Source organism: Blastococcus atacamensis (assembly GCF_002938425.1).
GTDB lineage: Bacteria > Actinomycetota > Actinomycetes > Mycobacteriales > Geodermatophilaceae > Blastococcus > Blastococcus atacamensis.
On the sequence record NZ_POQU01000013.1, the window covers coordinates 1 to 57,671 of the forward strand.

At 73.9% G+C, this 57,671-nt stretch carries 53 protein-coding genes; 36 read left to right on the top strand and 17 right to left on the bottom strand.

Features of this window, described 5'->3' with window-relative positions:
- The 4 genes from C5508_RS05385 to C5508_RS05400 form a co-directional block, all read left to right on the top strand.
- A partial coding sequence (locus C5508_RS05385) for a transglycosylase family protein (RefSeq protein WP_198597899.1) occupies positions 1-302 on the top strand: 302 nt, incomplete at its 5' end.
- A 258-nt stretch (positions 303-560) separates the two neighbouring features.
- Positions 561-1,265 carry a beta-ketoacyl-ACP reductase gene (gene fabG, locus C5508_RS05390; RefSeq protein ID WP_104523927.1) on the top strand — a complete coding sequence of 235 codons (705 nt, stop codon included), beginning with the start codon at positions 561-563 and terminating at the stop codon, positions 1,263-1,265.
- Positions 1,265-2,041, top strand: a complete 777-nt coding sequence (gene fabI, locus C5508_RS05395) for an enoyl-ACP reductase FabI (RefSeq protein WP_104523928.1) — start codon at positions 1,265-1,267, stop codon at positions 2,039-2,041. The genes fabG (C5508_RS05390) and fabI overlap by 1 nt, the downstream gene beginning before the upstream one ends.
- A 38-nt stretch (positions 2,042-2,079) precedes the next feature.
- Positions 2,080-3,222 carry a ferrochelatase gene (locus tag C5508_RS05400; protein ID WP_104523929.1) on the top strand — a complete coding sequence of 381 codons (1,143 nt, stop codon included), beginning with the start codon at positions 2,080-2,082 and terminating at the stop codon, positions 3,220-3,222.
- A gap of 202 nt (positions 3,223-3,424) precedes the next feature.
- Here C5508_RS05400 and argG read toward each other — a convergent pair whose 3' ends face one another.
- Positions 3,425-4,876 (bottom strand): argininosuccinate synthase, encoded by a 1,452-nt coding sequence (gene argG, locus C5508_RS05410; RefSeq protein WP_104523930.1) that lies wholly within the window; start codon positions 4,874-4,876, stop codon positions 3,425-3,427.
- Positions 4,877-4,919: 43 nt separating this feature from the next.
- Complete coding sequence (locus tag C5508_RS05415) at positions 4,920-5,657, bottom strand: hypothetical protein (protein WP_104523931.1); 738 nt, start codon at positions 5,655-5,657, stop codon at positions 4,920-4,922.
- A 105-nt stretch (positions 5,658-5,762) separates the two neighbouring features.
- Here C5508_RS05415 and C5508_RS05420 point away from each other — a divergent pair, with 105 nt between their 5' ends.
- Both C5508_RS05420 and C5508_RS05425 read left to right on the top strand, forming a co-directional pair.
- A complete protein-coding gene (locus C5508_RS05420) occupies positions 5,763-6,200 on the top strand; it encodes an NfeD family protein (protein WP_104523932.1) in 438 nt (145 codons plus the stop codon).
- 76 nt (positions 6,201-6,276) lie between these two features.
- Complete coding sequence (locus tag C5508_RS05425) at positions 6,277-7,500, top strand: SPFH domain-containing protein (RefSeq protein WP_104523933.1); 1,224 nt, start codon at positions 6,277-6,279, stop codon at positions 7,498-7,500.
- Between the two features lie 39 nt (positions 7,501-7,539).
- On the opposite strand, the gene C5508_RS05430 is transcribed toward C5508_RS05425, so the two are convergent.
- Positions 7,540-8,472 (bottom strand): RNA polymerase sigma factor SigF, encoded by a 933-nt coding sequence (locus tag C5508_RS05430; RefSeq protein WP_104523934.1) that lies wholly within the window; start codon positions 8,470-8,472, stop codon positions 7,540-7,542.
- On the bottom strand, positions 8,469-8,960 hold the full coding sequence (locus tag C5508_RS05435) for an ATP-binding protein (protein WP_104523935.1): 492 nt from the start codon (positions 8,958-8,960) through the stop codon (positions 8,469-8,471). The genes C5508_RS05430 and C5508_RS05435 overlap by 4 nt, the downstream gene beginning before the upstream one ends.
- Before the next feature lie 252 nt (positions 8,961-9,212).
- On the opposite strand from C5508_RS05435, the gene C5508_RS05440 reads away from it, so the two are divergent.
- Together C5508_RS05440 and C5508_RS05445 are read left to right on the top strand one after the other, a co-directional pair.
- Entirely contained in the window at positions 9,213-11,012 is a 1,800-nt protein-coding gene (locus C5508_RS05440) for a SpoIIE family protein phosphatase (RefSeq protein ID WP_232796935.1), read from the top strand.
- A 46-nt stretch (positions 11,013-11,058) separates the two neighbouring features.
- On the top strand, positions 11,059-12,069 hold the full coding sequence (locus tag C5508_RS05445) for a DNA topoisomerase IB (protein WP_232796936.1): 1,011 nt from the start codon (positions 11,059-11,061) through the stop codon (positions 12,067-12,069).
- 85 nt (positions 12,070-12,154) lie between these two features.
- On the opposite strand, the gene C5508_RS05450 is transcribed toward C5508_RS05445, so the two are convergent.
- Both C5508_RS05450 and C5508_RS05455 read right to left on the bottom strand, forming a co-directional pair.
- Positions 12,155-12,553, bottom strand: a complete 399-nt coding sequence (locus C5508_RS05450; RefSeq protein ID WP_104523937.1) for an STAS domain-containing protein — start codon at positions 12,551-12,553, stop codon at positions 12,155-12,157.
- Positions 12,554-12,814: 261 nt separating this feature from the next.
- Positions 12,815-13,228 carry a hypothetical protein gene (locus tag C5508_RS05455; RefSeq protein ID WP_104523938.1) on the bottom strand — a complete coding sequence of 138 codons (414 nt, stop codon included), beginning with the start codon at positions 13,226-13,228 and terminating at the stop codon, positions 12,815-12,817.
- 189 nt (positions 13,229-13,417) lie between these two features.
- Between C5508_RS05455 and C5508_RS05460 the strand changes: the two genes are divergently transcribed.
- From C5508_RS05460 to C5508_RS05495, 8 genes are all read left to right on the top strand, one after another.
- Positions 13,418-13,993 carry a DUF1360 domain-containing protein gene (locus C5508_RS05460; RefSeq protein WP_104523939.1) on the top strand — a complete coding sequence of 192 codons (576 nt, stop codon included), beginning with the start codon at positions 13,418-13,420 and terminating at the stop codon, positions 13,991-13,993.
- A gap of 140 nt (positions 13,994-14,133) precedes the next feature.
- Positions 14,134-15,132, top strand: coding sequence for a non-homologous end joining protein Ku (ku, locus tag C5508_RS05465; protein WP_104523940.1), 999 nt, complete (start codon positions 14,134-14,136; stop codon positions 15,130-15,132).
- A 1-nt stretch (position 15,133) separates the two neighbouring features.
- On the top strand, positions 15,134-16,102 hold the full coding sequence (gene ligD, locus C5508_RS05470) for a non-homologous end-joining DNA ligase (RefSeq protein ID WP_232796937.1): 969 nt from the start codon (positions 15,134-15,136) through the stop codon (positions 16,100-16,102).
- Positions 16,103-16,118: 16 nt separating this feature from the next.
- Complete coding sequence (gene ligD / locus C5508_RS05475) at positions 16,119-17,048, top strand: non-homologous end-joining DNA ligase (RefSeq protein WP_232796938.1); 930 nt, start codon at positions 16,119-16,121, stop codon at positions 17,046-17,048.
- Positions 17,049-17,146: 98 nt separating this feature from the next.
- A complete protein-coding gene (gene purU / locus C5508_RS05480) occupies positions 17,147-18,022 on the top strand; it encodes a formyltetrahydrofolate deformylase (protein ID WP_104523941.1) in 876 nt (291 codons plus the stop codon).
- 153 nt (positions 18,023-18,175) lie between these two features.
- Positions 18,176-18,664 carry a Fur family transcriptional regulator gene (locus tag C5508_RS05485; protein ID WP_104523977.1) on the top strand — a complete coding sequence of 163 codons (489 nt, stop codon included), beginning with the start codon at positions 18,176-18,178 and terminating at the stop codon, positions 18,662-18,664.
- Positions 18,661-20,322 carry a catalase gene (locus C5508_RS05490; protein WP_104523942.1) on the top strand — a complete coding sequence of 554 codons (1,662 nt, stop codon included), beginning with the start codon at positions 18,661-18,663 and terminating at the stop codon, positions 20,320-20,322. The genes C5508_RS05485 and C5508_RS05490 overlap by 4 nt, the downstream gene beginning before the upstream one ends.
- Before the next feature lie 184 nt (positions 20,323-20,506).
- Positions 20,507-21,877 (top strand): MFS transporter, encoded by a 1,371-nt coding sequence (locus C5508_RS05495; RefSeq protein WP_104523943.1) that lies wholly within the window; start codon positions 20,507-20,509, stop codon positions 21,875-21,877.
- A 61-nt stretch (positions 21,878-21,938) separates the two neighbouring features.
- Here the strand turns inward: C5508_RS05495 and C5508_RS05500 are convergent, their stop codons facing one another.
- A complete protein-coding gene (locus tag C5508_RS05500; protein WP_104523944.1) occupies positions 21,939-22,886 on the bottom strand; it encodes a proteasome assembly chaperone family protein in 948 nt (315 codons plus the stop codon).
- 94 nt (positions 22,887-22,980) lie between these two features.
- Positions 22,981-24,267 (bottom strand): AI-2E family transporter, encoded by a 1,287-nt coding sequence (locus C5508_RS05505; RefSeq protein WP_104523978.1) that lies wholly within the window; start codon positions 24,265-24,267, stop codon positions 22,981-22,983.
- 79 nt (positions 24,268-24,346) lie between these two features.
- On the opposite strand from C5508_RS05505, the gene C5508_RS05510 reads away from it, so the two are divergent.
- The 16 genes from C5508_RS05510 (at position 24,347) to C5508_RS05585 (ending at position 38,024) form a co-directional block, all read left to right on the top strand.
- Complete coding sequence (locus C5508_RS05510; RefSeq protein WP_104523945.1) at positions 24,347-24,814, top strand: PPOX class F420-dependent oxidoreductase; 468 nt, start codon at positions 24,347-24,349, stop codon at positions 24,812-24,814.
- A gap of 38 nt (positions 24,815-24,852) precedes the next feature.
- A complete protein-coding gene (locus tag C5508_RS05515; RefSeq protein WP_104523946.1) occupies positions 24,853-25,440 on the top strand; it encodes a hypothetical protein in 588 nt (195 codons plus the stop codon).
- Positions 25,437-25,958 (top strand): hypothetical protein, encoded by a 522-nt coding sequence (locus C5508_RS05520; protein ID WP_104523947.1) that lies wholly within the window; start codon positions 25,437-25,439, stop codon positions 25,956-25,958. Before C5508_RS05515 ends, C5508_RS05520 begins: the two co-directional genes overlap by 4 nt.
- Before the next feature lie 90 nt (positions 25,959-26,048).
- Positions 26,049-26,699: a hypothetical protein gene (locus C5508_RS05525; RefSeq protein WP_198597901.1), complete on the top strand. Its 651-nt coding sequence runs from the start codon at positions 26,049-26,051 to the stop codon at positions 26,697-26,699.
- Positions 26,700-26,775: 76 nt separating this feature from the next.
- A complete protein-coding gene (locus C5508_RS05530) occupies positions 26,776-29,115 on the top strand; it encodes a zinc metalloprotease (RefSeq protein WP_157943998.1) in 2,340 nt (779 codons plus the stop codon).
- A 71-nt stretch (positions 29,116-29,186) separates the two neighbouring features.
- Entirely contained in the window at positions 29,187-29,732 is a 546-nt protein-coding gene (locus tag C5508_RS05535; RefSeq protein WP_104523949.1) for a hypothetical protein, read from the top strand.
- Between the two features lie 68 nt (positions 29,733-29,800).
- Entirely contained in the window at positions 29,801-30,502 is a 702-nt protein-coding gene (locus C5508_RS05540) for a dienelactone hydrolase family protein (RefSeq protein ID WP_232796939.1), read from the top strand.
- Positions 30,503-30,549: 47 nt separating this feature from the next.
- Entirely contained in the window at positions 30,550-30,987 is a 438-nt protein-coding gene (locus C5508_RS05545) for a GNAT family N-acetyltransferase (RefSeq protein WP_198597902.1), read from the top strand.
- Positions 30,988-31,022: 35 nt separating this feature from the next.
- Entirely contained in the window at positions 31,023-31,421 is a 399-nt protein-coding gene (locus tag C5508_RS05550; RefSeq protein ID WP_104523952.1) for an ankyrin repeat domain-containing protein, read from the top strand.
- 64 nt (positions 31,422-31,485) lie between these two features.
- The gene (locus tag C5508_RS05555; RefSeq protein ID WP_104523953.1) at positions 31,486-32,826 is read left to right on the top strand and encodes an AI-2E family transporter; all 1,341 of its coding nucleotides are present in this window, start codon (positions 31,486-31,488) and stop codon (positions 32,824-32,826) included.
- Between the two features lie 29 nt (positions 32,827-32,855).
- Complete coding sequence (locus C5508_RS05560; protein ID WP_104523954.1) at positions 32,856-33,254, top strand: ATP-binding protein; 399 nt, start codon at positions 32,856-32,858, stop codon at positions 33,252-33,254.
- 117 nt (positions 33,255-33,371) lie between these two features.
- The gene (fabG, locus tag C5508_RS05565) at positions 33,372-34,148 is read left to right on the top strand and encodes a 3-oxoacyl-ACP reductase FabG (RefSeq protein WP_104523955.1); all 777 of its coding nucleotides are present in this window, start codon (positions 33,372-33,374) and stop codon (positions 34,146-34,148) included.
- Positions 34,149-34,276: 128 nt separating this feature from the next.
- The gene (locus C5508_RS05570) at positions 34,277-35,044 is read left to right on the top strand and encodes a crotonase/enoyl-CoA hydratase family protein (protein WP_104523956.1); all 768 of its coding nucleotides are present in this window, start codon (positions 34,277-34,279) and stop codon (positions 35,042-35,044) included.
- A gap of 65 nt (positions 35,045-35,109) precedes the next feature.
- Positions 35,110-35,709 carry an acyl-CoA-like ligand-binding transcription factor gene (locus tag C5508_RS05575; protein WP_198597903.1) on the top strand — a complete coding sequence of 200 codons (600 nt, stop codon included), beginning with the start codon at positions 35,110-35,112 and terminating at the stop codon, positions 35,707-35,709.
- Between the two features lie 109 nt (positions 35,710-35,818).
- On the top strand, positions 35,819-37,357 hold the full coding sequence (locus C5508_RS05580) for an MDR family MFS transporter (RefSeq protein ID WP_198597904.1): 1,539 nt from the start codon (positions 35,819-35,821) through the stop codon (positions 37,355-37,357).
- A 43-nt stretch (positions 37,358-37,400) separates the two neighbouring features.
- A complete protein-coding gene (locus tag C5508_RS05585; protein ID WP_104523959.1) occupies positions 37,401-38,024 on the top strand; it encodes an SGNH/GDSL hydrolase family protein in 624 nt (207 codons plus the stop codon).
- 27 nt (positions 38,025-38,051) lie between these two features.
- Here C5508_RS05585 and C5508_RS05590 read toward each other — a convergent pair whose 3' ends face one another.
- From C5508_RS05590 to C5508_RS05610, 5 genes are all read right to left on the bottom strand, one after another.
- Complete coding sequence (locus tag C5508_RS05590) at positions 38,052-39,215, bottom strand: cation:proton antiporter (protein WP_104523960.1); 1,164 nt, start codon at positions 39,213-39,215, stop codon at positions 38,052-38,054.
- Positions 39,216-39,221: 6 nt separating this feature from the next.
- Positions 39,222-39,707, bottom strand: coding sequence for a cation:proton antiporter regulatory subunit (locus tag C5508_RS05595; protein WP_104523961.1), 486 nt, complete (start codon positions 39,705-39,707; stop codon positions 39,222-39,224).
- A gap of 23 nt (positions 39,708-39,730) precedes the next feature.
- Positions 39,731-42,598 carry an FAD-binding and (Fe-S)-binding domain-containing protein gene (locus C5508_RS05600; RefSeq protein WP_104523962.1) on the bottom strand — a complete coding sequence of 956 codons (2,868 nt, stop codon included), beginning with the start codon at positions 42,596-42,598 and terminating at the stop codon, positions 39,731-39,733.
- Between the two features lie 105 nt (positions 42,599-42,703).
- Complete coding sequence (locus C5508_RS05605; RefSeq protein ID WP_104523963.1) at positions 42,704-43,105, bottom strand: cupin domain-containing protein; 402 nt, start codon at positions 43,103-43,105, stop codon at positions 42,704-42,706.
- Between the two features lie 125 nt (positions 43,106-43,230).
- On the bottom strand, positions 43,231-44,523 hold the full coding sequence (locus C5508_RS05610; protein ID WP_104523964.1) for a polysaccharide biosynthesis protein: 1,293 nt from the start codon (positions 44,521-44,523) through the stop codon (positions 43,231-43,233).
- Between the two features lie 67 nt (positions 44,524-44,590).
- Here C5508_RS05610 and C5508_RS05615 point away from each other — a divergent pair, with 67 nt between their 5' ends.
- Positions 44,591-46,321, top strand: a complete 1,731-nt coding sequence (locus C5508_RS05615) for a hypothetical protein (RefSeq protein ID WP_104523965.1) — start codon at positions 44,591-44,593, stop codon at positions 46,319-46,321.
- On the opposite strand, the gene C5508_RS05620 is transcribed toward C5508_RS05615, so the two are convergent.
- Positions 46,213-47,577: a glycosyltransferase family 4 protein gene (locus C5508_RS05620; RefSeq protein ID WP_104523966.1), complete on the bottom strand. Its 1,365-nt coding sequence runs from the start codon at positions 47,575-47,577 to the stop codon at positions 46,213-46,215. The two genes, C5508_RS05615 and C5508_RS05620, sit on opposite strands and share 109 nt — an antisense overlap.
- 76 nt (positions 47,578-47,653) lie before the next feature.
- Here C5508_RS05620 and C5508_RS05625 point away from each other — a divergent pair, with 76 nt between their 5' ends.
- From C5508_RS05625 to C5508_RS05635, 3 genes are all read left to right on the top strand, one after another.
- Positions 47,654-48,379 carry a class I SAM-dependent methyltransferase gene (locus C5508_RS05625; RefSeq protein ID WP_198597906.1) on the top strand — a complete coding sequence of 242 codons (726 nt, stop codon included), beginning with the start codon at positions 47,654-47,656 and terminating at the stop codon, positions 48,377-48,379.
- Between the two features lie 234 nt (positions 48,380-48,613).
- On the top strand, positions 48,614-49,588 hold the full coding sequence (locus C5508_RS05630) for a DUF3068 domain-containing protein (protein ID WP_104523967.1): 975 nt from the start codon (positions 48,614-48,616) through the stop codon (positions 49,586-49,588).
- A 36-nt stretch (positions 49,589-49,624) separates the two neighbouring features.
- Positions 49,625-53,833, top strand: coding sequence for an alpha-(1->3)-arabinofuranosyltransferase domain-containing protein (locus tag C5508_RS05635; protein WP_104523968.1), 4,209 nt, complete (start codon positions 49,625-49,627; stop codon positions 53,831-53,833).
- A gap of 23 nt (positions 53,834-53,856) precedes the next feature.
- Here the strand turns inward: C5508_RS05635 and C5508_RS05640 are convergent, their stop codons facing one another.
- The 3 genes from C5508_RS05640 to C5508_RS05650 form a co-directional block, all read right to left on the bottom strand.
- Positions 53,857-55,050 carry an acyltransferase family protein gene (locus C5508_RS05640; protein ID WP_104523969.1) on the bottom strand — a complete coding sequence of 398 codons (1,194 nt, stop codon included), beginning with the start codon at positions 55,048-55,050 and terminating at the stop codon, positions 53,857-53,859.
- 3 nt (positions 55,051-55,053) lie between these two features.
- Positions 55,054-56,928, bottom strand: a complete 1,875-nt coding sequence (locus C5508_RS05645; protein ID WP_104523970.1) for a hypothetical protein — start codon at positions 56,926-56,928, stop codon at positions 55,054-55,056.
- 92 nt (positions 56,929-57,020) lie between these two features.
- Positions 57,021-57,653: a TetR/AcrR family transcriptional regulator gene (locus C5508_RS05650; protein WP_104523971.1), complete on the bottom strand. Its 633-nt coding sequence runs from the start codon at positions 57,651-57,653 to the stop codon at positions 57,021-57,023.
- Positions 57,654-57,671: the final 18 nt, after the last annotated feature.

Below are 57,671 nucleotides of genomic sequence, written 5' to 3' on the forward strand. Positions count from 1 at the left end.
CCCCTGCTCCGGTCCCCGCACCCGCTCCGGTCCCCGCACCCGCTCCGGCTCCCGCCCCGGTCGCGGGGCACGACTGGGACGCGGTCGCGCTGTGCGAGTCCGGTGGCAACTGGAGCATCAACACCGGCAACGGCTACTACGGCGGGCTGCAGTTCAGCTCGGACACGTGGCTCGGCTTCGGCGGGGGCGCGTACGCCCCACGGGCCGACCTGGCCACCAGGGAGGAGCAGATCGCGACCGCGGAGAAGGTGCTCGCGAAGCAGGGGCGGGGCGCCTGGCCCACCTGCGGCCGCAACCTCTGACCTCCGGTTCCGCTCGAAGGATGACCGACACGCCGTGATCGGCGGGCGCGCCACCGCCGCCGTGAACCTCGACGGCACGCGATCTCCGCGCACGAGCGCGAGGGCGCGTGCCGAGGGTGAGGCCGGCTGGGCGCCACGGCCACCCGCCCGCTCGCCCACCCGCGTGAGGCAGTGATCACGTACTCGCCGGTAGCCGGTGGGACCTGCGCCCAAGGGCTAGGTTCTGGAGGGATCGTGACGTCGGCAGGGGAGTGGCACGTGGGCAGATCGGTGCTGGTGACCGGCGGGAACCGGGGGATCGGGCTGGCCATCGCCCGCTCGTTCGCCGAGCAGGGCGACGCCGTGGCCGTCACCCACCGCGGCAGCGGCGCGCCCGACGGGCTGTTCGGCGTGCAGTGCGACGTCACCAGCAGCGAGGACGTCGACCGCGCGTTCAGCGAGGTCGAGGCGCACCAGGGCCCGGTCGAGGTGCTGGTGAGCAACGCCGGGATCACCCGCGACGGGCTGCTGATGCGCATGAAGGAGGACGACTTCACAGACGTCCTCGACGCGAACCTCACCGCCGCCTACCGGGTCGCCAAGCGCGCGACGCCGAAGATGGTGCGCGCCCGGGCGGGCCGGATGATCTTCGTGTCGTCGGTCGTGGGCCTGCTCGGCTCGGCGGGCCAGGCGAACTACGCGGCCTCGAAGTCCGGGTTGGTCGGCCTGGCCCGCTCGATCGCCCGCGAGCTCGGCAGCCGGAACATCACCGCGAACGTGGTGGCGCCCGGCTTCGTGACCACGGACATGACCGCGGAGCTGCCCGAGGCCCGGCAGAAGGAGATCCTGGGGCAGGTGCCGCTGGGGCGGTACGCCGACGCCGACGAGATCGCCGGTGTCGTGCGCTTCCTGGCCGGCGACGCGGCGGGATACATCACCGGGGCGGTCGTCCCGGTCGACGGCGGACTGGGAATGGGGCACTGATGGGCATCCTCGAGGGCAAGAAGATCCTGGTCACGGGGGTGCTCACCGAGGCCTCCATCGCCTTCGCCACCGCACGTCTGGCGCAGGAGCAGGGCGCCACCGTCGTCCTGTCCAACTTCGGTCGTGCGCTCTCGCTGTGCCAGCGGATCGCCAAGCGGCTGCCGCAGGAGGCCGCCGTCGTCGAGCTCGACGTGACGAACACCGAGCACCTCGGCTCGCTGGCCGACCGGTTGCGCGAGATCGACGGACTCGACGGCCGTCTCGATGGGGTTGTCCACTCGATCGGCTTCGCCCCGCAGGAGGCGATGGGGGAGGGCTTCCCCGAGGTCGCGTGGGAGCACGCCGCCACGGCGTTCCAGGTCTCGGCCTGGTCCTACGCCTCGCTGACGCAGGCCTGCCGTCCGCTGCTGGCCAACCCGTCCTCGGTCGTCGGCCTCACCTTCGACGCCAGCGTCGCCTGGCCGGTGTACGGGTGGATGGGCGCGGCCAAGGCGGCGCTGGAGTCCACCTCCCGCTACGTGGCCCGTGAGCTCGGTCCCGAGGGCGTGCGGTCGAACATCGTCGCCGCCGGCCCGCTGCGCAGCATGGCGATGAAGTCCATCCCCGGCAGCAAGCAGTTCGAGGAGGCATGGGAGGGGCGCGCCCCGCTCGGCTGGTCGGTCACCGACACCGAGCCCGCGGGCAAGGCCGTCGTCGCGCTGTTGTCAGACTGGTTCCCCGCCACCACCGGGGAGATCGTCCACGTCGACGGAGGCTTCCACGCCGTGGGCGTGTGAGTGCATCCAGCGTCGCCCCGCAAGAGGAAAGAACCCACGTGCCCCGCGTCATCGTCGACATCACCCCTGCCGGTCAGCGCCCCGACGAGGACCCGTCGCTCGCCGTCCGCAACAACGGCGGTGTCGAGCCGTCGTCCACTTCCGCTCCGGCCGGCCGCCGTGAGGCGCTGCTGCTCCTGTCGTTCGGCGGCCCCGAGGGCCACGACGACGTGATGCCGTTCCTGGAGAACGTCACCCGGGGCCGCGGCATCCCGCGCGAGCGGCTGGAGGAGGTGGCCGAGCACTACCACCACTTCGACGGCGTCAGCCCGATCAACGACCAGAACAAGGCGCTGATCTCGGCACTCGAGGGCGAGCTGACCGCGGCCGGCATCGACCTGCCGGTCTACTGGGGCAACCGGAACTGGGCGCCCTACATCGAGGACGTCTGGCAGCAGATGGCGGCCGACGGCATCCAGCACGCCTACGTGCTGCCGACGTCGGCGTACGCCTCGTTCTCCGGCTGCCGGCAGTACCACGAGGACATCGCCCGGGCCCGTGCCGCCATGGGTGGCTCCGCCGACGCCGCCACCGGGCCGACGGCGGAGAAGCTGCCGCACTACTTCGACGCCGACGGCTTCGTGCGGGCCAACGCCGACGCACTGGCTGCCGCGCTGGCGGAGCTGCCCGCCGACGTCCGCGGCTCCGCGCGCCTGGTCGCGACGGCGCACAGCATCCCCGACTCGATGGCCGCCGTCGCCGGTCCGCAGGGGCACGCCTACGAGGCCGAGCTGATGGAGACCGCTCGGCGCGTCGTCGCGCTGGCCGCCCCCGGCCGGGACTTCGACCTCGTCTGGCAGAGCCGTTCCGGCCCCCCCTCGGTGCCGTGGCTGGAGCCCGACGTCAACGACCACCTGACGGCGCTGGCCGAGGCGGGGGAGAAGGCGGTCGTCCTCTTCCCGGTCGGGTTCGTCAGCGACCACCTCGAGGTGATCTGGGACCTCGACAACGAGGCGAAGGAGACCGCCGGCGAGCTGGGGCTGGCCTTCGCCCGCGCGGCGACGGCCGGCACCCACCCGGCGTTCGTCCGGTCGCTGGTCGGGCTGTTGACCGAGCGCCGGGCCGGGGGAGCGCCGCGGCTGGGCACGAACTGCCCTGCGTCCTGCTGCTTCACCCCGCCGCGGCCTCGCCCGACCGCCTGATCGGGGCGCTGCCTGAGCCCGTCAGCCGACGGCGGCGGGCACCGCACGGACGACGTCGACCATCCTCGTCGGTGTCGACGACGCGGTGGCCCCGGCGGGCCGGCTCGTCCAGGACGGTGGACCTGCCTGCCCCGACCATGCCCGTCAGCAGCACGACGCCCATGGAGGACGTCAGCCCGGCTAGCCGACCTTCGTGGCTGCCTCAGTCGGTGCCGGACTCCATCGCGGCGCGGTCGAGCAACTCGTCGTGCTCGGAGACCTCGCCGCGCGAGGCGATCGTCTCCGCGCCGCCCTGCTGCGAGGCGTCGATGAGACCGGTGGACGCCGCCTGTGCGGCGCCGATCGCCGCGTGCCCGGCGGGCCCACCCACCATGCCGATCCGCGCGTACTGCTCCAGTCGGGCCCGCGAGTCGGCGATGTCGAGGTTGCGCATCGTCAGCTGACCGATCCGGTCCACCGGGCCGAACGCCGAGTCCGACGTCCGCTCCATCGACAGCTTGTCCGGGTGGTAGCTGAACGACGGGCCGGTGGTGTCCAGCAGCGAGTAGTCCTCGCCGCGGCGCAGCCGCAGCGTGACCTCGCCGGTGACCGCCATGCCGACCCAGCGCTGCAGCGACTCCCTGAGCATCAGCGCCTGCGGGTCCAGCCAGCGGCCCTCGTACATGAGCCGGCCCAGCCGCCGCCCCTCCGAGTGGTAGGTCGCGAGGGTGTCCTCGTTGTGGATGGCGTTGACCAGCCGCTCGTAGGCGATGTGCAGCAGCGCCATGCCCGGGGCCTCGTAGATGCCGCGGCTCTTGGCCTCGATGATCCGGTTCTCGATCTGGTCGGACATGCCCAGTCCGTGCCGGCCGCCGATCGTGTTGGCCTCGGCCACCAGGTCGACGGCGGAGGCGAACCCCGCGCCGTTGATGCTGACCGGACGCCCCTGGTCGAACCCGATCGTCACGGTCTCGGGCACGATCTCGACCGACTCGTCCCAGAACCGCACGCCCATGATCGGCTCGACGGTCTCGATCCCGGTGTCGAGGTGCTCCAGGGTCTTCGCCTCGTGGGTGGCGCCCCAGATGTTGGCGTCGGTGGAGTAGGCCTTCTCGGCGCTGTCGCGGTAGGGCAGGCCGTGGGCGACCAGCCACTCCGACATCTCCTTGCGGCCCCCGAGCTCGGTCACGAAGTCGGCGTCCAGCCACGGCTTGTAGATGCGCAGCCCCGGGTTGGCCAGCAGCCCGTAGCGGTAGAACCGCTCGATGTCGTTGCCCTTGTAGGTCGACCCGTCGCCCCAGATCTGGACGTCGTCCTCGAGCATGGCGCGGACCAGCAGCGTGCCCGTGACGGCCCGGCCCAGGGGCGTGGTGTTGAAGTAGCTGCGCCCACCGGACCGGATGTGGAAGGCGCCGCAGGTCAGCGCGGCAAGACCCTCCTCGACGAGGGCGGCGCGGCAGTCGACCAGGCGGGCGAGCTCGGCGCCGTAGGCGGTCGCGCGGCCGGGCACCGAGCCGATGTCGGGCTCGTCGTACTGCCCGATGTCGGCGGTGTAGGTGCAGGGCACCGCCCCCTTGTCGCGCATCCACGCGACCGCGACCGACGTGTCGAGACCGCCGGAGAAGGCGATGCCGACGCGTTCGCCGACAGGGAGGGACGTGAGTACCTTGGACACGGCACAAGTATGCATGGCCATGCATGACCATGCATGGCCGGGGTCAGCGCGGGATGGCGTTGTAGGCCGCGGTCACCGCCTCGCGAACGGCGCCGGCCAGGGGGCGCAGGGCGGCGTCGCGGCGGGCGGCCTGGGCATGGTTCACCGCTGCGCCCGGTGCATCGGTGGCGGCCAGGTCGAGCACGGCCGCCAGCCGCAGCGCCCGGCCGAGGATGGACGACGCCACCGGGTCGTGGTCCGGCGGCAGGCCCGGCTCCGGGCGCGGTCGCGCCAGGCCGGCCAGCAGCGTCGGCACCTCCGGGTGCCAGCGGGCGAGGTCCAGCTCGGCCAGCGTGCGCGCGGAGTCGGTCACCGCGAGGTCGAGCGCGCCCGAGGCGGCCCGGAGGGTCCCCTCCACCGGCGGTGGGGGAGGAGCGACGCCGTCCAGGGCGTACGCCGTCCACTGCAGCACCTCGGGCCCGAGCGGCGCGGGCACCAGCGCCACCCGGTCGCCGACGGCGGCCTGCCCGGCCTCCAGGGCCGCAGGCGCCAGTCCCGGGAGCGCAGGCAGCCCTCGGACGTCGCCGGGCGCCGGCAGGACCAGCCGCATGCGCCGTTCACCGAGCCCGCGGAGGGTTCTCAGCAGCTCGCCGAGGGGAACGGCGCCCTCGGTGCCCGGCAGGCCGCTGACCCGGTGGGCGAGGTCGCCGGCGACGGCATCGAGGGTCTCGTCGTAGGAGACGCGGCCGGTGAGCCAGGCGGTTGTCCACACCGCGAGGCGGCCGGCGGGGAAGTCGTGCACGGGAGCGAGGCTACGTTCGCCGGCGCGTCCGCCCTCCGCCGCAGGTGTGTCGCCAGGTCGGGCGAGAACGGTCAGACGGGGGCTCCTGTCTGCCAGACTGCGGCCATGGCTGCCTGGGTGATCTGGCTGATCGGTGCCGTCGCGCTCGCCGTCGGCGAGGTGCTGACGCTCGACCTGGTGCTGCTCATGCTCGCCGGGGGTGCGCTGGGCGGCCTCGTCGTGGCCCTGGCCGGCGGTGGCGCGGTGCTCCAGGTCGTGGCCTTCGTCGCCGTCTCCGGCCTGCTGCTCGGCGGTGTCCGCCCGCTGGCCAGGCGCCACCTGGAGAACCGGACCCCGCTGCAGCTCGACGGCGTCGACACCCTCATCGGGCGGACGGCGAAGGTCACCCGCGACGTCGACGTGTCGGGCGGGCGCATCCAGCTGGGCGCCGACGAGTGGACCGCCCGCAGCCAGCACAGCGGCGAGTCGTTCGCCGTCGGCGCCACCGTGCGGATCCTGCAGGTCGACGGGGCGACCGCGGTCGTCGGCGACGCGCTGGAGTGAACAATGCGCCGGGTTGCTGACCTGGCGGACCGGGCCGGGCAGGATCTACACCGACCCCCGAGGAAGGGAGCCTGCCGTGGAACCGGCGCTCATCGCTCTGCTCGTCGTCGCCGTCCTGGTGATCGTCCTGCTCGCCAAGAGCGTGACCATCGTGCCGCAGGCACAGGCCAAGGTCGTGGAACGGCTGGGTCGCTACAGCCGCACCCTGTCGCCCGGCCTGTCGATCCTGGTGCCCTTCATCGACCGGGTGCGCGCCACCATCGATCTCCGCGAGCAGGTCGTCTCCTTCCCGCCGCAGCCCGTCATCACCGCCGACAACCTGCAGGTCGGGATCGACACCGTCGTCTACTTCCAGGTGACCGACCCGCGCCTGGCCGTGTACGGCATCGCGAACTACATCACCGGTATGGAGCAGCTGACCACGACGACGCTGCGCAACGTCGTGGGTGGCCTGAACCTCGAAGGTGCGCTCACCGGCCGCGACGGCATCAACAGCCAGCTGCGGTCGGTGCTCGACGGCACCACCGGCCCGTGGGGCCTGCGGGTGGCACGCGTGGAGATCAAGGCGATCGACCCGCCGCTGTCGATCCAGGACTCCATGGAGAAGCAGATGCGCGCCGACCGCGACAAGCGCGCCATCATCCTCACCGCCGAGGGTCAGCGGCAGGCGGCCATCACCTCTGCCGAGGGCGAGAAGGCCGCGGCGATCCTCTCGGCGGAGGGCAAGAAGCAGGCCGCGATCCTCGAGGCGGAGGCCGAGCGGCAGAGCCGCATCCTGCGCGCCGAGGGCGAGCGGGCCGCGCTCTACCTCCAGGCCCAGGGTCAGGCGAAGTCCATCGAGACGGTCTTCCAGGCCATCCACGACGGCAAGCCCGACCAGGGGCTGCTGGCCTACCAGTACCTGCAGACGCTGCCGCAGATCGCGCAGGGCGACGCCAACAAGATGTGGATCGTCCCGAGCGAGTTCAGCAAGGCCCTCGACGGGCTGGCCAACCTGGGCGGCGCCGGTGACGGCCGTTCCTGGATGGACGTTCCGCCGTCCGCCGACGGCGGCAACGGCGCGGCGAAGGAGGGGCTGGACACCAGCAGCTGGTTCGAATCCCAGCTGCCCCGGGCCGCCGACCAGCCGGAGGCGAAGATCGAGCTGTCGAGCATCACCGACACCGCGCCGGCCGTGCCGACGCCGCCGCCGCTGTCGGAGGTGACCGCCGACGTGCGGGCGAGCGGCCCGGCCGCCGACCCCGCCGTCCGCGAGCAGTTCGGCACGAGCGACGAAGGCGACGCGCAGCCGCGAGCCTGACGTGGGAGAGGGGACCTCCGGTACCGGAAGTCCCCTCTCTCAGTCCTTGAGGAGGCCTTCGCGCAGCTTGGCCAGGGTCTGGCTGAGCAACCGGGAGACGTGCATCTGCGAGATGCCGATGTCCGCGGCGATCTGCGACTGGGTCATGTTGCCGAAGAACCGCAGGATGAGGATGCGGCGCTCGCGGGCCGGGATGGTGGCCAGCAGCGGCTGCAGCGACTCCCGGTACTCCACACCCTCCAGCGCGGCGTCCTCCTCGCCCAGCGTCGCCGCCAGGGTGGGGGAGTCGTCCTCCCCGGAGAGCCGCTCGTCCAGCGAGCTGCTGCGGTAGGCGTTGGCCACGGCCAGCCCCTCGAGCACCTCCGCGCGCGGGATGCCCAGGTGCTCGGCCAGCTCGCTGGGCGTCGGTGCCCGCCCGTTCTTCTGCGCCAGCTCGCCGACGGCCGAGTTCAGCGACAGGTGCAGCTCCTGGAGGCGGCGCGGAACACGCACCGACCAGCCCTGGTCGCGGAAGTGCCGCTTGATCTCGCCGGTGATCGTGGGCACCGCGAAGGACAGGAACTCCACGCCGCGGGTCGGGTCGAACCGGTCGATGGCGGCGATCAGGCCGAGGGTGCCGACCTGGAGCAGGTCGTCGAACGGCTCGCCGCGGTTGCTGAACCGGCGGGCGAAGTGACGGACGAGGGGCAGGTGCTCCTCGACCAGGACCTCACGGAGCCGCTCACGCCGCGGGTCGTCCTTCTCCAGCGACGCCAGTTCGGCGAACAGCGGCGCGGTGCGCTCGGCCCGGCGCCGGTTCTCCGACATGGGTACGACGTCGGGCTCCGCGGCCGGCTCGGCCACGGGGATCTCCGCCACCGCTTCCGGGGCGTCGTCGGGCGTGCGCGCGGACGGCACGGCCGGGGTCGCGTCCTCGCCCGGTCGGGCGTCCAGCGGCTCCTCGACGGAGTCGCGGGCTGCCGAGGGGGTCACCGGGCCACCGAGAGGTCCTGGTCGCTGCCCACCCCGGCCGGCCGCTGACCGGGCAGGAACTTGTCCATGGAGATGACGGCGACGGCGTGGTGGCTGCCGTCGCCCGCCGGCACCTGGGCCTGGGTGGAGCGACGGCCCTCGACGGCGTCGACCAGTGCGGCCAGCACCGCCCAGCCGAACCCGTCGACGGGGACCTCGGTGCCGTCGGCGGTGGGGACCCAGGCGTCGATGTGCAGCCCGGCGCGCGTGGTCTCGAAGACGACGGTCAGGGGAGCGTCGCCCTCCGCGATGGTGCTGAGCGTCGCGCAGGCCTCGTCGACGGCGAGCCGGAGGTCCTCGACCGCGTCCAGGTCGTAGTCCATGCGCATCGCCAGGTCACCGGCCATGGCCCGGACCGCGGGGAGCTGGGTGGCCGTGGTGGGCACGCGCAGCTCCAGCCGTTCCGGGCGCCGCGCGTCCTGCGCGAGGGTGCCCCTCGAGTCGACCATCCGTCGTCCGCTCCTTCGTTTCCGGCGCGCTCGGCCCTCGAGTCGCGGCGGTCCATCCTGTCCGGGGGCCTCACCCCGGTGGGGCGGACCGTCGTCCGGGTCACTGCACAAGGGGACTGGTTACCCGCGGGAGCCGGGCCGGGAAACGTGTCCCTTCCCAGGGGGCGACAACCCCCGGTGCGCGGTTGCCGCGCCCCGCACCCTGCGGTTCCCTGGCCCGAGATGAGCGCCAGTTCCAGCAGTCTGCCACCCATGTCCGACGACCCCCCGGACGAGGGTTCCGCGGTGCTGGTCGCAGCCCTCGACGCGGCGCCGCAGCCGATCTTCCTCCTGCGGGCCGACACCGCCGAACCCCTCTGGTTGAACGCGCGGGCCCGCGAGCTCCACGACGGCGGCGACGGTCTCCCCGAGATCGCCGGCCGGCCGGTCACCGATGCGGTCGAGGCGGCGCTGCGCAACGGCCGCGCCGAGACGGTGCTGGGGCCGCTGGGGGTGGGCGGGTCACGGACGGCGGCGACCGTGCGGCCTCTCACCGTCGGCGGCGAGCCGGCCGCGCTCGTGGTGTTGGAGCAGGTCGGCGACGACCCCGCGGACGACCTCCACCGGGCGCAGCTGGCACTGCTCCCGCCATCCCTGCCGGTGCTGCCGGACCTGCGGCTGTCGGGCAGCTACCAACGGGCCACCGATGATTCGGTCGCCGGCGGGGACTGGTACGACGCCGTCCCGCTGGGCAAGGGGCGGCTGGCCCTCGTCGTCGGCGACGCGGTGGGGCACGGCGTCGCGGCCGCCGGGGCCATGAGCCGCCTCCGCGGTGCCCTCCGCTCGACGCTGCTGCGCGACAGCGAGCCGACCGCGGTCCTCGAGACGCTGGACGCGTTCGCCGCCGACATGGAGGACGTGGAGGGCGCGTCGATCTTCTACGGCGTCCTGGACGCCGGCACCGGACGGTTGGTCTACAGCGCCGCGGGCCACCCGGCCCCGCTGGTCGTGGGCGCCGACGGCGCGATCCGGTGGCTACGCGTCGTGCCCCGTCCGCCGCTCGGCACCCTGCCCGGCACGCCGTCGACCGTGCACGAGGACGTGCTCCCGCACGGCGCCACGCTCGTGCTCTTCTCCAACGGCGCCGTCACGGGGGCCGACGAGGGACCGGCCGAGGCCCTGGACCGCCTGGGCCAGGTGTCCCGGGAGGTGCTGGGCGGGCCGGAGGACCTGGACGCGGAGACCGCCGCAGGGCTTGCCGGCGCCATCGCCGAGGGCGTTCGCCGCCCGCACGGCTGGCTCGACGACGTCGCCGTCCTGCTCGTGCACCGCCGGGCGACCACGCCGCAGGAGTTCCGGATGGACCTGACCGCGGTGCCCCAGGCGCTGCCGGGGATCCGCCGCCGCCTCAACGGCTGGCTCACCGGCGTCGGCATGGGCGAGCAGGACCGGGTGGGGGTGATGGTCGCCGTCGGTGAGGCGTGCGCGAACGCCGCCGAGCACGCCTACGCCGGTGTCGAGCCGGGGCCGATGTCGGTGACCGCCCAGGTCGACGTCGACGGCGTCCTCACCGTGACCGTGCACGACGAGGGGACCTGGCGGCCGCCGGACCGGGACCCAGGCGACCGGGGTCGCGGACTGCTGATCATGCGCCAGCTGGTGGACGGCGTGACGCTGGTGGAGGACTCCGGCACGACGGTCATCCTCAGCTTCCGGCTGCGCCAGACGCCGGACGTGGACCTGGCCCAGCCGCGCGCCGGCGAGGGTGCGGACGTGGTCGTCGACCGGGAGGGCGAACGGCCGGTCGTCCGGGCCGGCGGGGCGGTCGACAGCCTGTGCGCCGAACAGCTGCGGATCCGCATGCTGGAAGCCAGCCACGGCGGCGCGATGCCGATGGAGCTCGACCTCGACGAGGTGAGCCTGTTCAGCAGCGCCGCGGTTCGGGTGGTCCTGGCGGTGGCGCGGATCGCCCGCGACGAGGGCTGGCGGCTGGTGGTGCACGCACCTGCCGGGCGCGTGACCCGTCACGTGCTGGAGATCAGCGGCCTGGACGGCCTGGTCGACCTGCGCTGAGGGTGACCGGCGTTTGCGGAACGTCTCCGTTGCCCATCCACCGCCCGTGAGACTGCGGCGGAGCGACGTGCACGGTCCGGGCTACCGACGACGACGTGCCGGGCGCGGCTTCGCGTACTACGACGTCGACGGCACCCTCATCAAGGACGACGAGCGGCTGGACCGGATCCGGGGTCTGGCGATCCCACCGGCCTGGAAGGACGTCTGGATCTGCCCGTGGCCGAACGGGCACATCCAGGCCACCGGCCTCGACGTCGCCGGGCGCCGCCAGTACCGGTACCACGACCAGTGGCGGGTCCGGCGGGACGCGGAGAAGCACGAGCGGGTCCTGGAGATCGCCCGCCAGCTGCCCGACGTGCGGGACGCCGTGAAGGCCGGGCTGCGCACCCGTGGCCTCAACCGCGACCGCGTGCTGGCCACCGCCATCCGGCTGCTCGACCTCGGCGCCTTCCGCGTCGGCAGCGAGCAGTACGAGGAGGAGAACGGCACCTTCGGGCTGGCCACGCTCAAGCGCGCCCACGTCTCCGTGCGGGGCGAGCGCACCTTCTACTCCTACGTCGCCAAGGGTGGGATCGACCGGGAGGTCGAGATCACCGACCGGCCCACGGCCACCGTCGTCCGGCAGCTGCTGGAGCGTCCGGCGGACGCGGGGGACGAGTTGCTGGCCTACCAGACCGACGACGGCCGCTGGCACGACGTGACCAGCGGCGAGATCAACGCCTATCTGAAGGAGATCAGCGGCGCGGAGATCTCGGCCAAGGACTTCCGGACCTGGACGGCGACCGTGCTCATGGCCGCCGCGCTGGCCGAGGCGTCGCCGCCGGCGTCGAAGACCGCGCGGAAGAAGGTGGTGAGCGCCGCCTACAAGCAGGTCAGCGAGCAGCTGGGCAACACGCCCGCGGTGTGCAAGGCGAGCTACGTGGACCCGCGGGTCGTCGACCGGTACGAGCACGGCGAGACGGTGGCGCACGCCCTTCGGGAGGCCGACGAGGCCGACGCCGACCGAGACACGCAGAAGGTGCTCGAGCAGGCCGTCTGCCAGCTGCTCTCCGCCTGAACGCCTCTGGGCCCGAACGACGACGGCCCCGCTCCGGGGGGAGCGGGGCCGTCGTCGTCGTTGCCGGGCCGGAGCCCGGCGCCGTTCAGCGTGCGGGGCTGTCGGCGATCGTGAAGAGATCGATCAGACCGGTGACCTCGAGGGGTCGGGTGACGGCACGCGTCGTGGCGATGAGGCTCAGCGCGACCTCGCGGCTGCGGGCGGACTTCTGCGTCTCCACCAGCACGGCGAGACCGGCCGAGCCCAGGAACTGGACGCCCGACAGATCGATGACGAGTTCCCGCGGCGACTGCTCGAGCTGGCTGTCCAGCGTCGAACGCAGCACGGGAGCGGTGAAGGTGTCCACCTCGCCAACGACCGTGACCGTGACCGCGCCGTCCTCACCGGTGGAGGTCGACAGCGTGATCACGTCGTCGAAGGGTGCCTCGGTGTTCTCGGTCGACACGTCGGGCTGTCCCTCGGGGGGCAGGTCGGAAGTGGTCACGGACAGTGGCTCCTCTCGGCGGCACCCGGACGGCGGACCGCCCGGACAATCTACCGCTGTGCGCTCCGGGGGCACGGAGGTCCCCGGTGCGCCGGTGATCGAACGTTTTCCCGTACCTGGCCATGGGCCCTGCACGGGGCGGCTGCCTGCTGAACCGCTGACCCAACGTAGACAACCACCACCGCGCGTGCCAACTCGCCCCCCGGGAGACACCCGTCGGGGTGCCCGGAGAGCGGGTCGGGGAGGCGCGGAGCGGCGGGATCAGCCGTCGGTGAGGTGCATGGCGGACTCCTCGGGGCCCTCGCCGCCGACGGGCGCGTCTGCGGTGGCCTCGATGTCGTCCGCGGTGCGGTTGGTCCCCGAGTCGCTGAACGGCGTCGTGGAGGTGTCCTGCTCGAGCTGGGCGTCGGCCCGGTTCGGGTCCTCCGCCGGCCGCACGTCCGGGGCGTCGTCGGGGAGCTCGCGGTCCAGGCGGCCGGTCAGCGACTCGCCCTCGGACTGCTCGAACGCGGTGGTGCCGAAGTCGGCGCTGGCGCCCGCCCGTTCGCCGGGCAGCGCCTCGAACTGCGGGTCCTCAGCGGTCTCCATCGTGGGCGAGTCGTCCTGCGCGGTCTCGGGGATGCCCTCGTCCTCGGGGAAGACGTCGCGCGCGGTCTGGCCCTCGGGCTGCGTCATGCGGTGCCTCCGTCTCTGCGCGGCGTGCGCGCGGTTCGTCGTGGCGCCGTCATCGGCGCCGGAGCCGGTCGGTGGACCGGCGTCGGACCTCCGCCCTACCCGGGCGCCTGGCGGCCATGCGCCGGTGTGCCTCGCCGCACTCCAACCGTTTCGCGGCATGGGAGCCGTTCCTCGGGGTAGCGGGGAGCCATGGCTTTCGCAGACGAGGTGCAGCGGGTCGGAGCACCGATCCGGCGGTGGGCACGGACCCAGAAGCGCGAATACACGCAGGGGGAGGCCCGTCCGCTGGCCGGTGACCTCGGGGCGATGGGCGTCTACATGAGCCTGGTCGCCGGGGGCGCGGCCGCGGTGCGCGCGTCGGGCAAGCAGCTGCCCGAGCGGATCCCGTTCGGGGATGCCGCGCTGCTCACCGTCGCGACCTTCCGGCTGGCCCGCCGGATCGCCAAGGACCCGGTCACGGCCCCGGTCCGGGCACCCTTCGTGCGGTTCGAGGGGCCGTCGGGGCACGCGGAGGTCGCCGAGGAGGTGCGCGAGCACGGCGGGGTGAAGCACGCCGTGGGGGAGCTGCTGACCTGCCCGTTCTGCCTGGCCCAGTGGGTCGGCACCGCCTTCGTGTTCGGATACGTGACCGCCCCCCGGGCGACCCGGCTGGCGGCGCTCACCATGACGACCGTCGCGGGCTCCGACGTCCTGCAGTTCGTCTACGACGCCATCCAGAACGGGGCGCTGGCGCCGTCCGAGGACGAGGCGGGCGTCGAGAGCTGACCCGCGCCGCCTGTCGCCCGTAGGGGGGAGCGGGCGCGTCGTCCGGGCTGCCGCGGGTACCGCTCGGGACCTATCCTGCGATCTTGACCCGGCCTCGGGTCCTGGAGCGCCCGGCCGGCCGGGCGCGAGGGAGGAGCGGCATGCGATCGATCTGGCGCGGCGCCGTGTCGTTCGGCCTGGTCAGCATCGGCGTGAAGCTGTACTCCGCCACCGAGGACAAGGACATCCGCTTCCACCAGGTGCACGCCGCCGACGGTGGCCGCGTGAAGTACAAGCGGGTCTGCTCGATCGACGGCGAGGAGGTCGAGTACTCCGACATCGCCAAGGGCTACGAGCTGCCCAGCGGCGAGGTCGTGATCCTCACCGACGAGGACTTCGAGGAGCTGCCCCTCACCACCCGCCGGGAGATCGAGGTCCTGGAGTTCGTCGACCAGGACGAGATCGACCCGATCATGTTCGAGAAGACCTACTACCTCGAGCCCGACGGCCCGGCCGCCCGCCCCTACGTCCTGCTGCGGGACGCGCTGGAGAACGCCGGCCAGGTGGCGATCACCAAGATCGCGCTGCGCCAGCGGGAGTCGCTGGCCGCGATGCGGGTGCGCGACGGGATCCTGGTGCTGCACACCATGCGGTGGCCCGACGAGATCCGGCGTCCCGACTTCGCGTTCCTGGACGAGGACATCTCGGTGCGGCCGCAGGAGCTGAAGATGGCCGAGGCGCTCATCGGCTCGATGACCGCCGAGTTCGACCCCACCGAGTTCACCGACGACTACCGCGAGGCCATGGCGGCGCTGCTCGAGGCCAAGCAGAGCGGCGGGGAGGTGGCACAGGTCCCCGACGCGCCGGACGACGGCGCCGCCGTCGTCGACCTGATGAGCGCGCTGCGCCGCAGCGTCGAGCGGGCCCGGGGCGGTGCGGCCGACGGCGAGTCGGCTGAGGAGCCGGCAGCTGCGAAGAAGTCGGCACCGAAGAAGGCTGCCGCCGACGAGGCCCCGGCCAAGAAGCCCGCCGCCAAGAAGCCCGCCGCGAAGAAGGCCGCCCCGAAGAAGGCGGCCGCGACGACGCCGGCGACGAAGACTCCCGCCCGGGCCGCTGCCGGCGACAAGCCGCCCGCCAAGCGGGCCCGCCGCAGCGCCTGAGGTGGTCGCTCCCGAGCCGACCGACCTCCCGCTGCCGATGCTGGCGGTCGCCGGCGACCTGCCTGCCGAGGACGGCGGCTGGGGGTACGAGTTCAAGTGGGACGGCGTCCGCGCGCTCGCGGGCGTGCGCGACGGCCGGCTCACGCTGGCCTCCCGCAAGGGGGCGGACATCACCGTGCGGTACCCGGAGGTCGGGCGGCTGCCCGCGGCGCTCGCCGGTCGCGACGTCGTCGTCGACGGCGAGATCGTGATGATGGACGCCGCCGGGCGACCCGACTTCGGGGCGCTGCAGAACCGCATGCACCGCACGGGGCCCGAGGTGTCGAGGATGGCCGCGGCCGCACCGGTGACCTATCTCGTCTTCGACCTGCTCGCCCTCGACGGCGAGGACCTGCGCGCCCGCCCGTACGCCGAGCGGCGTGCGCTGCTCGACGAGCTCGCGCCCGCCGGCGGCCGCTGGGTGTTGACCCCGTGGTGGCCGGGCTCCGGCGCGGACGTGCGGGCGGCCAGCGAGGAGAACGGCCTCGAAGGCGTCGTCGCCAAACGGCTGGCGTCCCCGTACCGCGAGGGCGCCCGCAGTCCCGACTGGCGCAAGATCAAGAACTTCTTCACCCAGTCCGTCGTCGTCGGGGGCTGGCGGCCGGGGCAGGGGCGGCGCGCCGGCACGATCGGCTCGCTGCTGGTGGGGGTGCCCGACGACGAGGGGCGGTTGGTCTACGTGGGCCACGTCGGTACCGGGTTCACCGACCAGGCGCTCCGGGACCTGCAGCGGCTGCTCACCCCTCGCCGGACGCCACCCTTCGACGGCACGCTGCCGCGCGAGGTCACCCGGGACGCGCACTGGGTCGAGCCCGACCTCGTCGGCGAGGTCGCCTACGCCGTGTGGACGGCGGAGGGGCGGCTGCGGCACCCGGCCTGGCGCGGGGTGCGCGACGACCTCGAACCGGACGACGTGGTGCGCGAGTCGTGAGGCGGCGGGGAGCGTCGTGAGCCCCGCCAAGCAGCGGGTGGAGATCGCCGGGCGCCAGCTGGCGGTCTCGAACCTCGAGAAGGTGCTGTTCCCCGAGGTGGGGTTCACCAAGGCGCAGGTCATCGACTACTACGTGCGGATCGCGCCGGTCCTGCTGCCGCACGTCGCCGGCCGGCCGGTCACCTTCACCCGCTGGCCCGACGGCGTCGAGGGGCAGGCCTTCTTCGAGAAGAACAGCGCCCGGCACGCACCCGAGTGGGTGCGGTCGGTGACGATCCCGAGCCCGGGCAGCTCGAGGGGGCGGGAGACGCTCGACATGGTGCTGCTGGAGCACGTCGCCGACCTCGCGTGGGCGGCGAACCTGGCGGCCCTGGAGATCCACGTGCCGCAGTGGCAGGTCGACGACGCCGGTGCCGCGCAGCTGCCCGACCTGCTGGTCCTCGACCTCGACCCCGGGCCGGAGACCGGCATCCTGGAGTGCTGCCTCGTGGCCGAGCGGCTCGGTGCCCGGCTCGAGGCCGACGGCCTGGACCCGGTCGTGAAGACCTCGGGGTCCAAGGGGATGCAGGTCTACGCACCGATCGAGGCCGCCGACCGCGAGCACCCGAGCCGGTACGCCAGGACGCTGGCGCAAGAGCTCAGCGCGGAGACGCCGGACGACGTGGTGTGGCGGATGGAGAAGGCGCTGCGGCCGGGCAAGGTGCTCATCGACTGGAGCCAGAACAACCCGGCCAAGACGACGGTGGCGCCCTACTCACTGCGGGCGCGCGCGGGCGCCACGGTGTCCACGCCGATCGGCTGGGACGAGGTCGACGCCGTCCGCGACGGCTCGCTGGACCCGGCCGCGCTGCGCTTCACCACCGACGACGTCCTCGCGCGGGTGGAGGAGTACGGCGACCTGTTCGACGTCGCAGGCGCCCGGCGGGCTCCGCTGCCGGACCTCTGACCCCCTCCGTGATCACGGAGCGGTGACCACCGTGCGGGGTGATTCGGTGGTCACAGCTCCATGATCACCGCCGCGGGAGGTCTGGGACGATCTTGCCCATGGCTCCCGCGCAGAAGGTCCGGCCCACCGACGCCGGCAGGCTGGTCGTCCGCTGTCCCGACCGCCCCGGGATCGTCGCGGCGATCAGCGGTCTGATGGCCGAGGTCGGCGCCAACATCACCGACTCCCAGCAGCACTCGTCGGACCCGAGCGGCGGCACCTTCACCCTGCGCCTGGAGTTCGTGCTCGCCGGCCTGGCCGCGCGCCGCGAGGAGCTGGAGGGCCGGCTGCGCGGGCTGGCGGGGGAGTGGCAGCTCACCTGGCGGCTCGTGGAGGCCTCGCACCGCCCGACGGTCGCGGTCTTCGTCAGCCTCACCGACCACGTACTGCAGGAGCTCGTCTACCGGGTGCGCGCCGGTGACCTGCGGGCCGACATCGTCGCCGTCGTCTCCAACCACCCCGACCTCGAGCCGGTGGCGGCCGCGGCAGGGATCCCGTTCCACCTCGTGCCGGTGACGGCGGGGACCAAGGCGGAGGCCGAGGCGCGGGCGCTGGAGATCATCGGCGACGTGGACCTCGTCGTGCTTGCGCGCTACATGCAGATCGTGTCCCCGGAGTTCTGCGCGCGGTTCCCGGAGCGGTTGATCAACATCCACCACAGCTTCCTGCCGGCCTTCGTCGGGGCGAACCCCTACCGGGCGGCACACGATCGCGGGGTCAAGCTGATCGGCGCCACGGCCCACTACGTGACTGCCGAGCTGGACGCCGGGCCGATCATCGAGCAGGAGGTGGCGCGGGTGGACCACCGCGCGACGGTGGAGGACATGCGCCGGGTGGGCCGGTACGTCGAGCGCCAGGTGCTGGCGCAGGCGGTCACCTGGCACGTGGAGGACCGGGTGATCGTGGAGGGTCCCCGCACCATCGTCTTCGCCTGACCGCCGCTGATGATCAGGTCTCCTGATCATCCGGGGTCCTGGCTCACCACCGGTGATGAGCCAGGACCCGGAACGATCAGGTCTCCTGATCGACATGGAGCACGTCCATCCTTGTCTTGACTAGTTCAAAACAAGGCGGTTGGATGGCCAGTGATGGAGACGACCTGGGCGCACCAGCTGCGGGAGGCCGGGCTGCGCGTGACGCGGCCCCGCCTGTCGGTGCTGGGCGTCCTGGCCCAGCACCCGCACGCCGACGCCGACACCATCGTCACCGGTGCCCGTGAACAGCACCCTTCGCTGTCGCCCCAGGCCGTCTACGGAGTGCTCAAGGCGTTCGTCGCCGCGGGCATCGCGCGCCGCATCGAGCCCGCCGGCGCGCCCGCGCTGTTCGAGCTGCGGGTGGGCGACAACCACCACCACCTGGTCTGCCGCTCGTGCGGTGCCGTCGCAGACGTCGACTGCACCGTGGGCGCAGCCCCCTGTCTGACCCCGTCGGACACGGCCGGCTTCGTCATCGACGAGGCCGAAGTCGTGTTCTGGGGTCTCTGTCGGCAGTGCCATGACCGTGACCGCCAGGTCGCGGTCGGCGCCGAAGCCGTGCAATTTGAGCAGCACGAAATCCGAGGAGGAGCACGCGCATGACCGACGTCGCATCGCAGGGTCCGGCCCCGAGCGAGGCCGACCGGCCCGTTCTGACCAACCGTCAGGGCCACCCGGTCTACGACAACCAGAACCAGCGGACGGTGGGCGCCCGAGGACCGGCGACCCTGGAGAACTACCAGTTCCTCGAGAAGATCAGCCACTTCGACCGCGAGCGGATCCCCGAGCGCGTCGTGCACGCCCGCGGCATCACCGCCTTCGGCTACTTCGAGGCCGACGGCACCGTGGGCGACGAGCCGGTCAGCAAGTACACCCGCGCCAAGCTGTTCCAGGAGAAGGGCAAGCGCACCGACGTCGCGCTGCGCTTCTCCACCGTGGCCGGTGGCCGCGACTCCTCCGAGTCCGCCCGTGACCCGCGCGGTTTCGCCGTGAAGTTCTACACCGAGGACGGCAACTGGGACCTCGTCGGCAACAACCTGGGTGTCTTCTTCATCCGGGACGCCATCAAGTTCCCCGACTTCATCCACTCGCAGAAGCCGGACCCGGTCACCTTCGAGGCCAACGTCGCCGAGCGCGCGTTCGACTTCTTCAGCCAGACCCCCGAGGCCATGCACATGATCTCGCTGGTCTTCAGCCCCCGCGGCACGCCGGCTGACTACCGGCACATGCAGGGCTTCGGCGTGAACACCTACAAGTGGGTGAACGCCGACGGCGAGACCGTCCTGGTCAAGTACCACTGGTACCCCAAGGAGGGCGTGAAGTCCTGGGGTGCCGCGGACGCCTCGGCCGCGCAGGCCAAGAGCCTGGGCACCCACACCAAGGACCTGCACGACGCCATCGCCGCGGGCGACTACCCGCAGTGGGACCTCTACGTCCAGATCATGAGCGACGACGAGCACCCGGAGCTGGACTTCGACCCGCTCGACGACACCAAGACCTGGCCGCAGGAGCTCTTCCCGGTCCGCAAGGTCGGCACCATGACCCTGAACCGGATGCCGTCGGACAACTTCACCGAGAACGAGCAGATCGCGTTCGGCACCGGTGTGCTGGTGGACGGCCTGGACTTCTCCGACGACAAGATGCTCGTCGGCCGGACGTTCTCCTACTCCGACACCCAGCGCTACCGGGTGGGCCCGAACTACCTGCAGCTGCCGGTGAACGCCCCGAAGGCCCGGGTCGCCACCAACCAGCGCGACGGGCAGATGGCCTACGGCGTCGACCGTGCCGAGGGCACCAACCCGCACGTGAACTACGAGCCGTCGATCCTCGGCGGCCTGCGTGAGGCCGAGTACCCGACGCACGACGAGCAGGGCCCGGTCATCACCGGCCGGCTCACCCGGAAGCGGATCCCGCGCACGAACGACTACCAGCAGGCCGGTGAGCGCTACCAGCTCTCCGAGCAGTGGGAGAAGGACGAGCTGGTCGCCAACCTCGTCGGTGCCCTGGAGCAGTGCCGCCGCGACATCCAGGAGCGGATGGTGTGGCACTTCTTCATGTGCGACGACGAGTGGGGCCAGCGCGTCGGTGACGCCCTGGGGATCACCGCGGACGACGTCCGTGGCCTGGAGCCGCTGCAGACGCAGACCCTCGACGAGGCCGAGCTGGCCCGTGCGGCCAACCTCGGCAAGAACGGTCCGCGCGACGTGACCGGCAAGGACATGACGCACTGCGTGCCGAACGAGCACGTGACCGTCAGCTGAGCAGGACCTCGGTGCTCCCCGCCACGCGCGGCGGGGTCCGCACCGGGGTGAGCGGCGGGCCGCGACCGGGACCTCCCGGTCGCGGCCCGCTGTCGTTCCGCCCAGCGGAGACAGGTTTGGGTTCCCGGAGAGAGTGGCCCTTACGGTTCGGCGGACACGTGAAGACCGACCTGAGGGGACGTTCGTGAACTCCACTTCCGCCGTCACCGGAGGCACGACCGCCCGCGCCACGCGCTGGGTGGCCCCGCTGTGCTGGATCGCCGTCCTGCTCGACGGGTTCGACCTCGTCGTCGTCGGCACCGTCGTGCCGACCCTGAGGACGCCGGAGGTCTGGGGGCTGAGCGGCAGCGGCGCGACCGCCGTCATCACCGTCGGACTCGTCGGGATGATGATCGGCGCACTGACGATCGGCACGCTCACCGACATGGTCGGACGCCGCAAGGCGCTGATCGGCGCGGTGGTCTCGTTCTCGCTGTTCACGCTGCTGTGCGCGGTCGCCCCGAACGCAACGGTGTTCGGCGTGCTGCGTTTCCTCGCCGGCCTCGGCCTGGGTGGTTGCCTGCCCACGGCGATCGCGATGGTCAACGAGTTCACCCGCGCCGGACGCAGCGGTCGCGCGACCACCACGATGATGACCGGCTACCACGTGGGCGCCGTCGCCACGGCGGCCCTGGCCATCGTGGTCATCCCCGAGCTGGGCTGGCGCTGGATGTTCGTCATCGGTGCGCTGCCGGCCCTGGTGCTGGTGCCGGTGATGCTCGCCAAGCTGCCCGAGTCGGCTGCCTTCCTCGTCGCGCACGGCCGTCGGGTCGAGGCGGAGCAGGTCGCCGCCCGCTACGGGCTCGAGCTGGAGCAGCCGGCCGCACCGGTCGCGCCGGGGGCGGGGGGGACCAGCGCCGGAGGTGCCGCCGCGACACTGCGGACCCTGTTCGCCTCGACCTACCTGCGCAACACGGTCGCGGTCGGCGGCACGTCGTTCATGGGCCTGCTGCTGGTCTACGGCCTGAACAACTGGCTGCCGACCATCATGCGCGAGGCCGGTTACGACCTGGGGGACTCGCTGGCCTTCCTGCTGGTGCTCAACGTGGGCGCCGTCGTCGGACTGCTGGTCGCCGGTACCGTCGCCGACCGGGTGGGTGCCCGCCGGGCCGGGATGGCCTGGTTCGCCGCTGGTGCGGTGTTCCTGGCGCTGCTCTCGGTCGAGCTGCCGACGGCGGGCTTGTACGCGATGTGCTTCGCCACCGGCTGCTTCGTGTTCAGCGCCCAGGTGCTGGTCTACGCGTTCACCAGCGCCCACTACCCGCCGCAGGTGCGGGCGACGGCGCTGGGCTGGTCGGCCGGCGCCGGGCGCACCGGGGCGATCGTCGGGCCGGTCATCACCGGGGCGTTGGTCACCGCCGGGATCGCCTACCCCTGGGGCTTCTACATGTTCGCCGTGGTCGGTGTGCTCGGTGCGGTCGCGCTGAGCAGTACGCGCTCCGCCGGAGCGCACCGCGATGACATCGCGGTCCTCCGGACCGCACCGCGGTCAGGAGCCGTGCCCGAGCAGGGCTGAGCCGCTGCGTCGTGCCTGCGCGGACCCCTCCGGGGCCCACTCGGCACGACCCGCCGTGCCGTCAGTCGCGCTTGCGGTCCTGGTCGGCGAGGAAGCGCTCGAACTCGGCCCCGATCTCGTCGGCGCTGGGCACCTCGCCCGCGGCGCCGAGCAGGTCGGTGCCCTCGCGGGCCGCGGTGAACGAGTCGTACTGCTGCTCCAGGGCGGCGACGACGGCGGTGTTGTCCGCCGACCGGCCGATCTGCTCGTCGATCTCGGTGCGGTGGGCGTCGGCGGCCTCGCGCAGCGAGTCGGTCGGCAGGCGCAGCCCTGTCAGCCGCTCCAGGTGCTCGATCAGGGTGAGCGAGGCGGCCGGGTAGGTGGCCTGGGCCAGGTAGTGCGGCACGTGCGCGGCCACCCCGAGCGCGTCCACGCCGACCTCGCCCATGCGCAGCTCCAGCAGGGCGGAGACGCTGCCGGGGATCTGCATCTCGCCCCAGTACACCGGATAGGGCTCGATCAGCTGACGGCGCGTGGCGTGCGCGGTGACGGTGACCGGGCGGGTGTGCGGCACCGGCATCGGGATCGCCTGCAGGGCCACCACGCTTGTGACGCCGAGCCGGTCGACCAGCGTTCCCACGGCGGCGACGAACCGCTCCCATGCGTAGTCGGGCTCCGCACCGTGCAGCAGCAGGAACGTCTCGCCGGCGTCGTCCTCCACCGCGTGGATCGCCAGTTCCGGGGCGGTGAACGACTCGTACCGGTCGCTGTTGAACGTCATGCGCGGGCGGCGGGCCCGGTAGTCCACCAGGCGGTCGACGTCGAAGCGCGCGACCATCTCGGAGGGGAGGCTGTCCAGCAGGTGAGCACCGGCGCGACTGCCCGCCGAAGCGGCGTCGAAGTCCCCGGCGAGGTCGTGCACCAACACCAGCCCGCGTCGCTCGGCCGGATCGGTGACCGCCGCCTCGCGGTCGAGGAACCGGTCTGCCGCGGGGAGCAGCTCGACGAGCTCCTCCGGGAACTGGGCCACGGTGGGACCTCCTGGGGTGGGAACGACGCGGTACTCCCGGTGCAGCGCCCGGAGGCGACCCCGGCATTCCCGTGGTCCCCCGAGGGGGCGTGGATCAGCTCTTCCGGGGCTCCGCGGGCGGCGCGACCTGCTCGCGGGTGACGGTGGTCCCGGAGTCGTCGCCCTCGACGCGCGCGCGGGTGCCGTCGTCGGCGATCTCGGGTGACTTGTCGTCGAGCTCGTCGCGGACGTACCGGTAGACGACGGCGATGAGCGCGGCGACCGGAACACCCAGGAAGGCGCCGATGATGCCGGCCAGGCTGCTGCCCGCGGTGACGGCGAGGATGACGACGGCGGCGTGCAGGTTGAACCCGCGGCCCTGGATGATCGGCTGCAGCACGTTCCCCTCGAGCTGCTGCACGATCAGCACGATGATCAGCACGATCAGCGCGGTGCCGAAGCCCTGGTCGACGAGGGCGACGAGGACGGCGAAGGCGCCGGCGACGAACGCACCGATGATGGGGATGAACGCGCCGAAGAAGGTCAGGATCGCGAGCGGCAGGATTAGGGGCACGTCGAGGATCCACAGCCCGACGCCGATGAACAAGGCGTCGACGAAGCCGACGATCGCCTGCTGGCGGATGAACTCCGACAGCGTCGCCCACGTCTTGTAGGACAGCGCCGCGACGTGGCGGGCGGCCCGGGGGCCGGTCTGGGCGGACAGCCACGGTACCCAGCGCGGGCCGTCCTTGAGGAAGAAGAAGCAGAGGATCAGGGCGAGCACCAGGTTGATCAGCCCGTTGCCGACGGCCGAGACGCCGGTCACCGCGTAGCCGGCGATGTTCTGCGCGTTGCCCTGGATGGAGTCGATGACCGAGTCGACGGCGTTGCCGACCTGGTCCTCGCCGAGGTTCAGCGGGGGCCCCTGGAACCATGCCTGGACGTCTTGCAGGCCGGCGGTGGCCTGGTCGGCCAGTTCGGTGACCTGGTTGGCGACCTGGGGGGCGATGGCGGCGATGATGCCGCCGAAGATCGCGAGGAAGCCCAGCAGGACGACGGCCGCGGCAAGTGCGGGTGGGGCGCCGTGCTTGCGCAGGAACCGCGTCGGCGGCCACAGCACGGTGGCGATGAGCAGGCCGAGCACGATCGGCAGCAGGATGACCCAGAGCTTGCCGAGGACGTACCCGAGCACGTAGACCGCCGCCAGGATGAGCAGCAGCTGCCCCGACAGGGTGGCGAGCGTCCGCAGCCCGCGCTGCACCTTGGGCCCCCGACCGTGGGTAGGTGCCGGGGAGCTGGTGACGGCCGGTGCGCCGTCGTCCTCGCGGGGTGCCGGCCGGGGGCGTGGCTCGTGCTCGCCGCGCGGAGCAGCAGACGTCCGACCGGGCAGGCGCAACCTCATGGTCAGCGATCCCATCACACATCGACACCGACGACCGGCCGAGAAACGATCATCACACCCGCGTCGTAGCGTTCGTGGCATGCCGAAGATCGCCACCGCCGACCGGGTCGACCGGGCCGAGCTCCTCGACTTCCTGCGCCCCCGGCACCGGGCCGTCCTGCTGACCCGCAGATCGGCGGGCGCGCCGCAGCTGTCCCCGGTCACCTGCGGGGTCGACGCCGAGGGGCGCGTCGTCATCTCCACCTATCCGCAGCGGGCGAAGGTGGCGAACGCGCGGCGCGAGCCGGCCGTGTCGCTGTGCGTGCTCTCCGACGAGTGGGACGGGCCCTGGGTGCAGGTGGACGGCGAGGCCGAGGTGCTCGACCTGCCGGAGGCACTGGACCCGCTGGTGGAGTACTTCCGCTCGATCAGCGGCGAGCACCCGGACTGGGACGAGTACCGGGCGGCGATGGCGAAGCAGGGCAAGTCGCTGGTGCGGATCAGCATCACCGGGTGGGGCCCCATCGCGACCGGTGGCTTCCCCGCTTCCGTGGTCGACAAGCTCTGAACCTTGCTTCAGGCAAGGAAAGGTGCCAGACTTGTCGGATGCCGTACGTGCTGACCGTCGACCAGCGGGCGAGCAGGCGCGGTCCCGACCGCGTCGGCGAGGCCCTGACCGAGTTGACCTCGGCTGTCCGCCCCGTGCTGCCCTTCGAGCGGACCGCCGGGGACGAGTTCCAGGGCGTCCTCGGCTCGCCCGAGGAAGTCGTCGACGTCGCCGTCCGGCTTGTCCGCCTCGGCGGCTGGAGCATCGGGATCGGCGCCGGCCCCGTGCAGAGCCCGCTGCCCCCCAGCACCCGGGCCGCGACCGGACCGGCCTTCCTCAGCGCCCGCCGCGCCGTGGACGCGGCCAAGCAGCGCCCGATGCGGCTCGCGGTCCGCGGCGCCGTCCCGCCCGACGCGGCGGACGCGCAAGCGGTGCTCAGCGCGCTCGCGGTGCTCGTCGGCCGGCGCAGCGACCAGGCATGGGAGGCGATCGACCTCGTCGACGGCGGCCGCACCCAGGCGGAGGCGGCAGCGGAGCTCGGCATCTCCCGGCAGGCGGTGGGGCAACGGCTCGCCGCAGCCTCCTGGGAGCTGGAGCGCGAGCTGCGACCGACCGCCGCCCGGCTCCTGGCGAGGGCGGCGGGATGACCGTCGCGGTACTCGTGCTGCAGGTCCTGGTCGCGCTGGCCGGGCTGACCCTGACCGTCCGCGGTGAACGACGGCCCGTCGTCGCCGGAGGCGCGGTGGCCCTCGTCGGCGCGCTCGTCGTCGCAGCCGCGCTCGCCTGGCTCGGGGAGGCCGGCAGCGGGGAACAGCAGGCCGCCACGCTCCTGGCCTTCCTGGCCGCGGTCACCGGCGGCGGTCCCGTGGCGACGGCGGTGCTGCACGCCGCCGATCCCGCGGCCGTCGGCGTCTCCGGCGGTCCGCAGGACCCCGACATCCTGCGCGGCGGGGCCTGGATCGGCGTCCTCGAGCGCGCCGCCGTCGCCGGGACGCTGCTGGCGGGCTGGCCCGAGGGGCTGGCCGTCGTCCTGGCGGTGAAGGGGCTCGGGCGCTTCTCGGAGCTGCGCGCCCCGGCCGCGGCCGAGCGGTTCATCGTCGGCACGCTGGCCAGCGCTCTGTGGGCCGCGGCGTGCGTGGGCGTGGCCGTCCTGCTGCGCACCTGAGCCGTCCCCCGATCGGTGGGCGTCCCCACCTGCGCGTTTCCCCGGAACGATCATGGGGCAGTGCGGGGCCCCCGTCCCGAGGAGGCCCCCGTGAGCCAGCACGACGACCTGCGCCCGCTCTCGCCGGAGGAGCTCGCCGCCGAGACCGGCGCCGCTCTGCCCGACAAGGAGGTCATCTCGCTCCTGGACCTCAACGCCGACCTCGACATCGCACTCGACGCCGCCGCGCCGATCGACCTCGCGGTCGCCGCCAACGCCAATGTCGCGGCGCCGATCGACGCCGCCGTCGGTGCCAACGTCCTCTCCGTGGACTCCTCCGCGCAGGCGCTGTCCGACCAGGGCGTGCTGATCGACCAGGGCATCACCGGCGAGGCCGTCGCCACCGCGCCCCAGGACAGCACCATCGGCCAGACCGATGACACCGTCGGTGACGCGCCCTCCCCGGCCCTGGCCGACGGCACGGCCGACGGAACCACCGAGACCGTCGGCGACCCGCTGTCGGGCGACCTGCTGAACGTGGACGTCGACCTCGCCGCCGACGTGGACCTGGCGGCGCCCGTGGCAGGGGCGGTGGCTGCCAACGCCAACGTCGCGGCTCCCATCGACGCGGCCGTCGCGGCCAACATCGGATCGGTGGGGTCCGAGGCCGTCGCAGTGGCCCAGCAGGACGCGATCATCACCCAGGACATCGACGCGAACGCCCAGGCCACGGCCGACCAGCAGTCCTCGATCCAGCAGTGACCACTCGCCGCTCCCGCACATGACCGACCACCCCACCAGGCCGATCCCCGTCTCCGTCGGCCCGGGTCCCCAGCCGGTGACCGACGCAGACGGGGAGGTCCTGGCGCGGGCGGACGGGCTGCAGCTGCTCGGCGAGGTGCCCGGCTCGGGCTACCGCCGTCCGCCGGCCCTGGCGCGCCGCGGCGACGGTCAGGTCGTCTCGCTGACCCCGCTGCTCGCCCAGGTCCTGACCGCCGTCGACGGACGGGCGACGGTCGGTGAGGTGGCCGAACGGGTCAGTGCGTCCACCGGCCGGCTCGTCCGGCCCGACGACGTCCGGCAGCTCGTGGCCGCCTCGCTGCGCCCGCTGGGCCTGCTGCGGCGCGCGGACGGCAGCGAGCCCGAGCTCCGTCGAGCCGATCCGCTCCTGGCGCTCCGGTGGCGTCGCGTCGTCACCGATCCGGCGGTCACCCGGTGGATCACCGCGCCCTTCAGCGCGCTGTTCTCCCCGCTCGTGGTCGTGCCGGTGGTCCTGGCCTTCGGTGCGGTGGCGGCCTGGGTGCTGTTCGACCAGGGCCTCGCCGCCGCGACCGCGCAGGCCTTCGCGAACCCGGCCCTGTTCCTGACCGTCGTCGTCGTGACCGTGCTGTCGGCCGGGTTCCACGAGTTCGGGCACGCCGCCGCGGCCCGGTACGGCGGAGCCAGCCCGGGGACGATGGGCTTCGGCATCTACCTGTTCTGGCCGGCCTTCTACACCGACGTCACCGACAGCTACCGCCTCGGCCGGGCCGGCCGGGTGCGGACCGACCTCGGCGGCCTGTACTTCAACGCCCTGGTCGTCCTGCTGTCCTTCGCGGTGTGGTGGGTGTCCGGCTGGCACGCCGTCCTGCTGCTGGTCGCCACGCAGGTGCTGCAGATGATCCGCCAGCTGGCGCCGCTGCTGCGCTTCGACGGCTACCACGTGCTTGCCGACCTGACGGGCGTGCCCGATCTCTACCAGCGCATGGGCCCGGTGATGTCGGGACTGCTGCCGGGACGCTGGCGGCAGCCCGAGGCGACGGCGCTGAAGACGTGGGCCCGGATCGTGATCATCGCCTGGGTGCTGCTCGTGGTCCCGCTGATGGCCGCCTCCCTCCTGCTCATGGTGCTCGCGCTGCCGAGGCTGCTGGCGACGGCGTGGGCGGCGATCGGTCGGCAGGGCGCGCTGCTCGGTTCCGCCTTCGGCGAGGGGGACGTCTTGGGCGTCCTGGCCCGGATCCTGGCGATCGTCGCCCTGCTGATCCCGCTGCTCGGCATCGGCTACGTCCTGGCCAGGACGGTGCGGCAGGTGGTAGGCGCCGTCCGGCGGCGGACCGAGGGGCGCCCGGTTCGCCGGGCCGTCGCCGTCGTCGTCGCCGCTGCGCTCGTCGCCGGGCTGGGATGGGCGTGGTGGCCGACGGGCGACCGGTACCGTCCCGTGCGCGCTTGGGAGGGCGGCACGGTCCTCGACGTCCTGCCGGCGTCGTCGCTGACCACCCTCGGCGAGGGCAGCACCGGCAGCGCCGCCACGCTGTGGCCTGCCGACGCCGGCCCGCTGCCGACCGCCGACCGGCCCGAGCTCGCGCTGGTGATGGTGCCCCGGAGCGCCACGGGGCAGGCGCCCGTCGAGGACGACGCCCCGGCGGAGGCCCCCACCTGGGTCTTCCCCTTCGACCGGCCGCTGCCGCCGGGAGAGGACGACAACCAGGCGCTGGCGGTCAACACCGAGGACGGGTCGGTGCGGTACGACGTCTCCTTCGCCCTGGTCTGGGTCGACGACGAGACGGCGGTCAACCGGAACGAGGCCTACGCCCTGGCCAGCTGCCGCGACTGCACCACCGTCGCCGTGGCGTTCCAGGTGGTCCTGCTGGTCGGCTCGGTCGACGTCGTGGTGCCGGAGAACATCGCCGCCGCGGTCAACTACACCTGCATCGAGTGCGTCACCTCCGCCCTGGCGACGCAGCTGGTGCTCAGCCTCCCGGGACCCCTCGAGGGGAGCGCCGCGCGCGAGCTCGAGTCGATCTGGGCAGAGCTGCAGGAGTTCGGGCGCACCCTCCGGGGCCTGCCGCTGGCCGAGATCCGGGGCCGGCTCGCGGACTTCGAGCAGCGCATCCTCGAGGTGGTGCAGGCGGAAGCGCGGCCCGAGGACGCCGACGCGCCCGCCGACGCCCCGCCGACGGGGACCGCGACCCCCACCGGGCCGGCGCCCGGCACCGGCACCGGAGGGGCGACGACCGACGACGAGGCCGGCGCCGACGACGACGGCGCGCCGTCGACCGGGACCGGGGCGCCGGAGGAGGGCGACCCCGCGACGCCGACGACCACGGGGGTCGGCAGCGGGACGTCGGGAGCGACCGCGACGACCGCGCCCGAGGAGAGCCCCGCGGACACGACGGCGCCCGCGAGCCCCACCGGCTGACCGGCGACCAGCGAGCCGGGCGCCCGCACGGAACAATGGCCACGACCCCCGTCGTCCCTCCTGGAGGCCCCGTGCCCGACTCGCCCGCCACCGGCGCTGTCCGCAATCCCGAGCTGCTGACCATCTACTGCAACGACCACCTGGCCGCGGCCACTGGGGGCATCGAGCTGGTGAGCCGCATGATCGGGCGCCACCGCGGCACCCGGCACGAGGGCCCGTTGGAGAGCCTGCTCGACGAGTTGCGCGAGGAGCGGGCCGCCCTGCGGGCGACCATGGGCGCTCTCGGACTGCCGGTGCGCCAGTACAAGCTGGCGGCCACGTGGATCGCGGAGAAGCTCAGCCGGGGCAAGCTCAACGGCCGGTTGTTCTCCCGGTCGCCGCTCAGCGACCTGGTGGAGTTCGAGTTCATCGCCACCGCCGTCCTGGCCAAGCGGGCCGGCTTCGAGACCCTCCGTGCCCTCGGCGAGTCCGACTCCCGCATCGACTCCACCCTGTTCGAGCGGCTCATCGACCAGGCCGACGGTCAGCACGCCTGGCTGGCCGAGGCCCGTCGCGACGTCGCCGCCCAGGTGTTCGGCGGGCGCGCCGAGGCCGCCAGCGACGCCGCCGACACCTGAGCCGAGAGATCTCGTCCATGTGCCACAGCCATGACAGCCGACCGCCCGCACCGCCGCGCAGCGGAACGGTGGCCTCCACCGCGTCCTCGACGCTCACCGCGGCCGACGGCACCCGGTTCACCGTGAGCACCGCCCTGCCCGCCGAGCCGGCCCGGACCGGCGTGGTGATCCTCCCGGACATCCGAGGCCTGCACCCCTACTACGTGGCGCTGGCCGAGCGATTCGCCGAGGCCGGCGTCGCGGCGGTGGCCATCGACTGGTTCGGCCGCACCGCCGGGGTCTGCGAGGAGGGGACCCGGGGGGAGGACTTCGACTGGCAGCAGCACATCCCGCGCACGACCCCCGAGGGGATCGACGCCGACGTCACCGCCGCGATCGCCGCGCTGCGGGCGCAGGCAGGGGAGGACCTGCCCGTGGTGACCGTCGGCTTCTGCTTCGGCGGCAGCCACTCGTGGCGGCTGGCCGGCGGGGACCTGGACCTCGCCGGTTGTGCCGGCTTCTACGGGCGCCCCTCCCTCGTGGGTGACTCGGCCGACCGGGCGCACCTGCCGACGGTGATGCTGATCGCCGGCTCGGACACCGCGACGCCGGTCGAGGAGCAGCAGGCCCTCGCCGAGCGGATGCGTGCTGCGGGGGCCGACGTCGACGCGGTCGTCTACGACGGCGCCCCGCACTCCTTCTTCGACCGCTCCTACGGCGACTGGGCCGACGCCTGCCGCGACGCCTGGGAGCACGTGCTGGCGCTCACCGACCGGGTGGCCCGGCCCTGAGCCGGTCCGACCCCGCCTGGGGGCCGCTGGCCGGGACCGCCGCGCAGGTGCGGCGCGCCACGGCGGACGACCTCCCGGCCCTGGTGGCGCTGCTGGCCGACGACCCGCTCGGGCGGGCCCGCGAGCGGCCGTCGGAACCGTCGGTCTACCGGGCGGCGTTCGACCGCGTCGACGACGACCCGGCGCACACGCTGGTCGTGGCCGTCTCCGCCGGGGAGGTCGTGGGCACCCTGCAGCTGTCCGTGCTGCCCGGGCTGTCCCGGAGGGGGGCGCTGCGCGGCCTGGTCGAGGCGGTGCGGGTGCGCTCCGACCAGCGGGGCGCGGGCCTCGGCGGTGCGCTCGTCCGCTGGGCGCTGGAGGAATCGCGCCGGCAGGGGTGCGCGCTCGTGCAGCTCACGACCGACCTGACCCGCACCGACGCGCACCGGTTCTACGAGCGGCTGGGCTTCGTCCACTCGCACGCCGGCTACAAGATCACGCTCTGAGGGCGGTGGCTCCGGGCGTCTCCTAGGCTGGGGGCGTGAGTGGCCAGCCGATCGATCCCGACGTCATCGAACTCGCCGGGCGGCTCTTCGACCTCGCCCGCGGCGGCTACACCGAGGAGCTCTCGGCCTACCTCGACGCCGGCGTGCCGGCCAACCTGACCAACGACAAGGGCGACACCCTGCTCATCCTCGCCGCCTACCACGGCCACCCGGAGACGGTGGCCGCGCTGCTGGCGCACGGCGCCGATCACGGCCGGGCGAACGACCGCGGCCAGACGGCGCTGGCGGCGGCGGTCTTCAAGCAGTCGGCGGAGACGGTGCAGGCGCTGGTCGCCGCGGGCGCCGACCCGGACGCCGGTGGTCCGAGCGCCCGGGAGATGGCCACCTTCTTCGACCTCCCGGCGATGGCTGCGCTGCTGGACGGTCCGGCCTAGCGTCGCGTCCGTCGCCGCGAGGCGATCTGGGGGAGGATCGGCGCACCGAGGGGGGAGGGGCGGCATGGCAGCAGCACGCGACCTACCGACCGGGGGGCCGCGCGCGCTGGCGGTCTCCGAGGTCGAGCAGGACGACGTCGTGCCCGAGGACGCCGTGCCGGCCCCCGACCCGACCGCCGCCCAGGTCGCTCCGCCCGGCCTGCCGCGGTGGCTGCTCCTGGTGGGCGGTGTCGCCGCGGCGGCGATCGCGGTGGCCGGCCTGCAGGCGGTGGCCTGGCTGGTCGCGCCGGTGTTCATGGCGTTGGTCGTCGTCATCGCGCTGGCGCCGGTGCAGAGCTGGCTCCGCAGGATCGGGGCACCCCGCTGGGTCGCGACGACGGTGCTGCTCCTGCTCGTCTGGGCGGTGCTGCTGGGGTTCGTCGCCCTGCTCGTGGTCTCCGTCGCGCAGTTCGCCGCTCTGCTGCCCGACTACGCCGACCAGGCGCAGAAGCTCATCAACGACGTGGTCGCGGACCTGAACAACCGCGGCATCGTCTCGGGCCAGGTGTCGGACCTCGTGCGCCAGATCGACTACAGCTCCCTGGTCGGCCTGGCCACCGACCTGCTGTCCCGGCTGACCAGTGCGGCCTCGACCCTGGTGCTGCTGCTGTCGGCCCTGGTCTTCATGGCCATCGAGTCCGGCGGCTTCAGCCGGCGCATGGCGCTCGTCGCCGCCGAGCGCCCGCACCTGCCGGTGGCGCTGACCCTGTTCACCCGCGGCACCCGCAGCTACCTCCTGGTCAGCACCGTCTTCGGTGCGATCGTGGCCGTCGGCGACACCATCGCGCTCATGTGGCTCGACGTGCCCGCGGCCCCGCTGTGGGGGCTGCTGGCCTTCATCACCAACTACGTGCCGAACATCGGGTTCGTCCTGGGTGTCGCGCCGCCGGCGGTGCTGGGCCTGCTCTCGGGCGGCTGGGGCGAGTTAGTCGCGATCCTCATCGTCTACTCGCTGCTGAACTTCGTCGTCCAGACGCTCATCCAGCCCCGTTTCGTGGGCGACTCCGTCGGCCTGTCCATGACCGTCACCTTCGTCGCGCTGCTGTTCTGGAGCTGGGTGCTCGGCGCGCTCGGTGCGTTGCTGGCCATCCCGCTGACGCTGCTGGTCAAGGCGCTCCTCGTGGACGTCGACCCGCGCGGCCACTGGCTCGACGCGCTGCTGCGGGAGGAACCGCGGGCGCCCCGCACCATGCGCGCCCGCCGCCGGATGGCGGCACGGCACGCGACGCTGGCCTCGATGCGCCGGCTGCACCACCACCCGCACCGCAGGTCGGCCGCCGGGGCTCCCGAGGTCGAACCGGCCGACGACGTCACCGCCGGGACCGGAGAGGTCGCCGCGACCGTTGACGCGGCGGACAGGGCCTGACCGCACCGGCCGGTCAGGAGCTCGTCGTCATGGTCGGCCTCCAGGGCGCCGGCAAGAGCACCTGGGTCGCCCGGCACCTGACCGGCACGCACGTCGTGGTCAGCAAGGACCACTGGCCGCGTGCCCGGCGCCGCGAGGTGCGGCAGCAGCGGCTCGTGGCGGAGCTGCTCGCGGCCGGGCGCAGCGTCGTGGTCGACAACACCAACCCCTCGCCGGCGGAGCGGGCGCCGCTGGTCGCCGCGGCCCGTGCGGCCGGCGTCCCGGTCCGGGCGGTCTGGCTGGACACCCCTCCCGAGCTGAGCCTCGCCCGGAACGAGGCCCGCGCGGAACCGGAGCGGGTGCCGCCGGTCGGGGTCCTCGCCACCCGGGCGAGGTTCGTGCCGCCGTCGGCCGAGGAGGGGTTCGACCGGGTCGACGTCGTCCGGTAGCCCCGCCGTCCGACCTTGTGACGGGTGCCGCAACCGGCGGCCGTAACGTGTCGGGCGCAGCTCGCCGCGCACCGGGCCTCCTGGTGACCGACGGCATCCGACCTGAAGGGAACTCTCATGAGCGAGGCAGGCACCACGGGGGCACCGTCCCGCGTGGCCATCGTGACCGGCGCGGCCCGGGGCATCGGCGCGGCGACCGCCGTCCGGCTGGCCCAGGACGGCTTCGCCGTCGCCGTGCTCGACCTGGACGAGGGCGCCGCCAAGGCCACCGTCGAGGCGATCGAGTCCGCGGGCGGCAAGGCGCTGGCCGTCGGCGCCGACGTCAGCGACTCCGCCGCGGTCGAGGCCGCCGTCGAGCGCATCGCCACCGAGCTGGGTGCGCCCACCGTGCTGGTGAACAACGCCGGGGTGCTCCGGGACAACATGCTGTTCAAGATGAGCGACTCCGACTGGGACATCGTCATGAACGTGCACCTCCGCGGTGCCTTCCTCATGACCCGCGCCGCCCAGAAGCACATGATCGACCAGAAGTGGGGTCGCATCGTGAACCTGTCGAGCACCTCGGCGCTGGGCAACCGCGGCCAGGCGAACTATTCCACCGCCAAGGCCGGTCTGCAGGGCTTCACCAAGACCCTCGCCATCGAGCTCGGCAAGTTCGGCGTCACCGCCAACGCCATCGCGCCCGGCTTCATCCAGACCGAGATGACCAAGGCGACCGCCGACCGCATGGGCGTCCCCTTCGACGATTTCATCAAGGGCGCCGCCTCGATGATCCCGGTCGCCCGCGTCGGCCAGCCCGAGGACATCGCGCACCTGGTGTCGTTCTTCGTCAGCGAGGGCGCGGGCTTCGTGTCCGGCCAGGTCGTCTACGCCGCCGGCGGTCCCAAGGCCTGAAAGGACCCCTGTGCCCCCCGCCGCTCGCGAGCTCGCGGTGGGGCCCTGCACAGGGGCCGTTCCATCACCTCGCCAGGGGCCGGGCAGCCGCACGGTTGCCCGGCCCCGAGCCTTGTCCCGGAGGTCCCGTGTCCGAGCAGCCCGTCCTCGTCGAGCGCCGCGGTGCGGTGCAGATCGTCACCATCAACCGCCCGAAGGCGAGGAACGCCCTGGACGCCGCGGTCGCCCGCGAGGTCGCCGCCGCCGTCGACGAGCTGGACGCCTCCGACGAGCTGCGGGCCGGGGTGCTGACCGGGGCCGGCGGCTTCTTCTCCGCGGGCATGGACCTCAAGGCCTTCCTGCGCGGTGAGACCCCCGCCATCGAGGGCCGTGGGCTCTGCGGCATCACCCGCACCCCGCCGCGCAAGCCGCTGGTCGCCGCGGTCGAGGGCGGGGCGCTGGCCGGCGGCTTCGAGCTCGTGCTGGCCTGTGACCTGGTGGTCGCCGGCCGCGGGGCCCGGTTCGGCGTCCCCGAGGTGAAGCGCTCGCTCGTGGCGGCCGGCGGAGCCGCGCTGCTGCTGCCGCAGCGGATGCCGCGCGCGGTGGCGCTGGAGCTTCTGCTCACCGGCGACCCGATCGACGCCGAGCGGGCCGCGGCGGTCGGCCTGGTGAACCAGCTGGTCGACGACGGCGCGGCGGTGGACGCCGCCGTCGCGCTGGCCGAGCGGATCGCGGCGAACGGGCCCCTGGCGGTCGCGGCGACCAAGCAGGTGGTGATCTCGGCACCCACCTGGTCACCGGAGGAGTCGTGGGACCGCCAGGAGGAGATCGTCCGGCCGGTGTTCGCCTCCGAGGACGCACGCGAAGGGTCCACCGCGTTCGCCGAGCGCCGCGATCCCGTCTGGCGGGGCCGTTGACGCGGTGACGCGTTGCACACTGAGCAAGAATGCACAGTGTGCAAGAACGGTGGTTGACTGGTCCGGTGACCGAACCGGGCCTGCGCGAGCGCAAGAAGCGCGACACCCGTGCCGCTCTGGCACGGGCCACGCTCGAGCTCGCGATCGAGCACGGCTTCGCCGCGGTGACCGTCGAGCAGGTCGCCGCGCGGGCAGGCGTCTCCTACCGGACGTTCTTCAACTACTTCTCCGGCAAGGAGGAGGCGCTGCTCCGACCGGAGGAGGAGCACCCTGCCTTCGGCCCGCGGCTGCGCGCCCAGGACGGCGCACTGCCACCGCTCGAGGCGTCCCGCCGGGCCCTGCGCGAGCAATTGTCAGCGCTCGACGACGACGAGGCGGGCTGGCGCCAGCGGCTGACCGTGATCGCCGCCGCCCCCGAGCTGCTGCCCAGGCTCATGGAACTGGGCGCCGCGAGCGAGCGGGACATGGCCGAGGCGGTGGCCGAGCGCACCGGGCTGGACGCCGACCGCGATCTGTACCCGGCGCTGCTCGCCGCGGTGCTCGGCGGCGCCATGCGGATCAGCCTGACCCGATGGCACGCCACGGGGGAGGCCCGCCCGCTGGCCGCCCTGTTCGACGAGGCCGTCGACGTGCTGGCCGCCGGCCTGCCGGCGCCCACGTCCTGATCCCCTCGGCGGCCGATCGCCGTCCGGGAAACGAAGAACTCCGAGGAGAACCGTGTCCACGTCCGTCCAAACCGCTGCCGCGGCGACCCCACCCGGTGGGGAGCCCGCGGTGGCTGCGCCGATGACGCGCAAGGAGGTGCTCCAGGCACTCTCCGGGCTCTTCATGGGCATGTTCGTGGCCATCCTGGCCGCGACCATCGTGTCGAACGCCCTCCCGGTGATCATCCCCGAGATCGGCGGCAGCCAGTCGGTCTACACCTGGGTGGTCACCGCCGAGCTGCTGGCGATGACCGCCACCGTCCCGCTCTGGGGCAAGCTGGCCGACCTCTTCAGCCAGAAGCTGCTGCTGCAGGCGTCCTTCGGGCTGTTCGTCGTGGGCTCGCTGCTCGCCGGCTTCTCGCAGGACACCACGATGCTGATCGTGGCCCGCGCGCTGCAGGGCATGGGCGCCGGCGGCCTGACCGCCCTGGTGCAGATCGTGATGGCGGCGATGATCCCGCCGCGCGAGCTCGGCCGCTACGCCGGCTTCTTCGGCGCCATCTTCGCCGTCGCCACCGTGGGTGGGCCGCTGATCGGCGGCGTCATCGTCGACACCGACTGGCTGGGCTGGCGGTTCTGCTTCCTGCTGGGCGTGCCCTTCACCCTCCTGGCGATGGTCCTGGTGCAGCGGACGCTGAAGCTGCCGGCCGTGCCGCGTCGCGCGGTCGCCATCGACTGGTGGGGCGCGCTCCTGATCACCTCGGGCGTCAGCCTGCTGCTGGTCTGGATCACCTTCGCCGGTGACCGCTACGACTGGCTGTCCACGGAGACCGCGCTCATGCTCGGCGGCACCGTCCTGCTGCTCGGCCTGGCCGTGCTCGTCGAGTCGAAGGTCGCCGACCCGGTCATCCCGCTGGACATCTTCCGCAGCCGGACGGTCTCCCTGGCCGTTCTCGCCAGCGCCCTCGTCGGTGTCGCGATGTTCGGCGGCACCGTGTTCCTCGCGCAGTACCTGCAGGTCTCCCTCGGCTACTCGCCGACCGAGTCCGGTCTGCTGACCCTGCCGCTGGTCGGCGGTCTCCTGGTCTCCTCCACCGTCGCCGGTGCGATGATCACCAGGACCGGCCGCTGGAAGGGCTGGCTGGTCGGCGGCGCGGTCCTGATGACGATCGGGTTCGGACTGTTCTCGACCCTCGACGCGCAGACCTCGCCGTGGGTGCTCGGTCTGTTCATGGTCGTGCTCGGCGCCGGGGTCGGCGCGCTGATGCAGAATCTGGTGCTCGCGGCCCAGAACGACGTCCCGGCGCACGAGCTGGGCGCGGCCACCTCGGTGGTGTCGTTCTTCCGGAGCCTGGGCGGCACGATCGGCGTCAGCGTCCTCGGCGCCCTCCTGGCCACCCGGGTCGCCGACGACCTCAGCGTGCTGGGCACAGCTGAGGGCGCCGGCCAGGCAGCGACGCCGGACATGTCGCTGCTGCCGGCCCCGGTGCGGGAACTGGTGCAGAACGCCTACGCGGACGCGACGGCGGAGCTGTTCCTCATCGCCACCCCGCTGGCGGCGCTCGCCGTCGTGGTCGTCTCCTTCATCAGGGAGAAGGCGCTCAAGACGACGTCGGGCGCTCAGCGCTTGGCGGAGGAGCAGGGCACCGCAGGGATGCCCCTGCACTGACCTGCAGCGGCATAGAGGGGCCACGACCGGCGTTCTCCCGGTCGTGGCCCCTTCCCCTTTCCGCCTGCTCGTCCTCGGCGACTCGATCGCACACGGCACCGGCGCGGCACGGGTCGAGGACACCATCGGACGCCGGCTCGCCGCCGAGCTCACCGCGGACGGGTTCGACGTGGACCTTCACGTGTTCGCCGTGCCCGGCGCCGTCTCGGCCGACCTCGCCGCACAGGTGCGCCGCGGGCTGCCGCTGGGGCCCGACCTCACGCTGATCGTCATCGGCGCCAATGACCTGGCCCGCTTCGTGCCGGCCCAGCAGGCCACCGCTGCCCTGGGAGCCGCGGTCACCGCGCTGCGTGCCGCCGGCAGCGCCGTCGTCGTCGTGCCGGCACCGGACATGTCGATGGTGCCGTTCGTCCCGCCGGCGCTCCGCCCGCTCGTGCGCGGGGCCTGCGCTGTCCTGCAGAGCGGCCAGACACGGGTGGCCGAGGGTGCCGGAGCCGACGTGGCGCCGGTCGTCGCCGACCTGGCCGCGGCCTTCGTCGCGGACCCGGCGCTGTTCTCCGCCGACCGCTTCCACCCGTCGTCGGCCGGCTACGCCCGGATCGCCCAGGTGCTGGCCCCGCACGTCCTCGCCGCGGCCCGGGCGCGCCGGGACGAGAGCGCCGCCTGACCCTCGACCTGAGGGTGAGACCCGGTCTCAGGTGGGCTGGAGTGCCCGCCCGGGCAGCGCGACGACATCGGCGAACCGGGTGAGCACCGGTCCGGCGACCGCGAGGACCAGCACGTAGCCGGTGGCGATCGGCCCGACGTCGGCCAGCCCCGCTGTCACCGCCAGCCCGGCGATCACGATGGAGAACTCGCCACGGGCCACGAGCGCGGTGCCGGCCCGCAGCCGCCCGGGCACGCCGACGCCGTCGCGGCGGGCGGCGAACCAGCCGGTGCCCATCTTGGTGGCGGTGGTGACGGCGGCCAGGGCGAGCGCGGCGGGCAGGACCGGCACGATCGCGCCGGGATCGGTGGCGAAGCCGAAGGCGACGAAGAAGAGGGCGGCGAACAGGTCCCGCAACGGTGCCAGGAGAGCACGGGCGCGCTCGGCGAACGAGGCCGGCAGCGCCAGCCCGACCAGGAACGCGCCGACCGCCGCCGAGGCGCCCATCGCCTGCGCGCCGCCGGCGACCAGGAGGGTCAGACCGACCAGTCGCAGCAGCACCTGCTCGTCGTCGTCGGAGCTGAGCATCCGGCCGAGCCGGGGGCCGTGCCGCTGCGCGGCCATCAGGACCAGGGCCACCGCCCCGACGGCGAGCCCGACGGCGCCGATGGCCGCGACCGGCCCCTGGCCGGCGAGGGCGACCACCAGGAGGGGCAGGAACAGTGCCATCGCGAGGTCCTCGAGCACGAGGACGGCGAGCACGGCCGGCGTCTCGCGGTTGGCCAGTCGGCCGAGGTCGCCGAGCAGCCGGGCCACGATCCCCGAGGAGGAGATCCAGGTGACGCCGGCCAGCGCCAGGGCGCCCTGCCACGGAAGGCCGAGGAGCAGGCCGGCGACGAAGCCCGGCGGGGCGTTCAGCACCAGGTCGACGACGCCGGAGGGGGCGTGCCGGCGGAAGGAGCTGAACAGCTCGGTGGCGGAGAACTCCAGGCCGAGGGTGAGCAGCAGGAGCACGACACCGATCTCGGCCGCGGCGGTGAGGAACGGCTCGGCGGTGCTGAGCGGCACCAGGCCGCCGTTGCCCACGGCCAGGGCGGCGAGCAGCACGAAGGGGATGGGGGAGAGACCCAGGCGGCGGGCCAGCACGCCCAGCACCGACAGCCCGGCGAAGAGGAGACCCAGCTCGACCAGCAGCGCGGCGACGTGGTCCACGCGGGGCTACTCCCGGCCGGACAGCCGGCGCTCGAGGTGTGCGAGCCCGGTGCCGGATCCGATCACCACGAGGACGTCGCCACCGCGCAGGACGTCGTCCGGCCCGGGGGAGGGGACGACGTCGGCGCCGCGGACCAGCGCCACGATCGAGCAGCCGGTGAGGGTACGGGCGCGGGTGTCGCCGAGCGGCCGGCCGTCGAACGGCGAGCCCGGCGCGATCCCCAACCGGGCCGATTCCAGGCCGGGGACCTCGCGGGACAGGTCGGCGAAGCGCTGCGTCAGCCGCGGGGCCCCCAGCACCTCGGCGACGGCGTCGGCCTCGTCGGGGCTGAGCCGGAACATGCCCAGGGCCCGATCGGGGTCGCGCCGGTCGTAGACGGCGATCTCCGCCCCGCCCTCCCGCTGCACGACGATGCCCAGGACCTGTCCCGAGCTGCACCGCATCTCGTAGCGGACGCCGACACCGGGCAGCAGGGTCTCCTCGAGGTCCACGACGGCATCGTCGCAGACGGCTGTCAGCCCAGCCGGTCGGCCAGCAGCTCGGCGAGGTGCTGGCCGCGCCGGCCCGCGAGCTGGTCGAGCTGGGTGCGGCAGGAGAACCCGTCGGCCAGCACGACGGCGTCGTCCGGGAGGTCCCGGACGGCGGGCAGCAGCTGCTGCTCGGCGATCGTCACCGACACGTCGTGGTGCCCCTTCTCCACACCCCAGTTCCCGGCCAGGCCACAGCAGCCGCCCAGCCGGGTCACCTCCGCCCCGGCCTTCTGCAGCAGGGCGGCGTCGGCCGACCAGCCGAGCACCGAGGCGTGGTGGCAGTGCGGCTGCGCGACGATCTCCAGCCCGGCCAGCGACGGCGGCTCCCAGCCGGGGGTGTCCGCGAGCAGCTCGGCCAGCGTGCGGGTGCCCCGGGCGACCCGCTCGGCGGCGTCCCCGCCCACGAGTTCGAGGGACTCCCCGCGCAGGGCCGCGGTGCACGACGGCTCCACCCCCACGATCGGGATGCCGGCGTCGGCCAGCGGCGCGAGGGCGTCGACGGTCGACGAGAGGATCGCGCGCGCCTTGTCCAGCTGACCCGTGGTGATCCAGGTCAGGCCGCAGCAGGTGTCGGCACCGGGGACCTGAACCTCGTACCCGGCGGACTCCAGCACCCGGGCCACGGCGTGCGCGACCTCGGGGGCGAAGTGGTCGGTGAACGAGTCGACCCACAACGCAACTGCTCGCCCGCCCACCCCGGCACCACCCGGCGCCGGCGCCGTGCGTGACGCCCACTCCTGGCGGAACGTGCGGCGGGCGAAGGGCGGCACGTCGCGGCGCTGGTCCATGCCCGCGCCCCACTTCGCCACCCGCCCGCCGAGCCGCGAGGACAGCACCGCGTTGACCACCCGGGGCATGCGGGCGGCGACATCGGCCCAGAAGGGCAGGCGCCCCAGCGTGTAGTGGGACAGCGGGCGCAGCCGGCGGCGGTAGGACTGGTGCAGCACCTCGGCCTTGTAGGAGGCCATGTCCACGCCGGTGGGGCAGTCACGGGAGCAGCCCTTGCAGGACAGGCACAGGTCGAGGGCGTCGTGCACCTCGGGCGAGCGCCAGTCCGTCACAGGTCCGCCCGGGGCGAGCATCTCCTGCAGCACCCGGGCGCGGCCACGGGTGGTGTCCTTCTCGTTCCGGGTGGCCGGCCAGGACGGGCACATGACGCCGCCGGAGGACTGCAGGTCCGCCCGGCACTTGCCGACGCCGGTGCACCGGTGCACGGCCGCCGAGAAGTCGCCGCCGTCGTGCCGGTAGGCCAGCGCCAGGTTCTCGCGCCGGTGGGAAGCCTGGGCCATGCGGATGTCGTCGTCCACCGGCACCGGGCGCACCAGGACGCCGGGGTTGAGCACGTCGTCGGGGTCGAACACCGCCTTGACCCGCTCGAAGAGGGAGATGGCGGCGGGGGAGTACATCAGCGGGAGCAGCTCGCTGCGGGCCCGGCCGTCGCCGTGCTCACCGGAGAGGGATCCGCCGTAGCCGGCGACGAGGCGGGCGGCGTCCTGCACGAACGCGCGGTAGCGGCCGCGTCCGGCGTCCGGGCCGGCGCCCAGCGGGAAGTCGATCCGGCCGTGCACGCACCCGTCGCCGAAGTGGCCGTACGGGACGCACTGGAGGCCGTGCTGGTCCAGCAGGACGTCGAACTCGCGCAGGTAGGCGCCCAGCTGCTCGACCGGGACGGCGGCGTCCTCCCAGCCGGCGTGCGCGGGGGCGCCGTCGGAGGTGCGGTTGGCCAGGCCGGCGCCGTCCTCGCGGATCCGCCAGATCGCCGCGGCGTGCGCAGGGTCGGTGATCACCAGGGAGTCGACGGCGCCGGCGTCGGTGAGCACGCCGCGCGCCTTGGCCTCGACCTCGGCGACGCTCTCGCCGGTCAGCTCCACGATCAACCAGCCCGCGCCGCGGGGCAGCTCGGGGACCACGGCGGCCGGCACGTCCCGCAGCCGCTGCACGATCCGCTCGTCGAGCCCCTCGACCGCCGTCGGCTCGTGGGGGAGCAGGCCGGGTGTGGCGTCGGCGGCCTCGGCCATCGAGGGGTAGCCGAGCACCACCAGTCCGCGGACCGGGGCGTCGGTGACCAGACGGACCGTCGCGCCGAGGACGAGGGCCAGCGTGCCCTCGCTGCCGACCAGTGCGCGGGCGACGTCGAAGCCGCGCTCGGGCAGCAGGTGCTCCAGCGAGTAGCCCGACACCTGCCGGCCGAAGCGGCCGAGCTCGGTGCGGATGGTGCCGAGGTCGCCGGCCACGAGGCGGTGCAGGTCGGCGAGCACGCCGTCGACGGGGACGGTGCCGGGGCCGACCGTCAGGCGCTCGCCGGTGCCGGTGACCACGTCGAGGGCGACCACGTTGTCACTGGTGCGGCCGTAGCCCAGCGCCCGCGAGCCGCAGGCGTTGTTGCCGATCATCCCGCCGACGGTGCACCGGTTGTGGGTGCTCGGATCGGGCCCGAAGCGCAGCCCGTGCGGGCGGGCCGCCGTCTGCAGGGCCGACTGCACGACGCCGGGGTCGATGGTCGCCGTCCGGGCCTCGGCGTCGATCGCGTGCACCCGGGCGAGGTGCCGGCTGGTGTCGAGCACCACGCCGGTGCCCACGGCGTTGCCGGCGATGGACGTGCCCGCGCCGCGGGCGGTGAGCGGCACGCCCAGGCGACGGCACACGTCGAGCGCGGCGACGATCTCGTCGGCCGAGCGCGGCCGGACCACCGCGCGGGGCAGCACCCGGTACAGCGACCCGTCCGAGGAGTACAGCGCGCGGGCCAGGCCCGAGTCGTCGACGTCGGAGATCCCCGCCCTCCGGAGCTCGTCGACGACGGCGCGCCCGGCGTCCGCCGAGTCGGTCGAGGGAGGGGCGGCGGGTGCGCTCATGCCGTCGAGTCTCGTACGCGCCTCCGGAGCGGGTGCACCCGGACCCCGGAGACACGTGTGGCCGGGCACCGCGGTGCCCGGCCACACCCGCTGGACGCGGGGGGATCACTCCGTCGGCGGCTCGTCCTTGCCCTCTTCCTCGAGCCGGTCGGCCTCCTCCTTGGTCGTGTGGACCGCGCCGTCGGCGTGCTCCGGCGGGCCGTAGACCGTGTAGAGGATGAGCGGGTTCTGCCCGGTGTTCAGGAAGTTGTGCTTCGACCCGGCCGGGACGACGACCAGGTCGCCCTGGGCCACGCTCTTCTCCGAGCCGGAGACGACGGCCTTACCGGTCCCGCTCACGAACGTGAGGATCTGGTCGATGTCCTCGTGGACCTCCTCGCCGATCTCACCGCCCGGCGGGATGGTCATGATGACCAGCTGCGTCTTCTTGCCGGTCCAGAGCACGCGACGGAAGTCGGGGCTCTTCTCGGCTTCGGTCGCGATCGTGTAGTGGATGACGGACGCCATGAACAGGCGCTCCTCTCGTCTCGGGGCCGAGGATGCCGTCCGGTCGCCGGAGCCGGCCCGGACGGACGACGCCGCTGCTCCTGCCCTGACGGGGGGCGGAGTAGTCCTCCGGGAGGCGTTGTTGATCACGGGCCGGTCGCCGGCACCATCTCGTCGGCGGTCATCGCGGGCACCGCGCGGACGCGTCGCGACCGCAGCAGACCGGTCGCGACCAGGGCAGCGGCGGTGATCAGCGCCGTTCCACCCAGGGAGAGCAGGGACAACCGGCCGGTGACGGCGAGCGCCTGCACCACCACGGCCTCCACGCCGGCCGCGGTCCAGACGGCGGCCGTCGCCAGGCGGTCGGAGGTGGCGATGCCGGAGTAGAGCATCAGCTGGGCCAGGGCCAGGAGCGTGCCGAGGGCGGCGAAGATCCAGGTGGCCGAGCCCAGCGTGCCGCCGTAGGCCGCGCCGCCGATCAGCGGGAGCGCGGCCCCGCCGACGACCGCGGTGCCGAGGGTCAGCACGGCGCCCAGGCTCCCCACGGCGGCGAGCGAGAGCGGCAGCGCCCGCCGGCGACCGGCGGCGTCGGCCAGCCGGGGGAGCAGCACCACCCCGACGCCCTGGGGCAGCCAGAAGGCGATCTTCGTGACGATCGAGGCGACGGCGTACTCGCCGGAGGCGCCGGCCGGGAGGTGGTGCCGGGCCAGGAGCAGGTCGAGGTTGAGCAGCACGGTGAAGCCCAGGAGGGCGCCGGCCGCGCGCAGCGCAGCGACCAGCGGGGTCCGTGCCCCCCACGCCAGACCCGGCCGGCCGGCGGCCAGCCAGCCGACGACGGCGGCCAGGGCGCCGGCGGCGGTCATGCCGGCCAGCGCCGCGGAGGTGCTGCCCCCCAGCAGCAAGCCGGTGACCCCGCCGGCGAGCTTGCCGGCGCCCAGGACGAGGACGACGACGCCCAGCCGCCGGTACCGCCCGGAGCCCTGCAGCAGGCCCTGGTAGCCCTGCACCATCGTCTGCGGCAGGAGGAGCGCCGCCAGCCACACCGCGGCGGGAACGGCCGGCAGGTGCAGGAGCTCGACGAGCACGGGCACGAGCAGGAGCCCGAGCACGGCGACGGCGGCCCCGAGCGAGACGGTCGTGGCGTGCAGGCGGGCGACCGTGCGCTCGTCACCCGCCCGGCCGCCCAGGTGCAGCGCCGCGGCGGTCTGCAAGCCCGAGGCGGGGACCGAGCCCACCAGCAGCACGCTGAGCAGCGCGGCGAGCTCGCCGTAGGCCGACGGCGCGAGCTGCCGGGCGGCGAACACGGTGAAGGCGTAGGCCAGCGCGTTCACGCCGAGGTAGGCGACGGTGACGACGGCGGTCGCCCCGAGGAGCCGGGACGACGCGGCGGCGCCGTCGGGGCGTCCTCCCCGGCGGGTGCTCGGTCTCAGCGCGCTCACCCCCTTACTCTGCGGACGTCGACCGGGAACCCGGCGCGCGGGTGTCGGAACAGGAGATCCCCAGCAGGTGGACGAGCGATGGACCCTCGCCGACGCGAGGCCGTGGCCGGCCCGCGTGCTCGCCCTCGTCGTCGCGCTGCTGGTGACCGGACCCGCGCTGGCCCCCGGCTTCGTGCTCCTCCGGGACATGGTGTTCGTCCCGCGCCAGGATCTGGATGTCGACGCGCTGGGCCTGGGCGGATCGCTGCCCCGGGCCGTCCCGGTGGACGCCGTCGTCGGACTGCTGACCAGCGTCGTGCCCGGGCAGCTGCTGCAGAAGGTCGTGCTGGTCGGGACCGTCTACCTCGCGGTGCTGGGCGCGGCCCGGCTCCTGCCGCCGGGCGAGGACGGCAGCCGCGGACCGGCCGCGCTCGTGGCCGGTCTGGTGTACGGCTGGAGCCCGTACGTGGCGGAGCGGTCGCTCATCGGCCATTGGACGCTGCTGGTCGCCTACGCCGCGCTGCCGTGGGTCCTCCGCCAGTCGCTGCGCCTGCGCGCCGGCACCCCCGGTGCGCTGCCCCGCCTGCTGGTCGCCGTCGCGCCCGCCGCGTTGAGCCCGACCGGATCGGTGCTCGCGGGGGCCGTGGTGCTGGTCACGGTCGGCCGTGCCCGGGCACCGGTCGCGATCGGCGGGGTGCTCGTGCTCTCCGCCCCCTGGATCGTCGCCGGAGCGCTCCACCCCGCCGGTGGGATCTCCGACCCGGCAGGCGTCGCCGCCTTCGCCGCGCGGGCTGAGGGATGGGGCGGAACGCTGCTCGCCGTGCTCGGCGGCGGGGGCATCTGGAACGCCGGCGCGGTACCGGGGAGCCGGGCCTCGGTCCTGGTCCCGCTCCTCACGCTGCTCGTGCTGGGCCTGGCTGTGCTGGGGTGGTCGGCGCGGCGGATGCACACCCGCCCCGCCACCGGCCTGCTGGTCCTCGGCGGCGTCGGGGTGATGCTGGCCTGCGCCGGCACGGTGCCCGGGGCGTCGGACCTGCTGGAGTGGGCCGTCGGCGCCGTCCCCGGCGCCGGGCTGCTGCGCGACGGGCAGAAGTGGGTCGCCTGGTGGGCCCTGCCGGTGGCGATCGGCGCCGGCCTGGGGGCTGGGCGGCTGCTCGAGGGAGCGCGGGCGCGCGGAGGTCGCCCGGCCGGTCTGGGACTCGCGACCGTGCTGGCGCTCCTGCCGGTGCTCGCCGTACCCGACCTGGCCTGGGGCGTGGGGGGGCGACTGCAGGCCGTGGACTACCCGGCGGACTGGCAGCGGGTCCGGGACGCGCTGGCCGACCGGGACGGCGACGTCCTCGTCCTGCCCTTCGGCGCCTACCGCGCCTTCGGCTGGAACGACGAGCGGCCGCAGCTGGACCCGGCGCCGCGCTGGCTGCCGCGCCCGACGGTGACCGACGACGAGCTCGTCGTCGGCGGGCGCCCGGTCGCGGGGGAGGACGAGCGTGCCCGGACCGTCGCCGCGGCCGCCGGCGATCCGGAGGAACTGGCCCGGCTGGGCGTCGGCTGGGTGCTCGTCGAGCGCGGGACCCCCGGTCGCCCGATCCCTGCCGCGGTGGCCGGGCTGCCGGTCGTCGTCGAGGGTGCCGACCTGCGCCTCCACCGGGTGCCCGGTGCCGCGTCCTCGCCCTCTCCTTCGCCCGTCCGGGTTACCGCTGTGGGAGGAACTCACGCGCTGGCGCTGGGCGTCTGCGTCGTGGCGGTGTTGTGGATCATCGCGGCGACCTCTACCGTGACGGCCCGTCGACCTCCCTCATGGAAACGAGTTCCTCGATGAAGACCCTGATCGCCCTCCTGCTGACCGTCGGCGGTGGCAGCGGGCTCGCGGCGGCCGCCGTCCTCGGTGTCCAGGCCGCTGTGAACCCGGACAACTCCGTCCAGGAGAGCAGCCAGGGAACGACCAACGTCCTGGACTACGGCGCTCGCGGCTGAGTCCCCGGCCGCGGCGCGCAGCACGGTGGCGAAGGCGGAGACGCTCGCCGGCCAGCTGAACGACGCCGCGTGCCGTGCGGCGGCGCGTCCCATCGTGCGACGCGTCGTCTCCTCGGCCAGGAGCCGCTCGACGGCGGCCGTGAACTCGTCCAGGTCCTCGACCAGCAGCCCGGCGCGCCCGTCGAGGACCGACTCGGTGAGGCCCCCAGCGGACCGGTAGCCGACCGTCGGCACCTCGTGGTGCCCGGCCTCGCTGACGACGAGGCCCCAGCCCTCCTTGACCGAGGGGCAGAGGTGCACCCACGCGCGGGCGAGCTCCTCGTGCTTGGACTGCTCGTCCAGGAAGCCCTGGAACTCGACCAGGTCGGTGACGCCGAGACGCTCGGCGGTGGCCGCCAGCTCGTCGGCCCACCAGCCCTCGCCGACCACCGACAGCCGGATGTCCGGCCAGCGGTGGCGCAGACGCGCCACCACCTCGAGGGCGTGCTCCACCCGCTTGTGCGGAACCAGCCGGCCCAGCACCACCAGCCGCGGGCTCGGCGACCGGTGCGCGGTCACCGCGGGCGGGGGCTCGATGCCGTTGGGAACGATCGTGATCCGCTCGGGCTCCACCCCGAGCCCCGCGAGCTCGCCGGCGGTCGCCCCGGAGACGGTGACGTAGCGCGAGCGCCGGTAGAGCCGCGGCGCGATCCGGGACTCCAGCCACCAGCCCACGGCTCCGCCGATCCGGCCGAAGACGATCGGCCACTGCTCGCGGTGCACGTGGTGCACCAGGTTGATCACCGGGGCGGAGCCGGCCAGCGGGCTGAGGAAGGGCAGGCCGTTCTGCACGTCGACGACCAGGCGCGGCCGGTGCTCCCGGACGAAGGCCAGAGCTCGCGGGTACACGCTCATCCGGCCGCCACGGCGCACCACGTGGACGCCGTTGACCATCTCCTCGGCCGGTCCCCGGTCGTGCGCGGCGCACAGCAGGGTGACGCGCAGCCCGGCTGCCGCGAGTCCCTCGGCCATCCGGTGCACGTACCGTTCGGACCCCCCGCCTTCGGGGTGGCTGGCGTCCCGCCAGTTGACGAACAGGACGTCGATTGCCGTTGATCGCATGGGCACCGCGGGAGAGTACCTACCGGTACCGGCATTTCCACCAGCCCATTCACCACGAGGAAGGGATGCGCAGGAAATGGCACGCACCGCGACGTTGGCGCGATCCATTGCGTTGTTCCGGGTATTCCTGCGCGAGCAGTCCGACCCGGACCTCTTCTACGAGACCCTCGCTCGCGACTCGGTGGAGCAGCTGTCCGGGCACGTGTCCCTGGCCCGGGCGACGGTGCTCGACGTGGGTGGTGGCCCCGGCTACTTCGCGCAAGCGTTCCGCCGGGCCGGCGCGATCTACGTCGGCCTGGAGCCCGACGCCGGGGAGATGGTCGCCCGTGGCGCGCCAGAACCGGGCACGGTGCGGGGCAGCGGGGAGGCCCTCCCGGTGCGCACGGGGGCGGTCGACGTGTGCTATTCCTCCAACGTCCTCGAGCACGTGCCGCACCCGTGGGTCATGACCGCGGAGATGGTGCGGGTGACGCGTCCCGGAGGCACGGTCTTCCTGTCCTTCACGCCGTGGTGGTCTCCGCACGGTGGTCACGAGACGGGTCCCTGGCACTACCTCGGCGGCCGGTACGCGCGGCGCCGGTACCGGCGGCGGACCGGGCAGGAGCCGAAGAACCGGTTCGGCGAGAGCCTGTTCGCCGTGTCGGTCGGTGCCGCGCTGCGCTGGGCCCGCGCGTGCCCCGACGTGGAGGTCCTCGCCACCTATCCGCGCTACCACCCGTGGTGGGCGCGCTGGGTCGTCTCCGTGCCGGGTCTGCGGGAGGTCGTCGCGTGGAACCTGGTGGTGGTGATGCGCAGGAGGTAGGTGTGTCATGGCGACGCGGAAAGATTTTCTTGATCTCGGTACGCGTCCGTACCGGGCTCGCTTCCGCCATTCGGGTGACGCCGGACACGGGCCCGCCGCGAATGGGCACGGTTTTCTGCCCGGATGGGCGGTAACCGGGCGTACCGGCCTGTCGTTCCGTGGCTACTGGCCAGTACTGTGACGCGCGCCGCGATGCCGTAGGAGCCGTCGCGCCGAACTTGGAGGACCTTCGCCATGCGCCGTCGTGCCATCGGACTGGGCCTGGTCGGGCTGGGAGCGTTCGCGATCGTCGCGGCCCTGCTGGTCCGCCTCGTCCTCGTCGACACGCTCGTCCGTCTCCCGCTGGACCAGACCGCGAGCCCGACGGCGAAGGGCACCGACGTCGACTACCTCGATCTCGGCCAGATGCGGCAGCTGCGTGGCCTCGAGGCCGACGTGCAGCAGCGCGTCCAGGGTGACCCGGACTCGAAGGACGCCGGCGACGACGTCGCCGTCTGGAACTTCGGGTCGACCATGACCGACCCCGACGGCAAGCTGCTGAACGCCTCGACCTACCGCGTGTGCATCGACCGTCGGGAAGCCGTCGCCGTCGAGTGCGACGCCGACCACGTCGACTACGACCGCGAGCGCTCCATCGAGGGCCTGACGCTGACCTTCCCGTTCGGGACCGAGAAGCGGAACTACGACGTGTTCAACGCGACGACCGGGCAGGCCTTCCCGGCGCGCTTCGAGGGCGTCGAGGAGCTCGAGGGCCTCGAGGTCTACAAGTTCGTGCAGACCGTTCCCGAGACGGTGATCCGCGAGACGAGCGTCCCCGGCGGCCTGGTGGGCTCGGACGAGGGCACGGTGCAGGCCGAGGTCGTCTACAGCAACGAGCGGACGATGTACATCGAGCCGACCAGCGGTGTCCAGGTGACCGCCTCCGAGGAGCCGCGGACCGTCCTCCGCGGCCCTGACGGCACCATCGGGGCGACGGTCCTGGGTGGCTCCTTCTCCGGCACCGACGAGACCATCGCCGCCGGCGTGGAGCGCGCCGAGGACACCGCGGGGAAGATCAACCTGATCAAGAACGTGGTTCCGCTGGTCCTGCTCCTGGTGGGGCTCCTGGCGCTGGCCGGCGGTCTGTACCTGGCCCTGCGCGGCCCGCGGACCGCCACCCGGCCGGCCCACTCGGCCGAGAAGCCGCAGCTCCAGGACGCCACGCGCTGACTCCCGGCGGGGACGAGCTCCCTGCAGTAAGGACCCATGGCAAGCACCCTCACCACGGAGCCCGCCGGACTCCGTCCGGCGGGCTCCGTGGGTTCTCCGACGCCGGGCGGCCCCGGCGACGACGAGGGAACCGGTACCAGCCGGATGGTGTGGCGCCTCCGGCTGACCACGGTCTGCATCGCGCTCACCGCGCTGGCGCTGTCGCAGGCGCCCGGCCGGCTGGTCGCGGACACCAAGCTGGACCTCGTCGTCGATCCGCTCGCCTTCCTCGCGCGGGCGCTGGGGCTCTGGGAGTCGGAGGGGTTCGCCGGCCAGGTGCAGAACCAGGCCTACGGATACCTGTTCCCGATGGGGCCCTTCTTCGCCCTGGGCCAGGCCACCGGCCTGCCGATGTGGATGGTCCAGCGGCTCTGGTGGGCGCTGCTGCTGTGCGCCGCCTTCCTCGGCGTGGTCTTCCTGGTCCGGCGGCTCCGGATGGGCCCGCCCGTCGCGGCGGTGGTCGCCGGGCTCGCCTACGCCCTGGCGCCACGGATGGTGTCCCTGCTCGGCGGCGTGAGCATCGAGGTCCTCCCGATGGCCCTGGCCCCGTGGGTGCTCCTGCCCCTCGTGGGAGCGGAGCGCTCCGGGTCGGCGCGGCGTGCCGCGGCCCTCTCGGGCCTGGCGGTGTTCTGCGTCGGCGGCGTGAACGCGGTGGCCACCGCGGCGGTCCTCCCGCTGCCCGTGCTGTACCTCCTCACCCGCCCGCCGGGGTTCTTCCGCCGTCGGCTCATCGCGTGGTGGGGTGCGTCCGTCGTCCTGGCGACGAGCTGGTGGGCGGTCCCGCTCGTGCTGCTGGGTCGCTACAGCCCACCGTTCCTGGACTTCATCGAGACCGCCGGGACGACGACGACGCCCACCGACCTGACGTCGGTGCTGCGCGGCACCTCCCACTGGGTCGCCTACCTCGCCACGCCGATCGGCCCGCAGTGGCCGGCCGGATGGGCACTGGCCCGGGAGCTCCTCCCCGTCGCCGGCACGGTCGTCCTGGCCGCCGCCGGACTGTTCGCCCTGACCCGCCGCGGCCTGCCCGAGCGCACCTGGCTGGTCCTCGGCCTGCTCAGCGGCGTCGTCCTGGTCTCCCTCGGACACCTGGCTCCTGTGCAGGGGCTCCTCGCCGACCCGTTGCACGACGCCCTCGACGGGGTCCTGGCCCCGCTCCGCAACGTGCACAAGTTCGAGCCCGTGCTCCGGCTGCCCCTGGCGCTGGCACTGGCCCATCTCGTGTCCGTCCTCCTGCGTGGCGCGGCCGGGCCCTGGCCGGCGTACCCGCGCCGCCCTGCCTGGTGGGGCGAGGGCGTCCGGAACGGGTCCCGTGCCGCGCTGGCCGCCCTGGGACTGGCGCTCGTGGTCACGGCCGCACCGGCGGTGGGCGGCCGGATGGCGCCGCCGGGGAGCTTTCAGGACATCCCGGTCCACTGGCAGGAGGCCGCGGACTACCTCGCCGACGCCCGGCCGAGCGGGCGGGCCCTGCTGGTGCCCGGCTCCTCGTTCGGCACGTACGCGTGGGGCACGACCAACGACGAGCCCCTGCAGGCGCTGGCGGACTCGCCGTGGGAGGTCCGCAACGCCGTCCCGCTGACCCCGGCCGCGCACATCCGCATGCTGGACACGGTGGAGGAGCGGCTCGCCCGGGGTGAGGGTTCGGTGGGGCTGACCCGCTACCTCGCCCGTGCCGGCATCTCGCACCTGGTGCTCAGGAACGACCTCGACGTCGGTCTGGCCGCGTCGACCCGCTCCGAGCTCGTGCGGCAGGCGCTCCGCGACTCGCCGGGCATCCGCCGCGTCGCCGGCTTCGGGCCGGACTTCCCGCAGGCGACACCCACCGAGGGCCTGCTCTACGACGCCGGACTGCAGGAGCCGCGACCGGCGGTGGAGATCTTCGCCGTGACCGACACGGCGCCCAGGGCGTGGACCGCGCCCCTGTCCGACGCGGTCACGGTGCACGGCGGACCCGACGCCGTGCTGGAACTGGAGGACCGCGGCCTCCTCACCGACCGGCCGACGGTGCTCGCCGGGGATGCCGGCGCCGGAACCGGCCACGTGATGGTCGGTGATGCCCTGGTCCGGCGCGAGCGCACCTTCGGGCGGGTCACCGCAGCCGAGTCGGCCGGCCTCGCGGCCGACGACCCGTTGCGGCTGTCCGGCACCGTCCCGGACTTCCCCGTGTCCGGCGGTGCTGCGCAGAGCGTCGTCCGCTACGGGGGCGGGACGCCCAGCGCGGCCAGCTCCGCCTCGGACCCGGGCAACGTCGGCGGGGCGCGGCCGGGATCCTCCCCGTGGGCCGCGGTCGACGGCGATCCGCGGACGGCCTGGCGTCCCGCTCTGCAGGCCGGCACGCCCTCCCCGGTCTGGTGGCGCCTGGACACCGACCGGGCGTTCCTCGCCTCCACCGTCACCGTGACCCTCGACCGGTCGGGGGAGGAGCAGCCCGCCCGGGTCCGGCTCACCACGGACGCGGGTGCCTTCACCGTCGCGCTGGCCGACTCCGACGACCCCCAGCGTCTGCCGCTGCCGCCCGGGCGCACCAGCACCCTGACCATCGCGCCGATCCCGACCGACGACGACGCCGGGGCCCTCGCGCTCGCCGAGGTGGAGCTGCCCGGCGTCGCGGTGACGCGGTCGGTGGTCACCCCCGTGCCCGGGGAGCAGGTGGACGTCTACGCCTTCGACGCCGCGAATCCCGGGGTCGCGGGCTGCCTGGTGCGCGACGACGGCCCGCGGTGCGCCGGCACCCTCGTCCAGGACGCCGAGGAGCCGCAGGGTCTGGACCGGGTCCTCACCGTCGCCCGTCCCGCCGCTCACGACCTCGAGGTGACCGCGGTGCCCCGGCCCGGGCCTGCTCTCGACGCGCTGCTGGCCGCGGCCCACGGGGACGAGGTGGGCGTGGTGGCCAGCAGCAGCGCGGTCGACGACCCCAGGGCGAGCGCGCGGGCGGCGGTGGACGGTGACCCGTCCACCTCCTGGCTGGCCGCCGGCGACGACGAGTCGCCGACGCTCGAGCTCAGCTGGCCCGAGCCCCGCACGTTCGACTCGCTCCGCGTGGTCACGACCCCGGGCGTGCCCGCCGCGGTCGCGACCGCGGTCACCCTGGACGTCGGGGGCCTTCCCCAGCTGCTCTCGCTCGACTACGACGGCAGCGTGCGGTTCCCGGCGATCACCACAGACCGGCTGGTGGTCGGGCTGACCCTGCCGCTGGAGGCTGACTCCTTCGATCCGTACACGTTCCGGACCGACCGCCTCGGGGTCGGGGTCAGCGAGCTGCAGATCGGCGGGGAGAACCCCGCTCCGGATGCCGGCGCACCCGTTCCGATCCCCTGCGGCAGCGGACCCGTCGTCACAGTGGACGGCGAGCCCGTCGAGACCTCGGCCGACACCACCCTGGGCGAGCTGACCGCGCTGGCGCCGCTGCGGCTGGAGCCGTGCGGGAACGGCGCGGCCCTCCGCCTGGCCGCGGGGGAGCACCGGCTGGTCGCGGCGAGCACCGACGTGCTGACCGTCGATTCGGCCACGCTGACCCGCGCCGGGAGCGGGGTCGACGACACGCGTCCGGGCCGCCGTGCGGCGCAGGTCGTGCGCTGGGACGACGAGCACCGCCGCGTGGAGGTGGGGGAGCGGGACGAGCCCACCCTGCTCGTGGTCCCGGAGAACACCAACGCTGGTTGGACGGCCTCGATCGGGGGCCGCGCGCTGGAGACCGTCGCCGTCGACGGCTGGCAGCAGGGCTACGTCCTCCCGCCCGGCGCGGCCACGACGGTGGACCTCGACTTCGGCCCGGGCGCCGTCTACCGCAGCGCACTGGCCGCCGGCGCCGGGGCGGTGCTGCTGCTGGTCGTCCTGGGAGCCGTCCCGGCAAGGAGGCAGCGGCCGCTCGCGGCGCGTCGCAGCAGCCGGATCGCGACCGCAGCCCTGGTGCTGGCCGCTGCAGGCGGGATCGCCCTGGTGGGCGGGGTGGTCGGGATCCTGGCGCTGGGCGCTCTGTACGCCGTCGGCCGCGCCGCGGGGACCGCTGGCCGGCAGGTGCTGGGCGGAACGGCCGCTCTCGCGCCGGCCATCGCCGGAGCACTGCTGCTGATCCTGCCCGACGGCACGGCGACGGCTCGTCAGGTGCTCGCGCTCGTGGCCGTCGCCGCCGTCGTCGCGGGGGTGCTGCCCGGAACGCCCGGCCGGCTCCGGATGTCGGGAGCCCGGCGGGCAGCTGCCGGCTGACGGGGCGCGCTTCCTCGGAGGCCTCAGCTCCGGCCGGCTGCCGTCTCCGCCGGCACCCCGCCGGCATGGCCACCTGCGCCGGTGCCGTCGGGCTCCGCGCGGGCTCCCGGCTGGTCGGGGACGAGGTCGCGGAAGCGCTGCACGAGGGGGCGTTCGATCACGCGGTAGCCGAGGGCCGCGACTCCGACGGCGACGACCCAGGTGACGGGCAGGACGAGCGCGATGTGGTGGGTGAACACCTCCCACATGATCAGCAGCAGCGGCATGTGGAAGAGGAAGAGACCGTAGGACCGCTCGCCGAGCCAGTCCATCGGCCGGGACGCGAGGAACCGCCGTCCGCGGCCCGCCGTCTGGTCGCCGAAGACCAGCGGCCATACCGCCAGTGCGGCGATCAGGGTGTACAGCACGTGCTTGGTGATGCCCTGGGCGGCGGTGAGGGCGCTGGTGAGGTCCACGGCGCCGGTGAACGGGCCCGACGCCGCCCAGAACAGCGCGAGAGCGGCCCCCCAGCAGGTCCACGGGCTGTTGCCGAGCTCGTGCGCCCGCCGCACCGGGCTCCACTCGGGTGAGGCCACGGACAGGACCGCGATCGCCATGCCCGCGGCGAACCAGGAGACGTAGGCGGGCAGCCACAACGTCAGCGAGCCCAGCAGGAAGGGGTCCGAGGCCGCCCACGCGAACCAGCCGAAGCCCAGCAGTGAGGCCCCGGCCAGCACGGCGAGGATCCGGCCGGGGCGCCACGTCCCGCCGCTCAGCCGCAGGAGCCCGCCGACGATCACGGGGAGCAGGACGTAGAAGGACACCTCGGTGCAGAGGCTCCACGCGTGGTCCAGCCCCTCGGCGTGCCAGTTCCGCGAGTAGATCTGGGTGAGGGTGAGGAACCGCAGCCAGTCACCGGCGCCCATCTCGCGGTTGCCGGGCAGGAAGAGCATCGCGACCACGACGCACACCCAGTAGGCGGGCAGGATGCGCAGCGCCCGCCGCCACAGGAACGCCGCAGGGCGCGGCGCGGGCCGTCCCTGCGCCGCGGCACGGAACAGCGGCTGGGACAGCAGGAAGCCCGACAGCGCGAAGAAGACCGCCACGCCGACGTCAAGGCGGGCGAGGGCGTAGCCCACGGTGTCGGGCGTGTACGAGGCGGTCCAGAACGCCGCATGGGTGGTGACGACGGCGGTGGCGGCGAGTGCGCGCAGGCCGTTGAGCGCGGGGTAGCGCACGGGTCAGCTCCCCGCCCCGGCCAGGGCACGGGGCTGCCCCACGGCCACCGAGGTGACGCAGAGAGGCGCCTCCGGATCGGTGATCTCGAGCTCGACCCGGTCGACCGATCCGCTCACCTGCAGGAAGAGGTTGTGCACCCCGGCCGCGGCGAGGCCCGCGCCGGCGGTGTCGCCGGCGGTCACGCGGACCCCGTTCTCCTTCCCGGCGAAGTAGGAGATCTGCACCAGCCAGCGGCCCTCGCCGCTCTCCCGGGGCAGCACCACCCGTGCCGCGTCAGCGGCGGCCAGCCACCCGCAGTTCTCGTCCGGCCCGGTGCCCGAGGCGACCTCCGGGTCCACCACGGCCAGCTGGGCGTTGCCCTCGCCGTCGAGGGTGACCAGCTCGGCGACCATCTGCCCCTCCGCGAGGAAGGGAGGGAGCCGAGGCAACCCCGCTAGCACGACGGAGGTGCGATTGGCCGGCTCGAGCTCCGCCGGGACGACGCCGTCGGGCACCGCGGCGTCGGCCACCACGAGGTCGGTCCGCCCGGTGAGGCCGGCCGCGGCGTTCTGGACGTACTCGTGGCCGACGTTGGCCGACCAGTACCGGGAGAAGGTGGTCGTCGAGAGGACGCAGCCGACGGCGAGGGCCGCGACCACGGCTGCGGCGATCCCGGGGCGGGCGAGCCGGTCGACGAGACCGGACGCCGCGGGCCGGGTCGTCCAGCTGCGGCGGCGCAGCACGACCGGCGCGTCCTGCACGGGGAGGAAGGCCAGGGCGAGCGCGAGCGCGGCGAGGACCGCCACCGGAGCCGGCGGCACCAGGTCGGCCGGGACAGCGGCGGCGCCGGTGCCCGCGACGGCGGACGAGGCGTCCCCGAGCAGGACGACCGAGATCGCCGGCGCGGCGAGCAGCCACGCGCGCAGCGCCCCGCGCCGGAGGAGGACGGCGGCGACGACGACCGCGCCGATGACCGCCGCCGCGCCCCAGACCAGGCCGGGTGTCGGATCCGGCGTCGCCAGCGGCGTGATGTCGGGCGCCCAGTTCCAGGGCCCCCCGACCAGGCCGGGCAGGACGGTGCGGGTCAGCGTGCCGGGCAGGTCGCGCGCGCCCTCGGCCAGGGCGGTGACCTCCACCAGCGGGGGCCCGGCCACCAGCAGCCGGACGCCGACCCCGGCGGCCACGGCCAAAAGCTGCGCCACCCAGACCGTCCGCAGCCGACCCAGCGCCCGCACGCGGGCGCGGATCGGGCCGGCGGTGGCCCACATCGCGGTGGCCGCCGCCAGGAGCAGCGGGATCAGGGCGGCCTCGACGGCGAAGAGCACGCCTCCGGCGACGGCGGCCGCGCTGCTGACCATCGCCGCGCGGGCGCCGGTGCGGAGGTGGCGGACGTGACCCCGCAGGGCGGTGAGGAGCGCCAGCTGGAGGGGCAGCTGCACCAGTGCAGCGCTCCACCAGACACCCCCGACCAGGGTCACCGAGCTGGCCAGGTAGACGGCGAGGGGGAGCAGGACGGCCGGCCGGCGGCCGACGAGGTCGACCAGGAGCCGGTAGAGCGCCAGGTCGACCAGCAGCTGCGCGAGGAGCTCCAGGCCCACCAGCGCCGGCCAGGAGAGCGGTGCGATGGCGGCGACGGTCCCCGCGACGGCGGCCGCACCGGGCGGGCCGGGGATGTCGACGGGGAGACCGGCGGCCACCGCGGCGGCCAGGAAGTCCGGGCCGGCCAGCCAGCCGCCTGCGGCCGTCCAGCCCCGGAGGAGGAGGTGAGCGGCGACGAGCAGCGCCACGAGGGTCGGCAGCACGGCGTCGCGGTCGATGCGCAACTGCAGGACGGCCGGACCCTGGCGCGAGGGGACCGCCACGGGGGCGTCGGCGTCGACGCCCGGGGGTGCACTCATGGGGCTCCGTTCCCTGCGCGCCGGCTCGGTGCTCAGCGTAGACAGCGCGGTTACCCAGCGGTAGTACCCGTCAGTACCACTACCCGTACGCGCTAGGGCCGGCGCTCCAGCAGACCGACCACCGCCGACGTCGCCGCATCCACGTCGTCGCGGAGCCGCTCGGTCTCACCGCGCTCGACCCGCACGAGGATCAACTCGTTGATGCCACCGACGGCGGCGAGCACGAGCTGGCGGCCGACCGGGCGCACCTCATCGGGGTGCTCCGCCGCGAGCCCGGTGGCGACCTCGCAGATGAGGTCGACGTAGCGGTCCAGCACCTCGCGGCGCAGCGCTCGGGCGCGGGGACCCGCGGCCTGGACCTCCACCAGTGCCGCCCAGGCCACCGTGGGGCCGGCGGCGAGCGTCTCGAGGTAGGCGCCGATCCCCGCGCGCAACCGCGCCCGCCAGGGCAGTCCGGCGGCCCGCGCCGTCTCCTGCGCCCGGTGGACGGTCTCGAGCACCTTGTCGTTGGCGCGGCTGTACAGCTCGAGGAGGCACTCCTCCTTGTCCTGGAAGTGCGCGTAGACGATCGTCTTCGACACCCGGCCCTCGCGCGCGATGTCGGAGATGGTGGTCGCCTGGTACCCCTTCGCGGCCATGCAGGTGGCGAGTGCCCAGAGGATCCGGCCGCGGCGGTGTCCGTCGTCCACGGCCGGGTCGTCGGTGAGGTCGACCAGCTTGTCCATCGGCAGCGCACTCTAGTT

Coding starts and splice junctions, on each gene's coding strand:
- fabI (WP_104523928.1), top strand. CDS start 1,265: ATGGGCATCCTCGAGGGCAAGAAGATCCTGGTCACGGGGGTGCTCACC.
- C5508_RS05420 (WP_104523932.1), top strand. CDS start 5,763: ATGGCTGCCTGGGTGATCTGGCTGATCGGTGCCGTCGCGCTCGCCGTC.
- C5508_RS05435 (WP_104523935.1), bottom strand. CDS start 8,960: ATGGTCGACTCGAGGGGCACCCTCGCGCAGGACGCGCGGCGCCCGGAA.
- C5508_RS05440 (WP_232796935.1), top strand. CDS start 9,213: ATGTCCGACGACCCCCCGGACGAGGGTTCCGCGGTGCTGGTCGCAGCC.
- C5508_RS05455 (WP_104523938.1), bottom strand. CDS start 13,228: ATGACGCAGCCCGAGGGCCAGACCGCGCGCGACGTCTTCCCCGAGGAC.
- C5508_RS05460 (WP_104523939.1), top strand. CDS start 13,418: ATGGCTTTCGCAGACGAGGTGCAGCGGGTCGGAGCACCGATCCGGCGG.
- ku (WP_104523940.1), top strand. CDS start 14,134: ATGCGATCGATCTGGCGCGGCGCCGTGTCGTTCGGCCTGGTCAGCATC.
- purU (WP_104523941.1), top strand. CDS start 17,147: ATGGCTCCCGCGCAGAAGGTCCGGCCCACCGACGCCGGCAGGCTGGTC.
- C5508_RS05485 (WP_104523977.1), top strand. CDS start 18,176: ATGGAGACGACCTGGGCGCACCAGCTGCGGGAGGCCGGGCTGCGCGTG.
- C5508_RS05490 (WP_104523942.1), top strand. CDS start 18,661: ATGACCGACGTCGCATCGCAGGGTCCGGCCCCGAGCGAGGCCGACCGG.
- C5508_RS05505 (WP_104523978.1), bottom strand. CDS start 24,267: ATGAGGTTGCGCCTGCCCGGTCGGACGTCTGCTGCTCCGCGCGGCGAG.
- C5508_RS05510 (WP_104523945.1), top strand. CDS start 24,347: ATGCCGAAGATCGCCACCGCCGACCGGGTCGACCGGGCCGAGCTCCTC.
- C5508_RS05515 (WP_104523946.1), top strand. CDS start 24,853: ATGCCGTACGTGCTGACCGTCGACCAGCGGGCGAGCAGGCGCGGTCCC.
- C5508_RS05520 (WP_104523947.1), top strand. CDS start 25,437: ATGACCGTCGCGGTACTCGTGCTGCAGGTCCTGGTCGCGCTGGCCGGG.
- C5508_RS05555 (WP_104523953.1), top strand. CDS start 31,486: ATGGCAGCAGCACGCGACCTACCGACCGGGGGGCCGCGCGCGCTGGCG.
- C5508_RS05560 (WP_104523954.1), top strand. CDS start 32,856: ATGGTCGGCCTCCAGGGCGCCGGCAAGAGCACCTGGGTCGCCCGGCAC.
- fabG (WP_104523955.1), top strand. CDS start 33,372: ATGAGCGAGGCAGGCACCACGGGGGCACCGTCCCGCGTGGCCATCGTG.
- C5508_RS05600 (WP_104523962.1), bottom strand. CDS start 42,598: ATGAGCGCACCCGCCGCCCCTCCCTCGACCGACTCGGCGGACGCCGGG.
- C5508_RS05605 (WP_104523963.1), bottom strand. CDS start 43,105: ATGGCGTCCGTCATCCACTACACGATCGCGACCGAAGCCGAGAAGAGC.
- C5508_RS05620 (WP_104523966.1), bottom strand. CDS start 47,577: ATGCGATCAACGGCAATCGACGTCCTGTTCGTCAACTGGCGGGACGCC.
- C5508_RS05625 (WP_198597906.1), top strand. CDS start 47,654: ATGGCACGCACCGCGACGTTGGCGCGATCCATTGCGTTGTTCCGGGTA.
- C5508_RS05630 (WP_104523967.1), top strand. CDS start 48,614: ATGCGCCGTCGTGCCATCGGACTGGGCCTGGTCGGGCTGGGAGCGTTC.
- C5508_RS05635 (WP_104523968.1), top strand. CDS start 49,625: ATGGCAAGCACCCTCACCACGGAGCCCGCCGGACTCCGTCCGGCGGGC.
- C5508_RS05645 (WP_104523970.1), bottom strand. CDS start 56,928: ATGAGTGCACCCCCGGGCGTCGACGCCGACGCCCCCGTGGCGGTCCCC.
- C5508_RS05650 (WP_104523971.1), bottom strand. CDS start 57,653: ATGGACAAGCTGGTCGACCTCACCGACGACCCGGCCGTGGACGACGGA.